Below are 41,010 nucleotides of genomic sequence, written 5' to 3'. Positions count from 1 at the left end.
ACTCACGAGAGATAGCCATTTTTTACAATATAGTTCTTTATTTATCATTTTTAAATGTAAAATCCAACGTATTTTTCAAAACTGGAAAAATACGTTGGATTTTTTAGATATATTGTCAACAGTCTGAACAAGCGTATCACTAGGATACACTTGTTTTTTTGTTATTATAATTGACTTACTGCTTCTTCAACTAAAGCAATGACTTCATCTACTGTTGTACATTCATTTACTGCTTTATCGGCTAATACTTTCATATCAGCTGTATCTAATTTTTTCATTAAACTTCTTGTTTTTAAGATACTTGACGCGCTCATAGAGAATTCATCTAAACCTAAACCAACTAATAATGGAACAGCCATTTGATCGCCACCCATTTCACCACACATACCTGCCCATTTACCATTAGCATGTGCTGAATCAATCACATGTTTAATTAATGTTAAAATAGACGGATTATATGGTTGATATAAGTAAGATACTTGTTCATTCATACGGTCTGCTGCCATTGTGTATTGAATTAAGTCATTCGTTCCAATACTAAAGAAGTCAACTTCTTTAGCAAATTGATGCGCTAATACAGCTGCTGCTGGAATTTCAATCATAATCCCTACTTCAATATTGTCAGCTACCGCAACACCTTCTGATAACAATTCAGATTTTACATTTTCCAATACCGCTTTTGCCGCACGGAATTCTTGTAATGTTGCAATCATAGGGAACATAATACGTAATGTTCCATATACAGAAGCACGTAATAAAGCACGTAATTGTGTTTTAAACATATCTTCTCTATCTAATGAAATACGAATAGCACGATAACCTAGGAATGGATTCATTTCTTTTGGTAATTCTAAATATGGTAACTCTTTATCGCCACCAATGTCCATTGTACGTACGACAACTGGTCGACCGTCCATGCCTTCAAGAACCGCTTTATAAGCATCAAATTGTTCATCTTCTGTTGGGAACTCTGCTGAATCCATGTATAAAAATTCAGTACGATACAATCCAACTGCTTCTGCACCATTAGCATGTACACCTTTTAAATCTTTTGGTGTACCAATATTTGCTGCTAACTCGAAGTGTTTACCGTCTTTTGTGATTGTTTTTTCGTTTTTCAATTTTTCCCACTCTGCTTTTTGGTCTGCAAAGTTTTTAGCTTTTGTTTCAAATTCAGCAACTGTTTCTTCATCTGGATTTACAAAGACATTACCGTCTAAACCATCAATAATTAACAAATCACCTTGTTGAACATCGGCTGTCACTGTTCCCGTTCCTACAATGGCAGGAATTTCTAAAGAACGCGCCATAATAGCTGAGTGAGATGTACGTCCACCAATATCTGTAATAAAACCTTTTACATATTGACGATTTAATTGTGCGGTATCACTCGGTGTTAAATCTTTAGCAACAACAATTACTTCTTCACGAATTGTTGCTGGGCTAGGAATTTGAACACCTAATAAATTCGCCAATACGCGTTTTGTTACGTCACGAATATCCGCTGCACGTTCTTGCATGTATGGATTATCTGTCATAGACTCAAATAATCCAATAAACATATCTGTTACTTCTTTCAAAGCACTTTCAGCATTTGATGCATTGCTTTCAATCGTTGCTTTTACTTGACCAACTAATTCAGGATCTCCTAAAACCATTAAATGCGCTTCAAATACTTGAGCTTCTTTTGGTCCTAAATTTTCTAAAGCAACATCACGAATAGCTTCAATTTCAGATTGAGATTTTTCTAAAGCTGCTTGTAAACGTGCAACTTCTGCATCAATATCTGTTACTTTTTTTGTTTCAAATGACAAGTCTGGCTCAATCAAGCGATATGCTTTAGCGACCGCAATGCCATCACTTGCTGCAATACCTTTTAAATGTTTTGTCATTATTCAGCCAATCCTTCTTTTTTCATTGCTTCATCAATCGCTGCGATTGCTTCTGCTTCGTCAGCACCTTCAGCTGTAATCACAACGTCAGATCCTTGACCAACACCTAAAGACATAACGCCCATGATTGATTTTAAGTTTACTTTTTTACCTTTATACTCTAAATTAATTTCTGAACCGAATTTGCTTGCTGCTTGCACTAATAATGTTGCAGGTCTTGCATGAATTCCTGTTTCTGCCACTACATGATATTCTCTTGTTTCCATAATAAAAACTCCTTTGTAATAATTATGTTAGAGCTTTCAGGCCCTTGCACAACTTAATTCTACCATGTTTCAAAAAAACTCTCAATCTTTTTTTATGTTTATTCATGTATTTCTCGTCATAAAAAACCTTTAAAATAAAGGGTTTTCATAAACAAAACACCCCCTTTCCATTGGTTTTCTAAATACAAGATGTCCTATTTCTAATATTTACATAATAGTCATTATATACATGATTTATATACACTAACTAAATTTGAATATAGCGTGCTAAAAAGGCTTAAAAACGGTCCTATAATAAATCGTGTTGGTGGGAATAATCTACCAACACGATTTTGTATATAAAAGTGGACAAAAAAAGGCTTAAAAACACTGTTTTCAAGCCTTTACATATTATTTATTAAATAATGCTTTATATTTTTCATATCCTTGTGCTTCTAATTCTGAAACAGGTACAAATCTTAGTGCCGCTGAATTAATGCAGTAGCGTAATCCTCCTAATTCTTCTGGTCCGTCATTAAATACGTGTCCTAAATGTGAATCTGCTTGTGCACTTCTTACTTCTGTTCTCACTCTAGCAAGTTTTTCATCAAGATGCTCTGTTAAAAAATGATCTTCGATTGGTCTTGCAAAAGAAGGCCACCCACAACCTGCGTCGTATTTATCAGTTGAGCTGAATAAAGGTTCTCCACTAACGATGTCTACATAAATACCTTCTTCATAAAAATCATCATATTCACCACTGAATGGTCTTTCAGTTGCTGAATTTTGTGTGACTTCATATTGAATATCCGTTAAACGTTGTTTTAATTCTTCTTTATTATATTTTGTCATATTTTTTCCTTCTTTCTTTTAAATAATGTGTATACCATAATAACTTTTTGTATGATAACGCATTGACATAATTAAGCCGACACCTATCATATTACCTAATAACGCAGAACCACCTTGTGAAATAAAAGGCAATGGAATACCAGTTAAAGGTAAAAGACCAATATTCATTCCGATATTTTCAAAAACGTGGAACATAATCATGGAAATAACGCCCACAGAAATATACGTGTAAAATTCATTCTTCGTTTCAAAGCAGGTTCTTACCATTTGATAAATCAATGTAAAGTAAATGAAAATCAAAAAGACAGCACCTAAAAATCCTGTATTTTCTCCGATAGTTGAAAAAATCATATCGGATTCACGAATGGGAATATGCACTTGAGATATTCCAATCCCTTTTCCTAAAACACCGCCTGTTGCTATTGCTAAAATGGCATTTCTAACTTGATAAGACCCTTGTGCTGCATGAGAAAAAGGATCTAACCACGCATCAATACGTGTAAATTGGTACGGTTTAAAACCGAAAAACATCAAAATATGCCGATGATAAACAGCCAAATATAAAATCAATGCACCGAACAAAAAAACACCTAAAAATAGTGGTAATAGAATTTTAGAGGAAATACCCGACATCAAAATAATCCCTGATACAATCGCTAAAATAACGAGTGTTGTTCCTAAGTCATTTTCTAAAATAACAAGAACGGACATCGGTAGTGTCCACAAAAAGATTTTCAGTAATAGTTGCCCATCTGTTCTTAATGTACGTTCTCGATACGTGACATTATGGTTTGTCACAACTCGAGCAAGCATTAAAATCAACGCTATTTTTGAAATTTCTGCAGGTTGAAAACTAAATGTCCCAAATCTAAACCAGCTTCTTGCTCCAAAAGTTGCTGCTGTTGTTTTGTCATAGAAAAAAAGCACAGCAACCAGTAAGATAATCGCACCGACATAAATAAAAGGTACTAATTTCCATATTTGTTTTGCATCAAATTGCATAATAATGGCAATCACGACACTGCCAAGAATATACCACACAATATGCATCACTGTTGATTGTAAACTTCCTTCATTGATTAAAACGGTTGTGGCATATAATGTTAATACACTTATGACAAATAAGATAAACACGGTTAAAATAATGCCATAGTCGATGCGTGTTATCTCTTTTACTTTTTGACGCATTCTTTACAAAACTCCTTCATCCACATTTTCAAAATCTTTAGAATAATATACTTCTTTGATATGCTTTTGTTCGTACTGTGCTTTTTTCAGAAAAGGCATATATTTATAGTCATGATACAAAACATTTAACCATGCTCCAAACAAAATAACCATAGATACGACGTATAACCATAGCATCAATACGATAAAAACACCAATTGTACCGTCTGTTAAAGCGTTGTTTGTCGCATTGCCAATGTAAATCGAATATAGTTGCGATGCCAACAAAATACTTGTCGTTGAAAAAACAGCTCCGGGTAAGGCATATCGCATTTTCCATTTGACATTTGGTACAGCGTAATACATAACCCACAACAAAATAAAAATAATGCTAAATGCAACAATCCATTTGAAGTTATCAAAAATAACGTCCATACCTCCACGAATAATCGTAAATTGTTGCAATAGCCTTAAAATAGTGCCTCCATAAGCAAACATTAAACCGACTAGCATAATAATGATCACAAACATTAACGACATAAAAAAGGCAAATAGTCTTGACACTAAAAAATTTTTTCGTTCTTTTGTGTGGTAAATATCATTCAGTACTTTTTGAATGACATTAAACGCCTGCGAACTTGACCACAAGGCAACGATAATCCCTAAAAATAAAGAGCTACCACTATAAGAATGTAAATAATGTTGTAACATTGTGTCCACTAATTCTCGAATACTTTCTGGTAAAAATGTGTCTAAATACTCTTTCACACTGTCATAACTAATCGGTAAAAGAGGAATAATATTCCCAATCACAAGAATGATTGGCACTAATGATAGCAAAATATAAAAAGTTAATTGTGCTGCTTGAGAGCCAATATCGACACGTTTCATATTAAAAGATACAGCCTGTTTAAACACTCTTAATTTTTTTAACATGTCATAACTCCTTACTTTTTTATCTTCATTTTATTATAGCAAACTATACTCCAATAAAACAGTGCGAAATTCTTTTTGTTTCGCTTACATAACAAAAAGTTTGGCATCAATCTTTTCACAGATTGATGCCAAACTTTTTAATGTACATATAATGCTGGGTTGACATATCCCGAGTACATTTGTGTAGACATACCAAAATGTAAATGGATACCTGTTGCTAATCCTGTTGCACCAATAACACCTAATGCTTGTCCTTGGGATACTGATTGTCCAACAGATACTTGTAACGTGCTTAAATGCCAATAATGTGTGTACATTCCGTTCTCATGTTTAATAATGACACCAATACCACCATAACTATCTTTACCTGCAAATACGACAACTCCTCCGGCTGAAGCGGTAATTAAAGCTTGTGAATTACCATTCACATAATCTATGCCATTATGCACATCTGTATATTTCTGTCCATTTAATAGAGTCAATTGTCTAGCCACGCCAAATGGACTTGTCACAGTTGGCTGACTAATTGGATAAACAAATCCTGTTTGTCCTGTATTAATAACTGTCGATTTTGCCAAAGCAATTTGTTGTATCCGTTCTTGTTCTTTTTTTAGCGCCTCTTGTCTGTCTTGTTCTCGACGTTTTAGTTCTTCATACTCACGCTTTGCCTGCTCTTGTTTTTCTTTCGTTTTTTCAATATCCGTTTCTAAATCTTGCTTATCGCTAGCTAATTGTGACAAAGCTACTTCGATTTCTGTTGTTTTAATGAGTAAATTTGATTTTAAAACATCCAACTCTTTCACACGTTGTGCATCTTCCAATGTGATTTGTTCCAGTTTCTCTCTCTTTTCATTCAACTTATCTTTATCTATTCGTTGCTGTTCTAATATATCATTTGATGCACGCGTCAATTCTGTCAATGCTAACACTTTTGAAAGTGCCTCTACAATATTTTCCGACGCTAAGATAGACTGGAAGAAATCGTCTGTCGTATCATCGACTTGTATATGTCTTGCTTGCTCTTTAATACGTTCATCACGTTTGATAATCAACTCCTCTAATAAGGCACTTTCTTCTTGCAATCTTTGAAATTCTTTTTGATTATCTTCTATCTTCTTTTCTACATCATGTATCGTATTTTCAAGCATTTCGATTTCTTGCATCGTTTGTTTTAACTCAGAAGATTTTTCTAATGTTGTTGCATCAATTTCTTTTATTTTTTCTTTTTGTTGAGAGATTTTTGTATCGTATTCGTCTGCAAAAGCAACCGGTATAACTACTTGGCATAACAAAGCACTCATACAAAAAATAGCACATAATTTATAATGCTTATGCATTCGTTTCACTCTCCTGTCTTTTTACTCACTTTTTATTTAACTAACTTTTCATTAGTAGACAATAGACTAACACATCCTTTTAAAATCTCCTAGTAAAAACGTACCTATTTACAAAAGTGTAAAGTTTGTCATCATTTTGTTACATACTACTTTTACAAAAAAAATTTAATTATGGTATAATAACAACATTCTATTGATTGGAGGAATTTTATGGAACCTTATGTGATTGCACTTGATTTAGACGGAACACTATTAAAGTCTGATCATACAACATCAGATTTCACAAAAGATGTCTTAAAGACACTACAAGACCAAGGACACCACATCGTCATCACAACGGGGCGTTCATTTCGTATTAGCGAGGATATCTATCACTCTCTATCGCTAAAAACACCAATGATAAACAATAACGGCGCATTGGTACATCATCCTCTAGACAAAGAGTGGGAACATTATCATCAACACTCTATTTCACTTGACACAGCAAGGAAAATTATCGCCTTACAAAAAGAGTTAAATCTTGGATTTATTGGAACTGAAACACGTCATAATGTTTATGTGTCGACACTAGATTTACCAAAAAGCGAGTATTTCCCAGAACCTGTCAACGGTTTTCAACTGCTTTCTCAACCAGAGGTTTTACCGGAAGAGCCTATTTCTTTTGGGTGGTTTTCATCATTAGAAGAACAACCTATTATCAAAAGCTACTTAAAAGAGCATTTAAACACATCATTAGATATTCGTACATGGGGTGGTGCTTTCCCCTGTTTAGATATTACACCTGAAGGTGTTCATAAAGCAGCTGGTTTAAATTATTTATTGACTATTTTAAACGTTCCTAAAGAGCGTCTTATTGCTTTTGGTGATGAAGATAACGATTCAGAAATGCTATCTTTTGCTGAGTATGGTATTGCCATGAAAAATGCCATCCCTTCCATTAAAGCAATCACTAAATACGAAACAACATATACAAATGAAGAAGATGGTGTCGCTCACTATTTAAAATCTTTTTTTAATATATAAATCGTTCGCCTCATTCTTTTTTAACAAACAAAAAAAATCTATATGTTTTTACCGTTATTTCAGATATAATATAGACGCTATATCATGTCAGTGTACATGACTAAAGGAGGCGTTCTCTTGTTTTCAAATATAAAGGCAGTTTTTCAACGTTTTGAGTTGAACTGGATCTTCATTTTCACAACGATGACAATGATGCTTCCGTTCCCTATTGCCTGTATAGGTATACTCTTAGCTACTTGTTATTTACTATATAAAAAGTCTTTTATAAACTTAATCAAACATTCTTATATACATAAACTCATTTGGCTATTTTTTCTTTTGTCTAGTACCGTATCTGCACTAGCACAAAATTTAATTGGTTTTTTTGTAACAATAAGTCTTGTTGTTTTCTATATTTACTTTACATATTACACAACACTTATTGACAAAAAAACATTCCAAAAAATATTAGATATAATGCTTCATTTTAGCATTGTTCATGCAATATATGCTTGGTTAGAAGCGTATCATATCTTACCACCAATTGATTATCATGCAATGAGCAAACATTTCATTACATGGAATGACGGACGAGCAGATTCATTTTTCTTTAATCCAAATTATTATGCCTTGGCATGTGGATTTTTCATTTTAATCGCTGGATATAAAATGTATCATGCAAAATGTCTAAAAAAACAAGGCTGGTACGCTTTTATTGCCTTTTTAAACGGTTGTGGTCTACTCTTTACATTGACACGAACCATTTTACCTTCCTTGCTTATTTCATTGATAACCTTTGGATTTTTAGTTGAATCAAAAATATTTAGACGTTTTATTATCGTTGCATTTATATTGAGCATCATTTCTGTTATTATTTTTTACAGCAATGTTCCTCGCTTTGAATTAAATTTAATTGACGAACACATTGATATTCGCACAAGTATTTGGCAAGCCTCTATAGAAGAATTTTGTCATAAACCATTCGGTCAAGGTCCTTTAACGTATATGACGATTTATGAAAAATATGCAAGTTATCCAACACAACATGCACACAATATGATTTTAGATACACTATTAAACTATGGCTTTCTTGGTGCAAGTTTGCTGATTGCCTTATTCACAAAATTACTTATCCAGTTACATCGAATAAAAAACACTGGATTATTAAAATCTCTACGTGCTCTATGTATGAGTTTTATTACCCTCGTTTTAGTTAGCGGATTGTTAGACGTCACGATTTTTTGGGTACAAACGCTATTTATTTTCATGACCGTTTGTCTAAGTACAACAAATTTATTAAAAGAAAAACAAAACACATCTCCTTCATCATAAGAGATGTGTTTTGTTTTTCTTCTTTACATAATGTTTATAGTAATATCGTATACATCTTTGATTAAACATATTAAATGACATCCACATAACTCAAGACTAACCGTTTGAACTATTAGGACACTACCTTTTTAATGTTACTGATTAACTCATAAAAGATAACGCCTATTACTCTATTAAATCAAAGATGTAACGCTACTCAAAAAGGCTTGAAATCAATATGTTCAATGAAATGATGTCAAACCTTTTTACTATTTCAGAAAGTATTTCATCAACCACTATCCGTTGATATAAACGACAGGCTTCCCTATTTTTACTTTTAAATTAATCTCTTACAATAAAACATCATTTTTGCCGGTTTTATGTTTAGCCTCATTTTGATTGTTCAAAATATGACAACGATTGAATAACATCAGAAACAACTTCTCCGTCATTCAAGGTTACAATACGTTCACACTGTTGTGCAATATGCTCATCATGCGTCACAATAATGACAGTACGCCCTTCTTCATGTAACGATTTTAAAATATCAAGAATTTCTTGACCTGTTTTGGTATCCAATGAACCAGTAGGTTCATCTGCCAAAATGATTTCAGCTTGTTTGACAATGGCACGCGCAATAGCAACACGTTGCTTTTGCCCTCCCGATAATTGATTAACTTTTTTCTGTTTTAAATCAGCAATACCAACTAAATGCAATGTTTCATCAACACGTTTTTTAATATCTGAAATAGATGTTGTTTTATCCAACAAAAGAGGTAATGCCACATTACTTTTTACCGTTTCCTGCTCGATGAGTGCAAAATCTTGCATCACAAAACCAACGGTATTCAATCGTATATTTTGTTGTGCCTTTTTCGTAACCACTTCATTATGCAGCACATACGTTCCCGATGATTGTTCTGCCAACCCTCCAATAATGTGCAATAATGTTGATTTTCCAGAGCCAGATTTACCAACAATTGCCACAAGCTCACCTTTATTGATAGATAATGTGACATCCTCTAAAGCCACACATTCATTCTTTTTGTTTTCTTGAAAAATTTTATGGATATGATTTAATTGAATTGTCATCGTTATCCCCCTCACTCATAATAATATTGGAAAACACCTTGTTTTTTCAAGGCAAGTAACGAACATCCTAAAGTCACAAAAACCATGATACTAACAATACCTATCATTGTGACTAAATGGGACGGATTTATATAATAGAAGTAATAATGTCCTCGTCCATCTGATACGTATCCTAATATCATCAATCCAGCAAAGCATAAAATACTCAATACCCCAATCAAACACATATACAATGTATAGATGATGCCAATTTCTTTTAATGTTGCCCCACACATGTGCCAAATAGAAAAACGACGTAATTGTTGATACACATTTAACACAGATACACTAAACATTCCAATGACAGAAGCAAATACGACAACGACCATATTGATTAAATCTTTTTTAACTTTATCCGCATTAAGCTCTTGCGTTTTTTGTATCATATCAGACACAATATCTGCTTGACCAAGTTGAGATAGCTCTGATTGTAACGCTCTTACCTTTGTCATCTCTGTATCTGGTTTAATGTAAACCATGATATTTTCTTCATAAGGATTCACTTTTCCTCTTAATTCATCGGATATTCGTCCCAATAGAATCGTTCGCCCTTGTATAATATTTTGAAAAATCATAGTCGTATCTCCTAAATAATTTCGTCCTCCTTGTGACCAAAATAAAGGTAATTTAGCAATATCGTCTGATTGTACGACTGTAAGAATTTTCTCTTTACCGTCTATCATTGCTTTAATCGTATCCCCTACTTGATACACTTTATTCCCATTTGAAATGGCAATTACTGGTAATTTATCACGTTCCGTATTTAAAATAGGATATACTTTTTCTACCGTTAAAGCATCATATAAAAGCATGCCGTGTGTATCTTTAGACGTCTGTACACTAACTTCTTCAAATGTAGAAACCCCCTCTACAAAATCATATTTTTCAAGTATTCTTTCTACTTGAGGTACTAGTCTTTGTCTTAAACCTATATCGTCTATATGTCTTGATATTGGAGCAAAATTTATACTTTTTTGTAAACCACTTTGCGTTAATACTGCTTCATTTTGAAACATATTATCCGTACGATTTAAAACAATATTGAATAAAGAAAACATAAAGGCTAATTCAAGACAAATCAATAGATTCAACCATTTTTGTTGTTTAAAAATAGTTAATGCTAAATAGATTTTTTTCATTTTATTCCTCCTTTACGTAACAAGACTATAAAAACAAGACAAACCAATACTAAATTGATAACAAGCGGAGTCATGCATAATATCCATAGATATTTCAGTAATAGAGTATTTCCTAATATTGTATTTAGTGTCACAAACCCAATAAAAGCAATTAGAAAACTGATAACATAAAAAATAATTGTTTCTATTAGTAAATAAAATAAGATAGATAATTTTTTCATTCCTAAAAGGTCATAGATTAAAAACTCTTTTGCTCGAGAGCGAAGCATAAACACATAGAGTGAAAGAATATTTAATAAAATGATAATACTAGCCAGCATTAATAAATATTTAAAAACTTCTAGCTCTGATTTTTCTGCTTGATCCATTTTATTTTTCACTGAAACATTAAAATGATTTTCAATATATTCTTGAATACTTTTTATCGAAAAAACAAACTCTGATTTTACATGAACGTGAATACTGCTCGGTTTGTATCGTTTTTTATAATGCTGATAAGACATTTGTACCGTTGCAATAGGATCATCTATTTCTCCTATTATATGATACTCTTGATTATCTAAAGTTAATTTTTGTGTCTGTTTTAACTCATCATAAATCCTAGATGACACAAAAATATCATTTTCTTGTTTTAAAGCCTCATCTTGTACATGAAGTACAGCGATAACAGAATAAATAAATTGTTCAGGAGCATATTCACTTTTTACTTTTGTATTGAACTCAATTTTTTCAAACCGTGTATCTTTTTCTAAAAATTCCCACAGATTATCTGACATCTCCATTGGGTTTAAAGTCAGTTCGTGATTATATGGTTCTTCCTTAGCTTTCTCAATAAATTCCATTTGTGTGTGGTATAAAAATAAAAATGCACCTATTCCCATAGACATGACAAGCACATAAATAAAGGTTAATAATTTATGATTTTTGATAAATCTACTTAATAGTTGATTATATAATATGAGTAATTTCATGATGTCACCCCTTACAAATTACAAAATACTGATACTCATTTCTTTTATTACTAGCGAATTGTTATTGATGATGTACCAATTTTAGATGTTGCTACACCATATGCATAAGTAGCTTTATCTTGTCCTCCCACTTCGGCTACTTCATAGACATCTTTACTTACTTCAGAAGCTCTTCTTTCGCTTTTAGTTCCATCTGGTGTATATATAACGACATATACATCATTAGAACCCGAACCACTCGCATATCCTTTCATATATGCATCATCATGCGGTAGTGGAGTGCCAAAATCATATTCTGTTAATGATTCTGCACCATTTCGCTTCATTTGATTGATACAATACTCATTAGGACTACCCACTGCAGCGCCCGCATAGACAGCGGTTCCAAAAACAAGCGAACAAGCCACTCCTGTTAGAATACCTAAAGTTTTTTTATTTGTTCTTTTCATAAAACTCATCTCCCAACCTGATTTTTCCATATTTTTCAGAAATGAGTACCAGCTACACTTTTATCATAATAATAAAAAGTGTTTTTGTCAATTAAACTTAACAAAAATCAATATTTATAAAAAGAAAGATTTGTATACCCCTTAATTTATAAATAAAAACACCCAAAATTAAATGTATTTTTATACAAAATAAAGATTTAAGGCGAATTTTGGTACTTTACCCTATAAAAACGTCATAAATCCAACAAATTATAGCAATCTATAAGCAGTATTTGGGAAATAAATAGATAAAAAATATGCCAAGTAATAGTCGGTACGGCTATTGCTTGACATATTTGATATTTACTCATAAAACAGCACATGATGATGTGCTAATCGTCCATTATTATACTCCATTTTCGCAGAGAAAAATGGTTTCTTGTTTAATAACCAGTCTAAAAAAAGTAAATCACCTTCCCATGTTGGTTTTTCTCTTACTTTTTCATAAGGCACCCACTCTAAACTTCCTTCATCACTTTCAATGAGATTTCCTGAAAAAGTCGTTGCTGTAAAGACAAAAACATACCAATCTTTAACACCATCAAAATTAGGAAAAGTAATTACTCCATTTAGTTTAGGGTTATTGAGCACTAAACCCGTTTCTTCTAACACTTCACGTTTAATACATTCTTCCGGTGTTTCTCCACGTTCCACCTTTCCACCAACACCAATCCACTTTCCTTGATGAACATCGTGTTTCTTTTTATGTCGGTGTAATAACAAATAAGATGTACCATTATCAATATAACATAATGTGGCTAGTTGCATATAAACACCTCGAGTTCTATAATAAATCTTCTACATCTTCATCAAAGCGTGTTTGTACATCAATCGGATAGACTTTAATACCGTCTACTGCACGTTTTACTAAGGCATCCACGTCTAATCTTTCTTCATACACACGGACTTTTTCTAGATTTGGTTTTGTTTTTGGAGAGGGTGGTGCAAATACTGTACAACAATCTTCAAAAGGTTGGATAGATAATTCAAATGTGTCGATTTTCTCTGCAAGTGCAATAATATCCAATTTATCCATTGCCACAACAGGTCTTAAAATAGGGGTATTTGTAACTTCGTTAATTGCCACCATACTATGCAATGTTTGAGAGGCAACTTGCCCCATAGATTCCCCATTTAAAATGACTAATCCATCACGTTTTTGACGAATAGCATCAGCAACACGCAACATAAATCGTCTTGTGATGGTCATCAAATATGCTTCGGGGCATTTTTCTTTAATCGTTTCTTGAATTTCTGTGAACGGCACTTCAATAAATTGAATAGCCCCACCGTACAATGCTAATTTTTTTGTTAACTCTTGTGTTTTTCTTAAAGACTGCGGACTTGTATAAGGCGGACTGTAAAAATGAACCATTTCCAATTCTAAACCACGCTTTAACGCTAAATAACTGGCAACTGGAGAATCAATACCACCAGAAAGCATCATCATGCCTCTTCCACCTGTGCCAACAGGCAATCCCCCTGCACCTATATACGTTTGAGTACTAATATAAACAGCATGTTTTCTCACTTCAACTTTTATATTGATGTCGGGTTGTTTGACTTTTACTGTTAATTGAGGAAACGCATCTAAAACCATTGCCCCTAATTCACGATTCAACGTATTCGTGTCCATATCAAACTCATGGTCAGCACGTTTCGTGGAAATTTTAAATGTTTTATCAGATAAATCCATATTGGATAATAAAGCATAGATTTGTTGGAACATGGCTTCAAGAGATTTTTCAACCGTATAAATTGGCGAATAACTCTGTATCCCAAAAACATGTTTCAAACGCTCTAATACGACCTCTTCTGGTGCTCCATTTAATGTGATATACATAAAATCATAGTCGGGATTTACTTTTATTTGCTCAAAGTCTTGTAAGACATGCCTCACATTTTGTGCCAATCGTTGTGTAAAACTTTTTTTATTTTTCCCTTTCGTTGATAATTCGCCATAACGAACCATAATTCTAACGTTCATTTTTTATTCTTCCTTTTAAGATTTCAATATTTTACTAAATTTTTGATACACATTGTCAAATACATGTTGAAATTGTGTTATTTCCTCTTGCGTATTCTCTACCGATAAACTTAATCGAACGGCACAACGAGATATATCACCAGAAACATTCATCGCTCCCAATGTATGATGCTCTTTAGCCGTTTTAGAAGAACACGCACTTGTCGTAGATAGATAAATCCCTTGTTCTTCCAGAGCATGTAACAGCACTTCCCCTCGGATACCTTTTATCGCAAATGTTAAAATATGCGGTGCTTGTTCTAGTGGGGACAATATTTCAACACCATGATAAGACGATAAAAACGCTCGCAAAGCAGACTGATAAGATTGGATTGGTGTTTGTTTTTGACTGTATAATCGTAGCGCCTTTGCCATACCAGCGATACTTGCGGTATTCTCTGTCCCACTACGCACACCTTTTTCTTGCCCACCACCATGCAATAAAGATTCAATACGTTTCCCTTCACGTTTATACAAAATCCCGATACCACGAGGCCCGTGGAATTTATGTGCTGATAAACTTAATAAATCAACACGAGATGGTATACGCTGTGTTAAAACATAGTGTAATGCTTGGACAGCATCGACATGGAAATGAATGGTTGGATACTTTTCCAATAAGATCGCAACGTCTTGAATAGGTTCTAAAATACCAACTTCATTATTCACCCACATCATAGACACTAAAATCGTATCATGACGAATGACCTTTCCCAACATTTCTACATCAATTTTTCCATTTGTATCAACGTCTAAATAAGTGACATCAAACCCCTGTTTTTCTAAAAAGTGCATCGTTTTTAAAACAGACGGATGTTCAATTCGAGTCGTAATAATATGTTTTCCAAACGATTGTTTTTCAAACGCTGTACCGATAATCGCCGTATTATTGCTTTCCGTTCCACCACTTGTAAAAAAGATTTCCTCCTTATCACAATATAATAAATCAGCAATTTGTTGTCTTGCCTTATCAATCAAGCTATCTGATTTCACACCTAAATGATGCAAGCTAGACGGATTGCCAATAAAATTTTCTTGAACGGTTGCCATTGTATCAATAACTTCTTTAAACATTGGCGTTGTCGCACTATTATCAAAATATATCATCAAAAATCAAACTCCTCATCTTGTTTTTGGGCAATGAATGGCGACGTTGGTTTAGCATATCCTTCTACTTGATAAAGCAATGTGTCCTCATTAAATTCAGACTTAGTCACAAAGGTTTCAGCCGTCATTTTCGTAACGATTGCTTCTTGCCCCAACTGAAATTGTTTGCGATAGAAAACCAACTCTTTAGACACATGCTCCCATAAAAACTGGTGTAATTGCTTAATATCACAATCATCTAAAGCAGATATAACAATGCTCGGCAATAATGTCGGCGTAAACATATCCGTTGCCATATCTTTTTTGTTATATACCGTTACCAATGGGATATGCTCCATGTCTAAATCTTTCAATAATTGTAACACTGTTTCTTGATGCCCTTGATAATTTTCAGCAGAAGCATCTACCACATGAATGAGTAAATCAACATCTCGACTTTCTTCTAAGGTAGATTCAAAAGCATGAATTAACTGGGTTGGAATATCTTGGATAAACCCTACTGTATCCGTCAATGTCATTTTAAATGTATCACATAATTTCACTTGTCTTGTAAGGGGGTCTAAGGTCGCAAAAAGTTGGTCTTTTTCATACGTTCCCGCATCGGTTAAACGATTTAATAGAGTTGATTTTCCCGCATTCGTATACCCAATCAAGCCCATTTGAAACGTATGACTATTTTTCCGTTGTTCTCTTGCTCTTTGGCGATGATTTGCCACTTCTTTTAATTGACGTTTACACTCTTGAATTTTCTCTCGAATATGGCGACGATCTGATTCAAGTTTTGTTTCCCCAGGCCCTCTTGTTCCAATACCGGCACCTAGACGCGACATATTCGTCCCTTGTCCAATCAATCTAGGCAATAAATAGTTTAACTGTGCTAGCTCAACTTGTAGCTTTCCTTCTTTACTTTTGGCACGCATGGCAAAAATATCTAAAATCAGTTGTACACGATCAATCACCTTACACGACACTTGTGCTTGAATATTTCTTACATGACTAGGAGAAAGCTCGTTTTGAAAAATAATGGTTTCTGGTTCTAGTTCTTCTACTAATGCCACCAATTCTTCCATTTTTCCTTTTCCAATCGCCGTTTTACTATCAAAAGTTTCTCTTTTTTGTATCAATGTGGCAACGACTTCTCCACCTGCTGTTTCTGTCAAACGCTCTAATTCTTGTAGACTATACATAAACGCTTCGTCTTTTTCTTGACGTTGTATCGCCACTAATATTACCTTTTCAGCCATTCATCAATCTCCTTATAAATATCTTCTTTATCGACTTGCCACAAATCAAACCATAAAACGTCCATTCTATTTCTAAACCATGTCAACTGGCGTTTTGCATAGCGTCTGGATTGCTGTTTCAGCACATCAACCGCATGCTCCAAAGTATCTTCCCCAGATAAATAAGGAAATAATTCTTTATACCCTATCGCTTTCTTACTTTGAAAATCTCCCTCGTAATGCTCATATAGCCATTTTGCTTCCTCAAGTAATCCTTGGTTTATCATATTATCCACACGTAAATCAATACGTTCATACAGTCTATCTCGCTCTGTCGTCAATCCAATGACCAAACTATCATAGACCAATGTCTTATCTTCTTGTTGCGAAAATAACATTCCCGTACTTTCAATGACTGTCAATGCTCTCAACAAACGTCTTTCATTTTGAATGGGGATTTTTTCGGCTGCCTTAGCGTCTACACGTACTAATCTCTCATATAAAACATTAGCACCTTTTTGCTTCAATTCTTTTTCTAGTTTTTCTGCAATACTCGTATCAATGCTTTTATTACCACCAAATTGCATATTATATAGTAATCCCTCAATATATAACCCCGTCCCCCCAACGACAATGGGTAATGCATTATTTTGGGAAATACTACAGATTTTTTCTTTTGCCATTGCCTGAAATTCACTTGCGCTATAACTTTCATTAGGTTCTAAAATATCAATCAAATGATGTGGTACACCGTCCATTTCTTCTAGTGTTACCTTAGCGGTGCCAATATTTAAATGTCGATAAATTTGCATTGAATCTCCACTAATGACCTCCCCACCATACCTTTTGGCGATGTCAATACTCAATGCGGTTTTCCCCACTGCCGTTGGACCAACAATCACTAAGACTTTTTCTTTTTTCATAAAACTCTCTTTCTTTGTATTATCATTACTGTTATGATAACATAAGCCTAGAAAAAAGTCGTTAGGAGAGTGCCAAAATGTATTTATCCCCTCAAGAAACAGCCGATTATTTAGACCTTTCCCTACAAGACATCACCCGACTTATTCGTGAAAAACAAATTCGCTATCTCGTGGTTGATGACGATATATTCATCAATGCCAATCAATTTACCTTATTTCTAAAAGAACGTGATAAATATATAAAAGAATTACAAGACTATTTAAACACACCCCTCCCAGAAGATATTGATGTCAAAGATGAGGACTAATTAAAATAGGCTCGAAATCAACATGTTGATTTCGAGCCTATTTGAGTATCATACAATCTACTGAACAGAATAGTTTGGTGCTTCTTTTGTAATTTGCACATCATGTGGGTGAGATTCACGTAATCCTGCTCCACTCATTCTAATAAATTGTGCATTTTCACGTAGTGCTTTAAGATTTGGTGCTCCAACATAACCCATACCTGAACGTAAGCCACCTAACATTTGGAAAATAATATCTGCGGCACTCCCTTTATAAGCGACACGTCCCTCAATGCCTTCTGGTACAAGTTTATTTGCTTCATTCACTGAACCTTGGAAATATCTGTCACTTGATCCTTTTTCCATAGCCGCAAGAGAACCCATACCACGATATGTTTTAAAGCGACGTCCTTGATAAATTTCAAACTCACCCGGTGCTTCATCTGTTCCAGCTAGCATACTTCCTAACATAACCGCATGTCCACCAGCTGCCAATGCTTTTACAATATCTCCTGAATATTTAATGCCACCATCTGCAATAATAGCTTTATTGTATTCACGTGCCACACTTGCTGAGTCATAAATTGCTGTTAATTGTGGAACACCCACACCGGCAACAACACGTGTTGTACAAATAGAACCCGGACCAATTCCCACTTTCACAACATCAACACCGACGTCAAATAACGCACGTGTTCCCTCAGCCGTCGCAACATTTCCTGCAATCAATGTCGCTTCTGGGAATGTTTCTCTAATTTCTTTAATTTTACGAATAACACCTGCACTATGCCCATGAGCAGTATCAATAATGATTGCATCTGCTTCAGCATCTAATAGTGCTTTTGCTCTTTCAAAAGTATCACTTGTCACACCCACAGCGGCAGCCACTAATAAACGTCCATGCTTATCTTTCGCTGCATTTGGAAACTCGATTACTTTTTCAATATCTTTAATCGTAATTAAACCAGATAATTTACCGTCTTTATCCACGATTGGTAATTTTTCGATTTTGTAACGTTGTAAGATTTTTTCTGCATCTTTTAATGATGTGCCAATAGGTGCTGTTACAAGATTGTCGCGTGTCATGACTTCATCAATTTTCACTGTATAATCAGACACAAAACGTAAATCTCGATTTGTTAAAATTCCTACTAACTTTCTGTTTTCAAGTGTATCCACAATAGGCACACCACTAATGCGATATTTTGCCATTAGTTTTTCTGCATCACGTACTAAATGATTAGGCGTTAAGAAAAACGGATCTAAAATCACGCCACTTTCTGAACGTTTTACTTTTCTTACTTCTTCAGCTTGTTCTTCAATGGACATATTTTTATGAATGACACCCAATCCCCCTTGACGAGCCATTGCAATTGCCATACTAGAATCAGTTACGGTATCCATACTGGCACTTATTAACGGAATATTTAATTTTAAATTTGTAGCTAGCTCAACGCTTAAATCTGTATCATTTGGCAACACATGACTTTCCGCCGGCACCAATAACACATCATCAAATGTATACCCTTCTTTTACGAATTTTGATTCCCATAATGACATAAACAATCCCTCCAAAATCTGAAATATTTTGTTTAACAAAATATCATTTTTAGCGGTAGATTGTCAATGATATTTTTGTTTTTTTATTAAATTTTCATTTACAAAAAAAGTGCGTCACATAGTATACGCACTTTCTATTCTTCAATCATACTTGATAAGACACCATTGATAAATTTAGGTGCTTTATCATCACTATAAAGTTTTGCCAATTCAATGGCTTCGTTAATTGCCACTTTTTTTGGTACATTTTCATCCATGACGTCAAACATTTCATAAACAGCAAGTCTTAAAATAACCAAATCTATTTTTGTTAGTCTTGATACTTGCCAATTTTTTAAATGTTCTTGAATGAGATTATCAATCATCTCTTCTTTTCCCAAAATCCCCAAAACTAATTCTGATAAATACGGTACATCTTCAACGCTTGTTGCAATGCCTTCAACGGCATCAATCATCAACGCATTTTCCATAGCTTCTTCTGGAGATAATTCTTTATTCAACGTTAATTGAAAAAGAGTTTGAATAGCTTTTTCACGCACTTGGCGTCTGTTCAACATTTTTTTACTCAACGCTCTCACCTGCGTCTTCTAAAACTAAATTTACAATATGTACATTCACTTCTTGAATATCAATATCACACATAAATAAAACTTGTTCTTTCACACGCTCTTGAATATGTCTAGCCAGCTTAGGAATAGACACACCGTAGAATGTATTTACATAAATATCAACAACAAATTCTCCCTCTGAATTAGTTGTTAAATACACACCTTTACTCACAAGAGGTTTTGAAAAAACGGATACCATATTTGATACTAATTTTCCTTGTATGCTATGTACTCTTTTCATTTTTGAAACAGCAATACCAATAATTAACTCAATGGCTTCAGGAGCAATCTCAATATTTCCTAAAACATTATGTTCATACTTGTTCACTTTACGCTCTCCTTTGCTTTCTATTTATCATAACGATACATCACTTCTACTATATCATTTTTTTTAGAAATAAGATATACTTTTATGCAATATTTTAAGAATAGCGTTGTCGTTCTTAGAAATCTATCTCATGAAATTTAAATATTAGCAATATATAAAATATTATCTTATATTCTCTTACCTCTTGATTTCTATCATTTTTCTAGTTTTTGAATTCTATTGATAATCTTCTGATGAAAAACTCTTGTTTGTTAATAATTTTTTTGTATACTCTTTTGACAATAGAATAAATTGCTACATCATTCTACTAGCTAAATAAAAAACTAATAAAATATGTAGGTATACCATATTTATCAGCTTTCATTTAACGTTTCATTAAAAGGTGTTGATAATTTTACTTACCAACACCTTTTCACAAAATATTTTATAAAATAATCAATTCTCTATTTGCTTTTGTCACAATTTCTGCACCATTTTCTGTGATGAAAATATCATCTTCGATACGGACACCACCAATGCCTGGGATATAAATACCCGGTTCATTTGTGACTGCATGTCCTACTTCTAAAACAGATTCAGATATTCTTGATACAGCCGGTGCTTCATGAATTTCCAATCCAATACCATGCCCAGTTGAATGTACAAAATACTCTCCATATCCATTTTGCGTGATATAATCTCTAGCGATTTTATCCATATCAGCACATGACAATCCTGCTTTAACAGATTCATTCACTAATGTTTGTGCTCCCAACACCACTTGATGAATTTCTTTTAATTGTGCATGTCTTGGTTCTCCTAAAGAGATTGTTCTTGTCATATCAGACACGTACCCATTGTAATAGCAACCATAATCCATTGTGATAAAGTCACCTTTTTCAATCACTTTAGTACTTGCAACACCATGAGGCATTGCAGAACGTTCACCACTGGCAATAATCGTTTCAAAAGATACACCCGATGCACCTAAACTACGCATATAAAAATCCATTTTATTGGCAATTTCAATTTCTGTTACACCTGGTTTAATTTCACCTAAAATATAATCAAATGCTTGGTCTGCAATATGACACGCTTGTCTAATAATATCAAATTCTTCGGCATCTTTTAAAATTCTTAAACCTTCTACTAATCCTGATGCAGATACTAATTGAGCTGATAATAACTCTTTCAATCCGTCATATTCTTTAACCGACATACTGCCGTCTTCAAAGCCCAATGTTTTGATATGTTCATTTGTCACGATTTTTTTCACTTCTAAGAAAATAGGTCCTAAATTTTGTACAATAGTATATCCTTTACATTGTTTCGCTGCTTGCTCTGTATAACGAGCATCTGTTACAAAAAAAGCATTATCTTTTGTAATAACAGCCAATCCTGTTGTCCCAGTAAATCCTGCTACATAGCGTAGATTATAAAGGTTTGTTACCAATAAGGCATCTAGTCCTCTTTCTACTAATTTTTGTTGTACTTTTTCTATTCTTGACATAAATACTCTCCTTACCACTATGACTTATGCCAATTATACCAAATTGAAACAACTGATTCGAGTATTTATATCTAAGCCTATCGTGTCATCATGCTGATACGTCGATTATGCACTCTTTGTCTTTGTTCCTCTAACATTTTTTGCTGTGTACTCATTAACAAGAAAAAAACACCTGTGCCAGCTACTAAAAACAAAATCATCATCATTTCAAAAATATTAAACATAAACATTCCTCCTGTTGCCAAAAAGTAAAACTTATAAAATGTATTATAGCTCGTTTTTACAAATTGTCAACAACTTGTTTACAAATCGTCAAAAAAAATGTATACTGTGGATACATGATAAAAGGAGAGGGCTATATGGTTGAAAAAAATAAACTGCCTATTATGATTGATACATTTCGAAAAGAACAAGATATGACTTTAGAAGATATTGGCAAAAAAATCAATAAATCAAAATCAGCCATTTCAAGATGGATTAAAGGTGATAGAAGCCCGATGATAGAAGATTTAGAACGACTAGCTGATATTTTCCAGACAGATATACATACTCTACTATATGGAAAAAAAACAGTTACCGTGTCAAAAACAACGGCTGAACTTATTAAAGTTGTGAAACAACTGTCTGATAAAGAACAAAAGAAAACTCTTGATTTTATTGATAATCTTATCGCACAAAGAACAATGGCAATTACACTTCATCCAATAAACGTTGTTGAAGCTCTTGCCGCAGGTGTCGGATACAACTACGGAAACAACGATACAATCACTCTTTATACAGATAGAGATGATTTAAAACCATACGATGTGGCGAGTGCTGTTTCTGGTGATAGTATGGAACCTTTATTGCATAATCATGATGTCGTTCTTATTAAGAAAAATAGTGACTTTATTAACGGTGAAATTTATGCCATTGATTATGACGGTAAATCATACGTTAAAAAAGTGTATTTTGAAAAAGATGCTCTTGTTTTAGTATCCTTAAACGAAAAATATGACAATATTATCATTCCTCGACACTCTGACGATGCGTACTTAAATATCGTAGGTCGTGTTGTGGATTGGTTCACACCTGTTCAAGTATAATCAAACCATTTATCACGTTGATGCACAATAGACATCAACGTGATTTTATTTACCAATACCACATTATCACAAAAGTATACAAACCTAATACTAAGTATTATAATAGTGGCAAAAATATTATATTTTCAAAGAGGGGTGGTAAAATATGACAAAAAAGCTATTTTTTATAATCTTGTGTTTGCTATTCATTGGAAATACTTGTTTAGTGACGTACGATAATTTACCTGCTGTTTTTTCACTTATTTTAGTAACTATTGGGCATAGTTTATTTTTTATTTTTGGTAAAACAACAAAACAAATATTCGTAAATATAAGTATTGGCTCATTTAGTATTATCTATTTTATTGTGTTTAAACCACTTCATATTGGGTTAGTGAATAATCTGATTTATGCAATCGTTTATTACGGGGTTTATTCTTTTTTAAAAAAAGACCTATCGAAAAATATATGCTGAGTGTGAATAATAAAGATATTACTAAAAATAATTTGAAGTGGAGGCAATCATGTTAAAAATAAAGAAAATAGGGCAAAAAATCAAAAAATTACGTATTCAGAAAAATTTAACACGAGAAGAAATGTGTGATTGTGAAAAAAACTTAAGTGTACGTCAATTAACGCGTATTGAAACTGGTAAATCTTTACCCTCTTTATTAACTCTTTCTTATATTGCAGAAAAATTAAATATCTCTCTAAGTATACTCATTGATGAGCATACAACTATTCTTCCAGAAGAATACTACGATTTGAAAAAAAGAATTATACAACTACATACTTTACAACACAAAGAAAAAACACAAGAAAAAGAATATTTATTTAAACAAATCTATACTCATTTTTTTGATAGCTTAACCACAGAAGAACAATTATCAATTGATATACTTCAAAAAGAAATGCAAATTGTGACAACAAAAGATTTTTCGGTGGGTAAAGCTATTTTAGAAGAACATTTTGACCATGTCAAAAGAAAAAGAACATATTCATTCAATGATTTATTGATTATTGATATTTTCTTTTTAAGTATCTTAGCTGAAGTAAATGATTTTCATATCTATAAATATTATATTAATAAGTTTAAACAGAATCTTTTAAATCATGAGTGCTATTATCATTCTGAATATTACATTATACAAAAATGTTTCTTTGCATTGCTTGGTATTATTACGCAGTATGATGACTTTTCAGACTTTTATCTATGTCTGAATAAGCTTAAAGAAATACTTACTTATACACATGATATAGAGAAAAAGCCAATTATTAATATGTTAGAAGCAAAATATTTTATTTACAAGAAAGATTTTAAACTTGCAAAAAATTTCTATACGTCTGCCATAAAAGGTGCTCAATATCTCAATGATACACCTCTTGAAGAAAAAATTTTACTTGAAATGAAAAAAGATTTAAAACTCATGTAATTTTAAATAACTAACCAACTTTTAATCTATCTCCATTTTTGAATATTTATTCTGAATCATGTAAAAATTCTATAAAAACATTTAAAAACAACAAAAAAATAATAAAACATAACCGGACATTCTCGTCCTGTTATGTTTTTTGATATAAATATAAAATATAACTGTAAAGGAGGTAATATTTTGAATATAGATATATTAGAAATTATTTGGTGGATTGGAGGAATTCTGAAAAAAAATTAGTCATAGCGAATCAAAAAAGAGAAAACAAAGACAAAGGAGAAGATATTTATGAAAAAAGCAAGTAAAAAATTATTAATATGTGGTTTATTAAGTCTCAGTTTCAGTGGTACTATAATACCTTCTTTAGAAACAACAATCGTTTATGGGGAAGAACTTACTGAAAACAAATTTGTCCCTAAAAAATTAACTCTTGAACAACAAGAAAATCTTATCCAAGAATTAAAAAATAAATATCCTACACTTTCTGATTATTATTTAAGAGAAACATTAAGACGTCAATTAAAAGGAGATTTTAGACCTGTCTATGAAAAAATAAGTCATGGTAGTAGACCATTTTTCTTAGGAATATGGGACGAACAAGGACTTACAGTAGATGCAGTTGGAGCTGCAATTGATGTAGCTATTGGTGTATTAACTGGTGGATCTGTTTCGGCTTTAGCGCATCTAGGAAAACATGAAGCAAAAAACATATTAAAACAAGCCATTGCCAGAGTTCTAGGAAATAAATTTATTTCATCCGGTGTAATTGAATTTGCTTTAAATCTTGCATCTCCAGGACATGCCATTGCCCAATGGTGGGATAGTCAAGACGCTTATCCAAACAATGGACATATCAATTTTTAGGAGTAAATATCATGAAAAAAGCACTATTATTTCTATGCTGCTTTGCAACATTGGGTATACTAGGTTATCTAACAAGATCTTGGGCAGGTACTGGCGTTTGTTTAGCTATCTTGATACCATACTGGTTATATAAAGCATACACTCTCATTTATTCTAAAAAATAGCTCATTTTCTTAAAAATATTGCAAACAAACTATCTTATAAAAAAGCTGACTCTAAGAACAGAAAATCCGCGTTCCCCACACCATTTTGGTGTGGGATAGTTCTGTTCAATATTGTTTTTCCAATAGAAAAGAATATATCTAAAAAAAAACCGATATTTGTTTCAAAAAACAGATTTAATGACTCTTGCAAAAATTTAAAAGTAATTCCTTAAAATCTTCTTTTCAAACTACTATTTAATAAGTTTGACTCTATAACAAGTTATTCTCGTTCTGTTATATTTTTATGTTCTATAAATATTTAGTCACCAACACTATTGGGTATAGAGTCGAAAAGGATTGAAAGCAACGTGTTGAAATGTTGTTTTCAATCCTTTTACTATTTGATAAGTACGCTAAGTACCTTTATCTGTGCTGATATAACTTTAAGTATCTGTTCTCATTTTTTGGTTAACTTCTTTTTTATATAGCCTTTCAAAATAGCTTCACGCTATTTCAAGTCAATACTCGTCTACCTTCAATGGCACGTAAGAGTGTCATTTCGTCAGCATATTCAATATCACTACCCACGGCTAAACCATGCGCAAGACGTGTGACGGTAATGCCTGCCGGTTTTAGTAAACGAGCAATATATTTAGCTGTTGCTTCTCCTTCTGCTGTTGGGTTTGTCGCAACAATTACTTCTTTTATCATGTCATTATCTTGTAAACGTTGAATGAGTGCAGGAATGGTTAAGTCTTCAGGACCAATACCGTCCATAGGTGATAAAACACCACCTAAAACATGGTACAATCCTCGATATTCACCCATCCGTTCCATTGAAATCACGTCTTTAGAATCTTCCACGACTAATAAAGTCGTTTTATCACGTGATTCATCAGTACATAGTAAACACGGATCAGCCTGCGTGATATTGCCACAAATATGACAATGTGTTAAATCGCGTTTCACGCTAATTAAAGCATTCGCAAATTGTATAATTTCTTCTTCCGGTAAATCCATACTGAAGAAAGCTAGTCTTGCTGCTGTTTTTGCACCAATTCCCGGTAATTTTCGATAACTATCGATAAGTTTTTCAATAGGTGCTGGATATTGCATCTTACTTTTCCTCTTTTTCTGTTTTATACATAGTTATTGTTGTCTAGCAACAATTTCTTTTATCATTTGAGCTCTTAGTAATACTAGCTCAGGGTATTGATAGAAAAATAATATTTTTTGTTCGTAAGGAAGACCTTTAAAATCATTTCTTTGTGTAAAAATAAAATATTTAAAACTTTCTGCAAAGTCTTCATCTGGATCTGTTGTAGCATATGTACCAACAAAATTATCTTTGTTTTTCTCATAAAAGAATCTTTCATCATCTTTGGTTCGCACAGAGGCAAAATCAATCCAGTTCGGATCAATATCTTTCCAAAATGCTTGATAAAATGCTCTTAAATAACCATCACTTTTAATACCATTCAAATAAAAATCAGTGCGTTTATGTCCTTGGAAATCCAAATGACGTTGATCAGGCGACAAAGAAAACATGTGCCCAAACTCATGAACCATTGTTTCAATAATAGATATTTTAGGATAGTAAGCACCATATTGTTTTAAATCATTGTAATTATCTATATCAAAAAATAGCTCTTGTTCAAGCGGATGCTCTTGATCGTTATAGACAGCTGCTGAAAAACCGCTCCCTTTATACACATAAAAGAATGCTAAATATTTTCGCCATTCTTTTGGAATCATTGATTTAAATATATCAAATACCTCTTCCGATTGTTTTTGTTCCTCTGCCGTTAAATCTGTTTTAACTACTGGTAACAGCGTATCGTTCACGACATCATAACGTGCAACAGATTTTCCATTTTCTAAATCTTCATTTCCACCACCGTCTAATGCATACTCAACACGTGGAATAGGAACATTCCAATGTGTTTTTTCAAGTTGACTATCTCCGTACAACGAGCATTCACTAACGCTATGACACAATGTATTCTCCGGTACTTTTTTCTCTTCATCAATACGATAAGTTGTTGTAATCTGAAAGGCTTTCGGCTCAATTTCAGTTACATTTTCTTGATTTTCTTGAGGAATAATTGTTTTGACTGGCGGCTTTTCTGTCATATATTGAATAAGAAAGAACATGCCACACATAAAAATAAAAGATAAGATGATATAGCTATATGTTTTCTTTTTCATTTTGATATACACTCTTAGAAAGGTAATCCTTTTGTATAACGACCCATAACTTCATTCGTACGATCTTCTACTTTTTTCAAAGCATCTGCTATAGCAGCAACCATTAAATCTTGTAACATTTCAATATCATCTGGATCTACAACTTCTCGTGCGATTGTCACATCTAACACATCACGTTTGCCATTTAAAGATACTTTCACAAAATCATTCACAGAACTTCCGACAAATTCTTGTGTGTTCAAGTATTCTTGTGCTTGTTCCATTTCCTTTTGCAATTTTTGTACTTGTTTCACCATACCTTGCATGTTTCCCATATTTTTCATCATTGTTTCATCACTCCTGTATATACACAGCATCTCCAAATAACGCTGTTGCTTTACTAATTATTTCTGGTATTTCTTCTAAAGTTGTTTCTATTGTTTCTTCGATAAACTGTTTTGAATCAACTGCTTGCATTATAGATACTTTTTCTGATACATCAGGTGTTAAATATTGTTCTAATGTCCCCATTTTTTTAGCTTGAATAAATTTATCTCGAACATCTTTCCATTGATTATGTGGCACGCATTCAACTACACATGGATGTTGAATTAAACGCATGGCATGTTTGCTAATATCGTTTTTCAACTCAGCATCTTCTGCAGTTAATCCACATAATAAATCATATTCAAAACCAATAACTACACCTTCTGGACTGGCAGCTAATACGGTAGAAGCGTTCAATTTTGCTCGTTGACTAACTGCTAAACACGACAAAATATCTTGCCACTCATCTTGAATTTTTTGTTTATCTTGCACTGTAGCACGTGCTAAAATATTAAAAATACGTGCTAAATTAGGCTTAAATACTTCTTGTGGTTTACTTGGTTTTGGCACCACTTTTTCAACCGTTTTTTCAAAGGTTATACCACTGTCCATTAGCTTTTCTAACTGATTCTTCAAATTTGATACTTCTTGTTTCAATGTTTCTAACTCAAGCGTTGCAGTTTCTAATACTGGTATTTCTTCCTCTGTTGCCATTTTAACCGTCAAAACTTCTAAATATAAATCTCGTTGTGTGGACACTCTCATCGCTTGTTGTGTCAATGTTAATTCATGAATAAAGCGATAGATAAAACTAGACGAAATTTGCGTTAATGTATCTAAATGAACACTAGATACAAGAGTTGTCTGTTTTCCCACTGCATGCATCACTAAAATATCTCTTGAAAAAGATAGCAATTCCTCCAACAAACGTGTTGATTCTTTACCATGAGAAAGAATTGTATGTAAAATAGATAGCGCTGTACCTGTGTCTTGTTGAGATAACGCCACTAAATAAGCTCCCATTTCCTCTTGAGAAATACTCCCAGAAACATCTAAGGCATTTTCATAAGTTACACTATCTCCATAAGAAATCGCCTGATCAAGTAAACTTAACGCATCTCTCATACCACCTTGTGCTGTTTTGGCAATAATTTGAATGGCTGCTTCTTCATAGTCAATATGCTCTTGCTCTAATATGTATATTAACCGTTTAGCAATATCCTCTTGAGAAATACGCTTGAAATCAAAACGTTGTGCTCTTGATATAATTGTAGCAGGTATTTTATGTGGCTCTGTTGTTGCTAAAATAAAAATAACATTTTGTGTTGGTTCTTCTAATGTTTTCAAAAGAGCATTGAACGCCCCTGTAGAGAGCATGTGCACTTCGTCAATAATATATACTTTGTAAGCAGCTTCTGTTGGTGCATATCTAGATTTATCTCGAATATCTCGGATTTCCTCAACACCATTATTACTAGCAGCATCAATCTCAATAACATCACTCAAAGAGCCTTCCGTAATTGACTGACAAATCGCACATTTATTGCACGGTTCGCCATTTTCTTGGTGTGGACAGTTTATAGCTTTTGCAAAAATTTTTGCCGCACTCGTCTTTCCTGTCCCTCTTGAGCCTGTAAATAAATAAGCATGGCTTACCTTATTCGTTGCAATCGCATTTTTCAATGTTTTGACAACAGCTTGCTGCCCAACAACATCATCAAATGTTTGTGGTCGCCATACTCGATACAAAGCTTGATACATAAAGTACCTCCTTTCACTATCCCTTTTATTATAAGCTATTTGGCATCAAATGAACAGAAAAAAAGGTCATGCAATTATGACCTTTTTAATAAACTTGCTGCACATTCGTCAATAATAATCGTGACATTATCATGCTTTTGTAAAATACTTGCTGGAACATCTATCGTCACAGGACCTTCAATCATATCTTTGACAGCTTGAGCCTTATTTTCACCAAAGGCAAGCAATACAATTTTTTTAGCATCCATGATAGACTGTAACCCCATTGAATAAGCATATGTTGGGACATCCTCTTCTTTTTCAAAAAAACGTTTATTCGCTTGAATCGTTGACTCCGTTAATGCTACTTTATGTGTGCGAGTATCAAATGATGTACCAGGTTCATTAAACCCAATATGTGCATTCGTACCTAAACCAAGTAATTGCAAGTCGATTGGATATTGTTTCAAAATATTTTCGTATCTTGAAATTTCAATTTCTTCGCACTGTTCTAATCCATTTGGAATATGGTTTTCTTTAAAAGGCTTATCATTGAATAATTGCTCTCTCATAAAATAATGATAACTATGCTCATCTTTTGCGGATAAACCGATATATTCATCTAGGTTGATCGAAATTTTATCAGAAAAATCTAAATCACTTTCTCTTAATAACTGATACAATTCGATTGGTGTTGACCCTGTCGCAAGCCCAAAAACAATTGCCTTTTCTTGAAAAGATTGCTCAAATAAAGTAAACGCTTTTTTTGCCCCTTCTGTTGCTGAGTTTACAATAACGATATTCATTACTTTTTCCCTCCTTTTTACAAACGTTGATACTTCTATTATACACAGAATACACAAAAAAGGCACTCAAAAGCGCCTTTTTCCTTATTTATTTAATGCTTTTTTTGCTTCTTCTGCTAAAGCCGTAAATCCTGCTGGATCATTTACAGCTAAGTCAGCTAACATTTTGCGGTTCACTTCGATACCTGCAACTTTTAAGCCGTTCATAAATACGCTATAACTTAATCCATTTAAACGAGCAGCTGCATTGATACGTGTAATCCATAATTTACGGAAATCACGTTTTTTCTGACGACGATCTCTATAAGCATAAGAATAAGATTTCATCACTTGTTCTTTAGCTGTTTTGAATAACAAGTGTTTTGCTCCATAGTAACCTTTTGCTAATTTTAAAATTCTTTTACGACGTCTGCGCGTCACTGTTCCACCTTTTACACGTGGCATAGTCAATTCCTCCTTATGATAAACGCATATTTGACTTCCTGCGTTTTATATCTCTTATTTTCAATAATAATCGTTACGCAATACCAATTAGCGAAGTTGTGCTAATTGTTTTCTGATACGTCTCATATCGCTGTTGCTTACCATTGTTGCTTTGCGGTGTTGACGTCTTTGTTTTTTAGATTTACCGTGGAAGCGGTGGCTTCTTTCTGAATGAGAACGTTTCAAACCTCCGTTACCAGTTCTTTTAAAACGTTTTGCTGATCCGCGGTGTGTTTTTTGTTTTGGCATTTTGCTTTCCTCCTACAATATTTCTACTTGTCAAGGTTATAAACCTACTATTTATTTTGGCGCTAGCATTAAAAACATGCTGCGTCCATCCATTTTCGGACGTGATTCAATCGCTGCAATATCGGCTGTTTCTTCAGCATATTTTTCCAATACACGTTGTCCTATTTCTTTGTGTGTAATCGCACGTCCTTTGAATCGGATAGATACTTTTACTTTATCTCCTTTTTCTAAGAACTTACGTCCACTACGCAGTTTTGTTTGGAAGTCGTTCTCATCAATTGTTGGACTTAAACGCACTTCTTTAATTGTGACAACTTTCTGGTTTTTACGTGCTTCACGCTCACGTTTTTGCTGTTCAAAACGGTATTTCCCGTAGTCCATTACACGAGCTACTGGTGGCACCGCATTTGGAGAAACTAGCACTAAATCTAAGTTTGCATCCTCTGCCAGCTTCAACGCTTGTGTACGTGTCATAACGCCTAGTTGTTCACCTTGTCCATCAATCACACGTAATTCTTTAGCACGAATGCCGTCATTTACCATCATATCCTTTGCTATTTCAATCACCTCCAAGATTTTTTGACTTAGCAGAAAAACAGTGGGTGCACGTGTGCACCCACTGACATTCATAAATCGAATCTCTATTTGCCCAAGGACCTTTGGTCTACTTAGGCGAGAAGCGGGAGCCTCTGCTTTATCGTCTTGTCTATTCTATAGGAAAATAGAGTGTTTGTCAATAATTTTATGAAATACACTCACGCTAACGGGATTAACGTGAGTGTACAACTATTTGTTAATATTTTAAAAACACTTTAATGTCGTAGTTTTTAATTTTTTCACGTCCATTTAAATCTAATAACTCGATAATAAACGCTGTACCGACAACTATACCACCTAATGATTCAACTAATTTAATCGTAGCTGCGATTGTACCACCCGTAGCTAATAAATCATCACAGATAAGTACACGTTGCCCCGGTTTAATGGCATCTTTGTGAATTTGTAATGTATCTTGTCCATATTCTAAACCGTACGTCACTTCTGCTGTTTCACGAGGTAGTTTTCCTTTTTTACGGACCGGTGCAAAACCAACGCCTAATTCATTGGCAACAGGACAACCAATAATAAACCCTCTTGCTTCTGGCCCAACAATAATATCAACTTCTTTTTCTTTGGCATACGCCGCAATTTCTTTTGTAACATAGCGATATGCCTCTCCATTTTCCATTAGTGGAGAAATATCACGGAAAATAATCCCCTCTTTTGGAAAGTTTGGTACTGTTGCAATATAATTTTCTAACTTCATCTTGCCTCTCCTTTTCCTAGATACCCTTTGATACCATCTATCACTTGAGAAAATTGTGTGTAAATTAGAGCTTGCTCAATCCACATTTTTTCTTTATATGCTTTAAATACTTCGGTTTCTTCTAATACACATTTCTCATGTTGTGGATTGAATATTAAAACACCGTCTTTTATTGTAACAAATTTCACCTCAGAAAACACCTGTATCATGAAAATCAATACATCTTTTTTAATATTTAATTGTTTTACAAGCGTATCTAACATATCTCTAATCACAAATTCTTGTTTTTTATGAATGTATTTATAAAGCACGCCAAATTGTTCACGTGTTGGTAATCCTATTAAATAGGCACTTTTTCGCGTGTGTGCCATAACATATACATTATCCGCTGCTATATTTTGCAAAACATTTTTGAATATGTCTTCATTGGGCGGACAATCAAATAAAACTAAGTTTTCAACGGTATTGGGTACATCTTCTTCATAATAAACGGCTGTACTAGTATCTATCAGTTTTTCTTTAAAGTAATCATAATATTTTTTGTCAAAGAATAAATAGACAGCATTGTCTATCATCATATCTTTTTCTGTCATTTTTGTTCCACGGTAGTCAAAAAATTGTGTACCGTTAATACAACTATCCATGACACGAAATTGCACTCGCTCGAGTCCATTCCATTCATTTAAATTTAACTGTCCAACAAGACTGGCTACGACATTATCTTTTAAATAAGGAATATCTTGAATCGCATTGAATTGAACAATATCCATTTGATCTGCTTGTCCTTTTAAATGCTGTTTTTTTGTACCGATTGCTTTCATTTGAGAGAGCATCGTGTGTTTCACACAAATAATTGGTCGTTCATTTCCAGTACCAAAAGGTGCTAGTGTATCAATCGCATGAAGCAATTCAATAGTACATGTTTTTGCATCTAAAACGGTATCGTATGTTAAAAATCGCTTTGTTTCGCTCGGGACAAATTCTTGTAAACGTTGTTGTAAGATGTCAATTTTATCAATAGCAACAGTCATCCCCGCTGCCATTTCATGCCCACCAAATGCAACAAATTCTTCTTTCACACTCGATAATACATCGTATAAATTCACAGAAGAAACACTTCTTCCAGAACCTTTAGCCAATCCCGTTTCTATATTTTTTTGTAATAAAATGGTTGGTTTTCCTGTTTTTTCAACAACTTGACTGGCAACAATGCCTAAAACACCTGCTTGCCAATGTTCATTAGCTAATAAAATAAGGTTTGGCAACGGATTCGGTAAAGACGCCATCACTTCATTAGAAATGGCATCAACAACGGCTTTTCGCTCATTGTTTTTTTGTTCAATCAAGTCAACCAACGCATCTGCTTCATCTTCATCAAAAGTCATAAGCAAATCAACACCCGGTGTTGCATCATCTAACCTACCAATTGCATTTAAGCGTGGCCCTATCGTAAAGCCTATTGTATCAGTCGTTGCCTTTTCAGTATCAACGCCTGCTTTTGAGAGCAGTTTCAATAAACCGACACGCTGTGTTTGTTTAAGCATTCGTAACCCGTGCGATACAATAACCCGATTCTCGTCCACCAAACTCACAACATCAGCCACTGTACCAATAGATGCAATGTCCAATAATTCCATTGGAAGTTCTTCCAAAAGAGCACATGCCACTTTAAAGGCAACGCCTGCTCCGGATAAATCACTAAACGGATAATTTCCTTTAGGGTGCCTTGGATGCACAATAGCGTATGCATTGGGTAATGCTTCGGGTAGTTCGTGATGATCTGTCACAATGACATCAACACCTTTTTTCATGGCTAAATCAATCGCTTCATGCCCAGCAACACCATTGTCACATGTAACAATCAGCTCTACATGGTCAACATCAATCATATATTTATACACATCTACATTTGGTCCATATCCGTCAGTTGCTCGATTTGGCAAGTAAAAATGAACATTACCACCTAGCATATCAATCGCTTCAGATAAAATCGTCGTACTCGTTATCCCATCCGCATCATAATCACCATAAATCAATATTTTTTCATTTTTTTCAATGGCTTCTTTAATACGATTAACCGCTTTTTCCATATCGTGCATTAAATATGGATCATGTAGCTGGTCTAATGTAGGATTTTGGAATTGTTCTAATTGTATTTTTGAGTGAACGCCTCGTTGCAAACATAGTATGGCAAAACTTCTATCACAGCCTGTTTCTTCTTGAAAGGCTTTAATATCTTGTTCTTCTGGTTGCTCTTTTTGAACCCATTCATATACTGATTTTTTTGCCAAAATACATTCTCTCCTTTTTTATCCGTCACTTTCTATTATAAGGACGGATAAAACACTCGTCCATTAAAAATGCTTATCACATGATGACTTTATCACTATACGCTAAACTTATTTTCTAATCAATAGAAAATAGTGTTATCGCTCATTTATCGCTCAAAAAACGAGCGATAAATGAGCGATAAACACCTCAATACATTTAGTTTACACTAATGTATATGTTCTATTTTTATTATGCCCATTTGCTTTCAGTAAATCTAATTCAACAAATTTAGTTAAATATCTTCTCACTGTTGGTACTGATTTTCCAGTAAGTTTACTAGCTGTTACCGAATTGATATGAGAATGAGTAGATAAATATTTTTTCAGTATACTATAAAACGCTCTCTCGACACCTGTTAATTCTACGGGTACGTCTATCTCTTTATGATTTATTGTATCACTTTTTTTATAAGCAATCAGTGTTTTCAAAATGATATCTAACATAAATTCAATAAACACATTTGATTGTGCTTCTTTATCAGAACGACTAAGTGCTTCATAATATGCTTGTTGATTTTCATAAATAATAGTTTCAATAGGTATCCATGCAAAAATAGGGTTCCAGTTTGCTAAAATAACCGTTTGCCATAATCTACCCATTCGTCCATTCCCGTCTGAAAATGGATGAATTGTTTCAATTTCATAGTGAAACACACAACTCTTAATGATTTCAGGTGTATCGTCATTAATTCCCCAATCAAATAAATCATTCATCAAACTTTGAATAAATTGGGGTCTAGCTCCCATATGTACAATATTCCCATATTCATCATAAATACCAACATCTTGATGTCGATATTTTCCAGCTTCATTAACAATACCCGCTGTCAATAATCCATGTGCCTTTAAAAAATCAGATTGCTTATATGGATATAGCGTTAAAATTTCTTCGTAGGCATCATATGCGTTTTTTACTTCTTTAATTTCTCTAGGATGACCTAAAACTCTTTTTCCGTCAATAATATCTGTCATTTGTTCAATCGTTAAGGTGTTTTTTTCAATAGCTAATGATGATTGAATAGCTTTAATACGATTTTCTTTTCTTAATGTAAGATGTTTCTCTACATGATATTCTAATTGTCCGATTATCTTTGATATATCAACAACTTTATGAAGCATTGTATTCGTTATTGTAAATGGTGGTTTCATTTATACATCTCCTTATATGCGATATTATACTATAAAAAAAGAAATTTATCGCTCAAAAAACGAGCGATAAATGAACATTAACATCAAAAACCGGAGTGGCTACTTCGAGCCACTCCGGTTTTATCATTTTTTCTAAAATTACATCATACCCATGCCTGGAGCGCCACCCATTGGATGTGCTGGCATACCGCCTTCACCCTCTTTATCAGCGATAACAGCTTCTGTCGTCAATAATAATGCAGCAACACTTGCGGCATTTTGTAATGCTGAACGAGTTACTTTCGTTGGGTCAACGATACCTTCTTCAATCATGTTTACCCATTCGTCTGTTGCAGCATTGTATCCAATACCTACTTCTTTTTCTTTTAATTGAGAAACAATAACAGAGCCCTCTAATCCTGCATTTTCAGCGATTTGACGTAATGGTTCTTCTAATGCACGAACAACAATACGCACACCTGTTGCAACGTCACCTGTTTCTTCAATAGAAGCCACTTGTTTTTGAACTGTCACAAGTGCTGCACCCCCACCAGGAACGATACCTTCTTCAACAGCAGCACGTGTTGCGTTTAAGGCATCTTCGATACGTAATTTACGTTCTTTTAATTCTGTTTCTGTAGCAGCACCGACACGAACAACCGCAACACCACCAGATAATTTTGCTAAACGTTCTTGCATTTTTTCACGGTCAAACTCTGATGTAGATTCTTCAATATGAGCACGGATTAAACGAATACGTTGTTCAATCGCTTCTTTTGAACCAGACCCTTCAACAATTGTTGTGTAATCTTTTGTGACAACGATTTTACCTGCTGATCCCAATTCAGCCATTGTCATGTCTTTTAATTCTAAACCTAATTCTTGTGTAATCACTGTCCCACCCGTTAAAATGGCAATGTCTTCTAACATCGCTTTACGGCGGTCACCAAAGGCTGGTGCCTTTACAGCAACAACATTGAATGTCCCACGAATTTTATTTAAAACTAATGTCGGTAATGCTTCACCGTCTACATCATCAGCAATAATCAATAATGGACGTCCTTGTTGCACGATTTGTTCTAAAACCGGTAATACTTCTTGAATATTTGAGATTTTTTTATCTGTGATTAATACATAAGGATTTTCTAAAACAGATTCCATTTTATCTGTATCTGTTACCATATATTGTGACAAGTATCCACGATCAAATTGCATACCCTCTACAACGTCTAACTCTGTATCCAAGCCTTTTGATTCTTCGATTGTAATAACGCCGTCTTTTCCAACACGTTCCATTGCTTCTGCCAATAAAGCACCAATTTCATAATCACCTGAAGAAATCGCTGCAACTTGTGCAATAGACTCTTTAGATTCAACCGGTACAGAAATAGCATGTAATGCTTCCACGGCTTTTTTCGTTGCCAATTCGATACCACGACGAATACCGACTGGATTTGCACCAGCAGTCACATTTTTTAACCCTTCACGTACAATCGCTTGTGTTAAAACAGTTGCTGTTGTTGTACCATCTCCGGCAATATCATTTGTTTTTGAAGCAACTTCGGCTACTAATTTTGCACCCATGTTTTCAAAGTGGTCTGATAATTCAATATCTTTTGCAATGGTTACACCATCATTTGTAATAAGCGGAGAACCAAATTGTTTTTCTAAAACAACATTTCTACCTTTTGGTCCTAAGGTTACTTTTACAGTGTTCGCTAAAATATCAACACCACGCATCATACTTGCGCGTGCATCTTCTGAAAATTTAATATCTTTTGCCATGTGTTACTACCTCCTATTAGTCTACGATTGCTACTAAGTTTTCTACCTTAACAACAATGTATTCCTCTCCATTATGTGCTACTTTTTCACTTGCGAATGCTTCAAACACGACCATGTCACCGACTTTAACATCCTCTACATCTTTTGCCACAGCAACAACTTTTGCCATATTTTCCGCAGGTTTTGCACTGTTTGGTAATAAGAAACTACCGACTTTTTTTTCTTCTTCTTTTTCAAATTGTAAAACAACTCTATTTGATAATGGTTTTAACATGATAAACCTCCTTGATTTTTTTGGCACTCTTTGAACAAGAGTGCTAACACATACATTATAGTATCATAAAATAAAATTTTTTCAAGATTTTTATCTGATATTTCTTTTTCTTCTTTTTTTAACATTTTGTTTTTCATTTTTTCCTTCTTTATACATGTATTTTATCACAATCACAACGTATAAAAAGAATAGAACTAAGCTAAATTCTCTGAGAGATACCTTCTGATCCTTATATCTCTTTATAACTGTATTATAACAGAAACCTTTCATCATGCCTATTGTACATCAATACCTATAAAGTCAAAACGGAGAAAATCGAACAGGCATGTCGATTTTCTCCGTTTTCTTCATATACTAATTCATTTCTTCAGCTTTTTTCTTACGTTTCGCAACACGGTCACGTTCGCCTTTATCTAAAATTTGTTTACGTAAACGAATATTTTCTGGTGTAATTTCACAATATTCATCATCACTCATAAATTCGATAGATTCTTCCAGAGATAACACACGTGGACGTTTAATAACAGCTGTTTGGTCTTTCGTTGCTGAACGAATATTCGTCATTTGTTTTGCACGTGTAATATTAACTGCTAAGTCATTTTCACGAGAATTCTCTCCAACAATCATACCTTCATAAACTTCTGTTCCTGGTTCAATAAAGATTGTTCCTCTATCTTCAACACCCATAATACCATAAGTCGTTGCTTTACCCGTTTCTGTAGATACTAACGCTCCATTATGACGTCCACCGATTTTTGCTTTAATTTCTGGTAAGTATTGATCAAATGTGTGGTTAATAATACCATATCCTCTTGTCATAGATAAAAATTCTGTCGAGTAACCAATCAACCCACGAGCAGGCACTAAGAATATTAAGCGAATTTGTCCATTTCCTGTGTGTACCATTTCTTGCATTTCGCCTTTTCGAGAGCTTAATGATTCAATGATAGAACCCATGTATTCTTCGGGCGTATCAATTTGTACGCGTTCATACGGTTCACAACGCACACCGTCAATTTCACGAATAATCACTTCTGGACGAGATACTTGTAATTCATATCCTTCACGACGCATGTTTTCAATTAAAATAGATAAATGTAGTTCTCCACGTCCGGATACAACCCACGCATCTGGGGAATCTGTTTGATCGACACGTAAAGAAACATCTGTATGTAATTCTGACATTAAGCGTTCTTCGATTTTTCGAGAAGTGACAAATTTTCCTTCACGTCCTGCAAATGGAGAATTATTCGTTAAGAAAGTCATTTGTAGTGTTGGTTCGTCAATTCGTAAAATTGGTAATGCTTCTTGTGCATCAATCGGCGTCACTGTTTCTCCAACGAAAATATCTTCCATACCACTTACGGCGATTAAATCTCCTGCTTTTGCTTCTTGAATTTCGACACGACTTAGTCCAAAGAAACCAAATAATTTTGTGACACGGAATTGTTTAGCTGACCCATCTAATTTCAAAACAGATACAGCATCTCCCACTTTAATCGTTCCTCTAAACACACGTCCAATTCCAATACGTCCAACATAGTCATTGTAATCTAATAATGACACTTGGAATTGTAGCGGCTCATCGCTATTATCCACTGGAGCAGGAATATGATTGATAATCGTATCAAAAATATAGTCCATTGTTTGTTCTTGCTCAGCTGGATTATCTGATAAACTAGAGGTCCCGTTAATTGCTGAAGCATAAACAACCGGAAATTCTAATTGGTCATCGTCAGCACCTAATTCGATAAATAATTCTAATACTTCATCAACGACTTCTTCTGGTCTGGCAGCATCTCTATCAATTTTGTTCACAACAACGATTGGTGTTAATTTTTGTTCTAATGCTTTTTTTAATACGAAACGTGTTTGAGGCATTGTTCCTTCGTATGCATCCACTACTAATAATACACCGTCAACCATTTTCATAATACGTTCTACTTCTCCACCAAAGTCGGCGTGTCCAGGTGTATCCATAATGTTAATACGTGTGTCATGATATTGTACAGCTGTATTTTTAGCTAAAATCGTAATTCCACGTTCTCTTTCAATATCATTTGAGTCCATTGCGCGATCTTCTAAGTTTAAGCGTGCGTCTAATGTGTGAGATTGTTTCAATAATTCATTTACAAGTGTCGTTTTTCCGTGGTCAACGTGTGCGATAATCGCAACGTTTCTAATATCGTTTCTTAATGTCATATTTTCCTCCAATTCAAATTATCAACTGATACATTCTAACACTATACACTCTATTTGTAAAAAACTTTTCATGAAAAACCATAGAAAAAGTGAGTAAATCTGAAAATTTACTCACTCCAGACTGTTGACAAATTAAAATGTCGACAGTCTTTTTTCGTATCAGACGTTAAGTTGTACGGCTTACCACGATGTACACGATACATCGCTCGTTCTCTACTACGTGCGAGAACGAAGCCATTCGTACCACAACGTCTGATACGATAATAACGCTTAAAAGTGGTATAATAGAGATAAGAAAAAGGAGGGAAAAATCTATGTTTTATAAAGAAACTCACCCAAATGATGAAATCATATTAAACACATTGTCCGAATTAGTACCAAAAGACCATTTACTACGTAAAATTGATAAATCAATTGATTTCAACTTTATTTATGAGATTACTTCTCCCTATTATAGTCATACCAACGGTCGCAATAGTTTAGACCCTGTTGTTTTATTTAAATTGGTCTTTTTAAAAGATATTTATGGCATTAAATCCATGCGAGAAACCATTAAACGTGTCGAAACGGATGTAGCGTTTAGATGGTTTTTAAACCTCCCTTTCTCTAAACCTACCCCACATTATTCTACTTTCTCTCAAAATTATATTCGCCGTTTTCAAGGTAC

Annotated in this window: 44 protein-coding genes and 1 other annotated feature; of the genes, 9 read left to right on the top strand and 35 right to left on the bottom strand. The window is 33.9% G+C overall.

The window, feature by feature from the left end; translation table 11 throughout:
* Positions 1-164: 164 nt before the first annotated feature.
* The 6 genes from ptsP to GMA11_RS06530 form a co-directional block, all read right to left on the bottom strand.
* Complete coding sequence (gene ptsP / locus GMA11_RS06555; protein WP_163546391.1) at positions 165-1,892, bottom strand: phosphoenolpyruvate--protein phosphotransferase; 1,728 nt, start codon at positions 1,890-1,892, stop codon at positions 165-167.
* A complete protein-coding gene (locus tag GMA11_RS06550; protein ID WP_163546390.1) occupies positions 1,892-2,158 on the bottom strand; it encodes a phosphocarrier protein HPr in 267 nt (88 codons plus the stop codon). The genes ptsP and GMA11_RS06550 overlap by 1 nt, the downstream gene beginning before the upstream one ends.
* Positions 2,159-2,548: 390 nt before the next feature.
* Positions 2,549-2,989 (bottom strand): peptide-methionine (R)-S-oxide reductase MsrB, encoded by a 441-nt coding sequence (gene msrB / locus GMA11_RS06545; protein ID WP_163546389.1) that lies wholly within the window; start codon positions 2,987-2,989, stop codon positions 2,549-2,551.
* Between the two features lie 18 nt (positions 2,990-3,007).
* Positions 3,008-4,177 carry an FtsW/RodA/SpoVE family cell cycle protein gene (locus GMA11_RS06540; RefSeq protein ID WP_163546388.1) on the bottom strand — a complete coding sequence of 390 codons (1,170 nt, stop codon included), beginning with the start codon at positions 4,175-4,177 and terminating at the stop codon, positions 3,008-3,010.
* 3 nt (positions 4,178-4,180) lie between these two features.
* A complete protein-coding gene (locus GMA11_RS06535; protein WP_163546387.1) occupies positions 4,181-5,092 on the bottom strand; it encodes a YihY/virulence factor BrkB family protein in 912 nt (303 codons plus the stop codon).
* 137 nt (positions 5,093-5,229) lie between these two features.
* Entirely contained in the window at positions 5,230-6,429 is a 1,200-nt protein-coding gene (locus GMA11_RS06530; RefSeq protein WP_163546386.1) for a murein hydrolase activator EnvC, read from the bottom strand.
* A 210-nt stretch (positions 6,430-6,639) separates the two neighbouring features.
* On the opposite strand from GMA11_RS06530, the gene GMA11_RS06525 reads away from it, so the two are divergent.
* Both GMA11_RS06525 and GMA11_RS06520 read left to right on the top strand, forming a co-directional pair.
* Entirely contained in the window at positions 6,640-7,452 is an 813-nt protein-coding gene (locus GMA11_RS06525) for a Cof-type HAD-IIB family hydrolase (RefSeq protein WP_163546385.1), read from the top strand.
* 318 nt (positions 7,453-7,770) lie between these two features.
* Entirely contained in the window at positions 7,771-8,763 is a 993-nt protein-coding gene (locus tag GMA11_RS06520; RefSeq protein WP_163546384.1) for an O-antigen ligase, read from the top strand.
* 369 nt (positions 8,764-9,132) lie between these two features.
* Here the strand turns inward: GMA11_RS06520 and GMA11_RS06515 are convergent, their stop codons facing one another.
* From GMA11_RS06515 to miaA, 9 genes are all read right to left on the bottom strand, one after another.
* Positions 9,133-9,834 carry an ABC transporter ATP-binding protein gene (locus GMA11_RS06515; RefSeq protein ID WP_163546383.1) on the bottom strand — a complete coding sequence of 234 codons (702 nt, stop codon included), beginning with the start codon at positions 9,832-9,834 and terminating at the stop codon, positions 9,133-9,135.
* 11 nt (positions 9,835-9,845) lie between these two features.
* Positions 9,846-11,012 carry a hypothetical protein gene (locus GMA11_RS06510; RefSeq protein WP_163546382.1) on the bottom strand — a complete coding sequence of 389 codons (1,167 nt, stop codon included), beginning with the start codon at positions 11,010-11,012 and terminating at the stop codon, positions 9,846-9,848.
* Positions 11,009-11,983, bottom strand: a complete 975-nt coding sequence (locus GMA11_RS06505) for a hypothetical protein (RefSeq protein WP_163546381.1) — start codon at positions 11,981-11,983, stop codon at positions 11,009-11,011. Before GMA11_RS06505 ends, GMA11_RS06510 begins: the two co-directional genes overlap by 4 nt.
* A gap of 50 nt (positions 11,984-12,033) precedes the next feature.
* Positions 12,034-12,432: a hypothetical protein gene (locus GMA11_RS06500; protein WP_163546380.1), complete on the bottom strand. Its 399-nt coding sequence runs from the start codon at positions 12,430-12,432 to the stop codon at positions 12,034-12,036.
* A gap of 342 nt (positions 12,433-12,774) precedes the next feature.
* Complete coding sequence (locus GMA11_RS06495; RefSeq protein ID WP_163546379.1) at positions 12,775-13,239, bottom strand: 8-oxo-dGTP diphosphatase; 465 nt, start codon at positions 13,237-13,239, stop codon at positions 12,775-12,777.
* A 16-nt stretch (positions 13,240-13,255) separates the two neighbouring features.
* A complete protein-coding gene (gene thiI, locus GMA11_RS06490) occupies positions 13,256-14,458 on the bottom strand; it encodes a tRNA uracil 4-sulfurtransferase ThiI (protein ID WP_305037705.1) in 1,203 nt (400 codons plus the stop codon).
* Between the two features lie 15 nt (positions 14,459-14,473).
* Positions 14,474-15,604, bottom strand: a complete 1,131-nt coding sequence (locus tag GMA11_RS06485; RefSeq protein ID WP_163546393.1) for a cysteine desulfurase family protein — start codon at positions 15,602-15,604, stop codon at positions 14,474-14,476.
* Complete coding sequence (gene hflX / locus GMA11_RS06480) at positions 15,604-16,848, bottom strand: GTPase HflX (RefSeq protein ID WP_163546378.1); 1,245 nt, start codon at positions 16,846-16,848, stop codon at positions 15,604-15,606. The genes GMA11_RS06485 and hflX overlap by 1 nt, the downstream gene beginning before the upstream one ends.
* Entirely contained in the window at positions 16,833-17,750 is a 918-nt protein-coding gene (gene miaA, locus GMA11_RS06475; RefSeq protein ID WP_163546377.1) for a tRNA (adenosine(37)-N6)-dimethylallyltransferase MiaA, read from the bottom strand. Before miaA ends, hflX begins: the two co-directional genes overlap by 16 nt.
* Positions 17,751-17,827: 77 nt before the next feature.
* On the opposite strand from miaA, the gene GMA11_RS06470 reads away from it, so the two are divergent.
* A complete protein-coding gene (locus GMA11_RS06470; protein WP_163546376.1) occupies positions 17,828-18,058 on the top strand; it encodes a hypothetical protein in 231 nt (76 codons plus the stop codon).
* 57 nt (positions 18,059-18,115) lie between these two features.
* Here GMA11_RS06470 and guaB read toward each other — a convergent pair whose 3' ends face one another.
* The 5 genes from guaB to GMA11_RS06445 all read right to left on the bottom strand — a co-directional run bounded on the left by guaB (position 18,116) and on the right by GMA11_RS06445 (position 22,246).
* On the bottom strand, positions 18,116-19,597 hold the full coding sequence (guaB, locus tag GMA11_RS06465; protein ID WP_163546375.1) for an IMP dehydrogenase: 1,482 nt from the start codon (positions 19,595-19,597) through the stop codon (positions 18,116-18,118).
* 134 nt (positions 19,598-19,731) lie between these two features.
* Positions 19,732-20,166, bottom strand: a complete 435-nt coding sequence (gene nusB, locus GMA11_RS06460; RefSeq protein ID WP_163546374.1) for a transcription antitermination factor NusB — start codon at positions 20,164-20,166, stop codon at positions 19,732-19,734.
* On the bottom strand, positions 20,159-20,533 hold the full coding sequence (locus GMA11_RS06455; RefSeq protein WP_163546373.1) for an Asp23/Gls24 family envelope stress response protein: 375 nt from the start codon (positions 20,531-20,533) through the stop codon (positions 20,159-20,161). The genes nusB and GMA11_RS06455 overlap by 8 nt, the downstream gene beginning before the upstream one ends.
* A gap of 424 nt (positions 20,534-20,957) precedes the next feature.
* The gene (locus tag GMA11_RS06450; protein WP_163546372.1) at positions 20,958-22,022 is read right to left on the bottom strand and encodes a Xaa-Pro peptidase family protein; all 1,065 of its coding nucleotides are present in this window, start codon (positions 22,020-22,022) and stop codon (positions 20,958-20,960) included.
* A 77-nt stretch (positions 22,023-22,099) separates the two neighbouring features.
* Positions 22,100-22,246, bottom strand: coding sequence for a hypothetical protein (locus tag GMA11_RS06445; RefSeq protein WP_163546371.1), 147 nt, complete (start codon positions 22,244-22,246; stop codon positions 22,100-22,102).
* A 135-nt stretch (positions 22,247-22,381) separates the two neighbouring features.
* Here GMA11_RS06445 and GMA11_RS06440 point away from each other — a divergent pair, with 135 nt between their 5' ends.
* The 5 genes from GMA11_RS06440 to GMA11_RS06420 all read left to right on the top strand — a co-directional run bounded on the left by GMA11_RS06440 (position 22,382) and on the right by GMA11_RS06420 (position 25,547).
* Positions 22,382-23,107, top strand: a complete 726-nt coding sequence (locus GMA11_RS06440) for a LexA family transcriptional regulator (RefSeq protein ID WP_163546370.1) — start codon at positions 22,382-22,384, stop codon at positions 23,105-23,107.
* A gap of 145 nt (positions 23,108-23,252) precedes the next feature.
* On the top strand, positions 23,253-23,561 hold the full coding sequence (locus tag GMA11_RS06435) for a hypothetical protein (RefSeq protein ID WP_163546369.1): 309 nt from the start codon (positions 23,253-23,255) through the stop codon (positions 23,559-23,561).
* 49 nt (positions 23,562-23,610) lie between these two features.
* On the top strand, positions 23,611-24,519 hold the full coding sequence (locus GMA11_RS06430) for an XRE family transcriptional regulator (RefSeq protein ID WP_163546368.1): 909 nt from the start codon (positions 23,611-23,613) through the stop codon (positions 24,517-24,519).
* A 288-nt stretch (positions 24,520-24,807) separates the two neighbouring features.
* Complete coding sequence (locus GMA11_RS06425) at positions 24,808-25,383, top strand: hypothetical protein (RefSeq protein ID WP_163546367.1); 576 nt, start codon at positions 24,808-24,810, stop codon at positions 25,381-25,383.
* 11 nt (positions 25,384-25,394) lie between these two features.
* Positions 25,395-25,547 (top strand): hypothetical protein, encoded by a 153-nt coding sequence (locus tag GMA11_RS06420; protein ID WP_163546366.1) that lies wholly within the window; start codon positions 25,395-25,397, stop codon positions 25,545-25,547.
* A gap of 492 nt (positions 25,548-26,039) precedes the next feature.
* On the opposite strand, the gene recR is transcribed toward GMA11_RS06420, so the two are convergent.
* The 15 genes from recR to typA all read right to left on the bottom strand — a co-directional run bounded on the left by recR (position 26,040) and on the right by typA (position 40,343).
* Positions 26,040-26,642 carry a recombination mediator RecR gene (gene recR, locus GMA11_RS06415; protein WP_163546365.1) on the bottom strand — a complete coding sequence of 201 codons (603 nt, stop codon included), beginning with the start codon at positions 26,640-26,642 and terminating at the stop codon, positions 26,040-26,042.
* A gap of 33 nt (positions 26,643-26,675) precedes the next feature.
* Positions 26,676-27,659, bottom strand: coding sequence for a hypothetical protein (locus GMA11_RS06410; RefSeq protein WP_163546364.1), 984 nt, complete (start codon positions 27,657-27,659; stop codon positions 26,676-26,678).
* Positions 27,660-27,748: 89 nt separating this feature from the next.
* Complete coding sequence (locus GMA11_RS06405; protein WP_163546363.1) at positions 27,749-28,060, bottom strand: YbaB/EbfC family nucleoid-associated protein; 312 nt, start codon at positions 28,058-28,060, stop codon at positions 27,749-27,751.
* 7 nt (positions 28,061-28,067) lie between these two features.
* Positions 28,068-29,801: a DNA polymerase III subunit gamma/tau gene (gene dnaX, locus GMA11_RS06400; protein WP_163546362.1), complete on the bottom strand. Its 1,734-nt coding sequence runs from the start codon at positions 29,799-29,801 to the stop codon at positions 28,068-28,070.
* Positions 29,802-29,875: 74 nt separating this feature from the next.
* Complete coding sequence (locus tag GMA11_RS06395; RefSeq protein WP_163546361.1) at positions 29,876-30,586, bottom strand: glucosamine-6-phosphate deaminase; 711 nt, start codon at positions 30,584-30,586, stop codon at positions 29,876-29,878.
* A gap of 84 nt (positions 30,587-30,670) precedes the next feature.
* The gene (rplT, locus tag GMA11_RS06390; RefSeq protein WP_163546360.1) at positions 30,671-31,030 is read right to left on the bottom strand and encodes a 50S ribosomal protein L20; all 360 of its coding nucleotides are present in this window, start codon (positions 31,028-31,030) and stop codon (positions 30,671-30,673) included.
* An 87-nt stretch (positions 31,031-31,117) separates the two neighbouring features.
* Entirely contained in the window at positions 31,118-31,318 is a 201-nt protein-coding gene (gene rpmI, locus GMA11_RS06385) for a 50S ribosomal protein L35 (protein ID WP_163546359.1), read from the bottom strand.
* A gap of 51 nt (positions 31,319-31,369) precedes the next feature.
* The gene (gene infC / locus GMA11_RS06380) at positions 31,370-31,882 is read right to left on the bottom strand and encodes a translation initiation factor IF-3 (protein ID WP_163546392.1); all 513 of its coding nucleotides are present in this window, start codon (positions 31,880-31,882) and stop codon (positions 31,370-31,372) included.
* Between the two features lie 20 nt (positions 31,883-31,902).
* Positions 31,903-32,019: a sequence feature (ribosomal protein L20 leader region), on the bottom strand.
* A 92-nt stretch (positions 32,020-32,111) separates the two neighbouring features.
* A complete protein-coding gene (locus GMA11_RS06375) occupies positions 32,112-32,624 on the bottom strand; it encodes an adenine phosphoribosyltransferase (protein ID WP_163546358.1) in 513 nt (170 codons plus the stop codon).
* Complete coding sequence (gene recJ / locus GMA11_RS06370; RefSeq protein WP_163546357.1) at positions 32,621-34,915, bottom strand: single-stranded-DNA-specific exonuclease RecJ; 2,295 nt, start codon at positions 34,913-34,915, stop codon at positions 32,621-32,623. Before recJ ends, GMA11_RS06375 begins: the two co-directional genes overlap by 4 nt.
* 201 nt (positions 34,916-35,116) lie before the next feature.
* Positions 35,117-36,103, bottom strand: a complete 987-nt coding sequence (locus GMA11_RS06365; RefSeq protein WP_163546356.1) for a Fic family protein — start codon at positions 36,101-36,103, stop codon at positions 35,117-35,119.
* A 138-nt stretch (positions 36,104-36,241) separates the two neighbouring features.
* Positions 36,242-37,867, bottom strand: coding sequence for a chaperonin GroEL (gene groL, locus GMA11_RS06360; RefSeq protein WP_163546355.1), 1,626 nt, complete (start codon positions 37,865-37,867; stop codon positions 36,242-36,244).
* 16 nt (positions 37,868-37,883) lie between these two features.
* Complete coding sequence (locus GMA11_RS06355; protein WP_163546354.1) at positions 37,884-38,141, bottom strand: co-chaperone GroES; 258 nt, start codon at positions 38,139-38,141, stop codon at positions 37,884-37,886.
* A complete protein-coding gene (locus GMA11_RS06350) occupies positions 38,135-38,278 on the bottom strand; it encodes a hypothetical protein (protein ID WP_163546353.1) in 144 nt (47 codons plus the stop codon). Before GMA11_RS06350 ends, GMA11_RS06355 begins: the two co-directional genes overlap by 7 nt.
* A 217-nt stretch (positions 38,279-38,495) precedes the next feature.
* On the bottom strand, positions 38,496-40,343 hold the full coding sequence (typA, locus tag GMA11_RS06345; protein WP_163546352.1) for a translational GTPase TypA: 1,848 nt from the start codon (positions 40,341-40,343) through the stop codon (positions 38,496-38,498).
* A gap of 314 nt (positions 40,344-40,657) precedes the next feature.
* On the opposite strand from typA, the gene GMA11_RS06340 reads away from it, so the two are divergent.
* On the top strand, positions 40,658-41,010 hold a 353-nt coding region (locus tag GMA11_RS06340), incomplete at its 3' end, for a transposase (protein WP_163546351.1).

The sequence above is a fragment of the Granulicatella sp. zg-ZJ genome (genome assembly GCF_010892355.1).
Classification (GTDB): Bacteria; Bacillota; Bacilli; order Lactobacillales; family Aerococcaceae; genus WM01.
This window is presented reverse-complemented; position numbering and strand designations above follow the sequence as displayed.

Excerpts from the sequence above, each read along its gene's own strand:
- msrB (WP_163546389.1), bottom strand. The coding sequence starts at position 2,989 with ATGACAAAATATAATAAAGAAGAATTAAAACAACGTTTAACGGATATT.
- GMA11_RS06540 (WP_163546388.1), bottom strand. The coding sequence starts at position 4,177 with ATGCGTCAAAAAGTAAAAGAGATAACACGCATCGACTATGGCATTATT.
- rpmI (WP_163546359.1), bottom strand. The coding sequence starts at position 31,318 with ATGCCAAAACAAAAAACACACCGCGGATCAGCAAAACGTTTTAAAAGA.
- GMA11_RS06470 (WP_163546376.1), top strand. The coding sequence starts at position 17,828 with ATGTATTTATCCCCTCAAGAAACAGCCGATTATTTAGACCTTTCCCTA.
- groL (WP_163546355.1), bottom strand. The coding sequence starts at position 37,867 with ATGGCAAAAGATATTAAATTTTCAGAAGATGCACGCGCAAGTATGATG.
- GMA11_RS06405 (WP_163546363.1), bottom strand. The coding sequence starts at position 28,060 with ATGATGAAAAATATGGGAAACATGCAAGGTATGGTGAAACAAGTACAA.
- GMA11_RS06500 (WP_163546380.1), bottom strand. The coding sequence starts at position 12,432 with ATGAAAAGAACAAATAAAAAAACTTTAGGTATTCTAACAGGAGTGGCT.
- GMA11_RS06445 (WP_163546371.1), bottom strand. The coding sequence starts at position 22,246 with ATGTTTAATATTTTTGAAATGATGATGATTTTGTTTTTAGTAGCTGGC.
- GMA11_RS06355 (WP_163546354.1), bottom strand. The coding sequence starts at position 38,141 with ATGTTAAAACCATTATCAAATAGAGTTGTTTTACAATTTGAAAAAGAA.
- GMA11_RS06450 (WP_163546372.1), bottom strand. The coding sequence starts at position 22,022 with ATGTCAAGAATAGAAAAAGTACAACAAAAATTAGTAGAAAGAGGACTA.
- dnaX (WP_163546362.1), bottom strand. The coding sequence starts at position 29,801 with ATGTATCAAGCTTTGTATCGAGTATGGCGACCACAAACATTTGATGAT.
- recR (WP_163546365.1), bottom strand. The coding sequence starts at position 26,642 with ATGCAATATCCAGCACCTATTGAAAAACTTATCGATAGTTATCGAAAA.
- GMA11_RS06505 (WP_163546381.1), bottom strand. The coding sequence starts at position 11,983 with ATGAAATTACTCATATTATATAATCAACTATTAAGTAGATTTATCAAA.
- guaB (WP_163546375.1), bottom strand. The coding sequence starts at position 19,597 with ATGTCATTATGGGAATCAAAATTCGTAAAAGAAGGGTATACATTTGAT.
- GMA11_RS06365 (WP_163546356.1), bottom strand. The coding sequence starts at position 36,103 with ATGAAACCACCATTTACAATAACGAATACAATGCTTCATAAAGTTGTT.
- GMA11_RS06410 (WP_163546364.1), bottom strand. The coding sequence starts at position 27,659 with ATGACAGAAAAGCCGCCAGTCAAAACAATTATTCCTCAAGAAAATCAA.
- GMA11_RS06375 (WP_163546358.1), bottom strand. The coding sequence starts at position 32,624 with ATGAAGTTAGAAAATTATATTGCAACAGTACCAAACTTTCCAAAAGAG.
- GMA11_RS06510 (WP_163546382.1), bottom strand. The coding sequence starts at position 11,012 with ATGAAAAAAATCTATTTAGCATTAACTATTTTTAAACAACAAAAATGG.
- GMA11_RS06485 (WP_163546393.1), bottom strand. The coding sequence starts at position 15,604 with ATGATATATTTTGATAATAGTGCGACAACGCCAATGTTTAAAGAAGTT.
- thiI (WP_305037705.1), bottom strand. The coding sequence starts at position 14,458 with ATGAACGTTAGAATTATGGTTCGTTATGGCGAATTATCAACGAAAGGG.
- GMA11_RS06350 (WP_163546353.1), bottom strand. The coding sequence starts at position 38,278 with ATGAAAAACAAAATGTTAAAAAAAGAAGAAAAAGAAATATCAGATAAA.
- miaA (WP_163546377.1), bottom strand. The coding sequence starts at position 17,750 with ATGAAAAAAGAAAAAGTCTTAGTGATTGTTGGTCCAACGGCAGTGGGG.
- GMA11_RS06430 (WP_163546368.1), top strand. The coding sequence starts at position 23,611 with ATGTTAAAAATAAAGAAAATAGGGCAAAAAATCAAAAAATTACGTATT.
- GMA11_RS06525 (WP_163546385.1), top strand. The coding sequence starts at position 6,640 with ATGGAACCTTATGTGATTGCACTTGATTTAGACGGAACACTATTAAAG.
- GMA11_RS06440 (WP_163546370.1), top strand. The coding sequence starts at position 22,382 with ATGGTTGAAAAAAATAAACTGCCTATTATGATTGATACATTTCGAAAA.
- GMA11_RS06425 (WP_163546367.1), top strand. The coding sequence starts at position 24,808 with ATGAAAAAAGCAAGTAAAAAATTATTAATATGTGGTTTATTAAGTCTC.
- typA (WP_163546352.1), bottom strand. The coding sequence starts at position 40,343 with ATGACATTAAGAAACGATATTAGAAACGTTGCGATTATCGCACACGTT.
- GMA11_RS06420 (WP_163546366.1), top strand. The coding sequence starts at position 25,395 with ATGAAAAAAGCACTATTATTTCTATGCTGCTTTGCAACATTGGGTATA.
- GMA11_RS06530 (WP_163546386.1), bottom strand. The coding sequence starts at position 6,429 with ATGCATAAGCATTATAAATTATGTGCTATTTTTTGTATGAGTGCTTTG.
- rplT (WP_163546360.1), bottom strand. The coding sequence starts at position 31,030 with ATGCCACGTGTAAAAGGTGGAACAGTGACGCGCAGACGTCGTAAAAGA.
- GMA11_RS06395 (WP_163546361.1), bottom strand. The coding sequence starts at position 30,586 with ATGAATATCGTTATTGTAAACTCAGCAACAGAAGGGGCAAAAAAAGCG.
- GMA11_RS06515 (WP_163546383.1), bottom strand. The coding sequence starts at position 9,834 with ATGACAATTCAATTAAATCATATCCATAAAATTTTTCAAGAAAACAAA.
- GMA11_RS06435 (WP_163546369.1), top strand. The coding sequence starts at position 23,253 with ATGACAAAAAAGCTATTTTTTATAATCTTGTGTTTGCTATTCATTGGA.
- GMA11_RS06550 (WP_163546390.1), bottom strand. The coding sequence starts at position 2,158 with ATGGAAACAAGAGAATATCATGTAGTGGCAGAAACAGGAATTCATGCA.
- GMA11_RS06535 (WP_163546387.1), bottom strand. The coding sequence starts at position 5,092 with ATGTTAAAAAAATTAAGAGTGTTTAAACAGGCTGTATCTTTTAATATG.
- ptsP (WP_163546391.1), bottom strand. The coding sequence starts at position 1,892 with ATGACAAAACATTTAAAAGGTATTGCAGCAAGTGATGGCATTGCGGTC.
- GMA11_RS06495 (WP_163546379.1), bottom strand. The coding sequence starts at position 13,239 with ATGCAACTAGCCACATTATGTTATATTGATAATGGTACATCTTATTTG.
- hflX (WP_163546378.1), bottom strand. The coding sequence starts at position 16,848 with ATGGCTGAAAAGGTAATATTAGTGGCGATACAACGTCAAGAAAAAGAC.